The sequence below is a fragment of the Shinella sp. R2-11 genome (assembly GCF_055330205.1).
This window is the reverse complement of sequence record NZ_JBVAPC010000009.1, coordinates 111,301-165,723: the sequence shown is the minus strand read 5'-3', so window position 1 is coordinate 165,723 and position 54,423 is coordinate 111,301. Positions and strand designations below refer to the sequence as shown.

Annotated in this window: 61 protein-coding genes and 1 tRNA gene (2 of these 62 cut by a window edge); 23 read left to right on the top strand and 39 right to left on the bottom strand. The window is 64.9% G+C overall.

Features of this window, described 5'->3' with window-relative positions; translation table 11 throughout:
* Positions 1-210 carry the 5' end (the start) of a hypothetical protein gene (locus ACZ1A1_RS21250; RefSeq protein WP_463621465.1) on the bottom strand. The gene continues 1,611 nt to the left of window position 1, outside the view, so 210 of the gene's 1,821 nt are visible here — the first part of the coding sequence; its start codon is at positions 208-210; its stop codon lies off the left edge, out of view.
* 374 nt (positions 211-584) lie between these two features.
* On the opposite strand from ACZ1A1_RS21250, the gene ACZ1A1_RS21245 reads away from it, so the two are divergent.
* A complete protein-coding gene (locus ACZ1A1_RS21245; RefSeq protein WP_463621464.1) occupies positions 585-2,630 on the top strand; it encodes an O-linked N-acetylglucosamine transferase, SPINDLY family protein in 2,046 nt (681 codons plus the stop codon).
* Entirely contained in the window at positions 2,627-3,784 is a 1,158-nt protein-coding gene (locus tag ACZ1A1_RS21240; protein ID WP_463621463.1) for a UDP-galactopyranose/dTDP-fucopyranose mutase family protein, read from the top strand. The genes ACZ1A1_RS21245 and ACZ1A1_RS21240 overlap by 4 nt, the downstream gene beginning before the upstream one ends.
* 57 nt (positions 3,785-3,841) lie before the next feature.
* On the opposite strand, the gene ACZ1A1_RS21235 is transcribed toward ACZ1A1_RS21240, so the two are convergent.
* The 16 genes from ACZ1A1_RS21235 to ACZ1A1_RS21160 form a co-directional block, all read right to left on the bottom strand.
* On the bottom strand, positions 3,842-4,843 hold the full coding sequence (locus tag ACZ1A1_RS21235) for a flagellin N-terminal helical domain-containing protein (protein WP_313194393.1): 1,002 nt from the start codon (positions 4,841-4,843) through the stop codon (positions 3,842-3,844).
* A gap of 253 nt (positions 4,844-5,096) precedes the next feature.
* A complete protein-coding gene (locus ACZ1A1_RS21230; RefSeq protein ID WP_463621462.1) occupies positions 5,097-5,975 on the bottom strand; it encodes a flagellin N-terminal helical domain-containing protein in 879 nt (292 codons plus the stop codon).
* Between the two features lie 292 nt (positions 5,976-6,267).
* Complete coding sequence (fliP, locus tag ACZ1A1_RS21225) at positions 6,268-7,014, bottom strand: flagellar type III secretion system pore protein FliP (RefSeq protein WP_463621461.1); 747 nt, start codon at positions 7,012-7,014, stop codon at positions 6,268-6,270.
* A complete protein-coding gene (locus tag ACZ1A1_RS21220) occupies positions 7,011-7,523 on the bottom strand; it encodes a flagellar basal body-associated FliL family protein (RefSeq protein ID WP_463621460.1) in 513 nt (170 codons plus the stop codon). Before ACZ1A1_RS21220 ends, fliP begins: the two co-directional genes overlap by 4 nt.
* Positions 7,524-7,558: 35 nt before the next feature.
* Entirely contained in the window at positions 7,559-8,269 is a 711-nt protein-coding gene (flgH, locus tag ACZ1A1_RS21215) for a flagellar basal body L-ring protein FlgH (protein WP_463621459.1), read from the bottom strand.
* A complete protein-coding gene (locus ACZ1A1_RS21210) occupies positions 8,266-8,799 on the bottom strand; it encodes a MotE family protein (protein WP_463621458.1) in 534 nt (177 codons plus the stop codon). Before ACZ1A1_RS21210 ends, flgH begins: the two co-directional genes overlap by 4 nt.
* Positions 8,796-9,908, bottom strand: a complete 1,113-nt coding sequence (locus ACZ1A1_RS21205) for a flagellar basal body P-ring protein FlgI (protein WP_463621516.1) — start codon at positions 9,906-9,908, stop codon at positions 8,796-8,798. Before ACZ1A1_RS21205 ends, ACZ1A1_RS21210 begins: the two co-directional genes overlap by 4 nt.
* Positions 9,908-10,417: a flagellar basal body P-ring formation chaperone FlgA gene (flgA, locus tag ACZ1A1_RS21200; protein ID WP_463621457.1), complete on the bottom strand. Its 510-nt coding sequence runs from the start codon at positions 10,415-10,417 to the stop codon at positions 9,908-9,910. Before flgA ends, ACZ1A1_RS21205 begins: the two co-directional genes overlap by 1 nt.
* 20 nt (positions 10,418-10,437) lie before the next feature.
* Complete coding sequence (gene flgG / locus ACZ1A1_RS21195) at positions 10,438-11,220, bottom strand: flagellar basal-body rod protein FlgG (protein ID WP_313194400.1); 783 nt, start codon at positions 11,218-11,220, stop codon at positions 10,438-10,440.
* A 9-nt stretch (positions 11,221-11,229) separates the two neighbouring features.
* Positions 11,230-11,562 (bottom strand): flagellar hook-basal body complex protein FliE, encoded by a 333-nt coding sequence (locus ACZ1A1_RS21190; protein WP_313194401.1) that lies wholly within the window; start codon positions 11,560-11,562, stop codon positions 11,230-11,232.
* Complete coding sequence (gene flgC, locus ACZ1A1_RS21185; protein ID WP_313194402.1) at positions 11,559-11,978, bottom strand: flagellar basal body rod protein FlgC; 420 nt, start codon at positions 11,976-11,978, stop codon at positions 11,559-11,561. The genes ACZ1A1_RS21190 and flgC overlap by 4 nt, the downstream gene beginning before the upstream one ends.
* A gap of 3 nt (positions 11,979-11,981) precedes the next feature.
* Positions 11,982-12,362, bottom strand: coding sequence for a flagellar basal body rod protein FlgB (gene flgB, locus ACZ1A1_RS21180; protein ID WP_313194403.1), 381 nt, complete (start codon positions 12,360-12,362; stop codon positions 11,982-11,984).
* Positions 12,363-12,624: 262 nt separating this feature from the next.
* A complete protein-coding gene (locus ACZ1A1_RS21175; protein ID WP_313194404.1) occupies positions 12,625-13,191 on the bottom strand; it encodes a flagellar protein in 567 nt (188 codons plus the stop codon).
* Positions 13,188-14,543, bottom strand: a complete 1,356-nt coding sequence (fliI, locus tag ACZ1A1_RS21170) for a flagellar protein export ATPase FliI (protein WP_463621515.1) — start codon at positions 14,541-14,543, stop codon at positions 13,188-13,190. The genes ACZ1A1_RS21175 and fliI overlap by 4 nt, the downstream gene beginning before the upstream one ends.
* A gap of 63 nt (positions 14,544-14,606) precedes the next feature.
* The gene (gene flgF, locus ACZ1A1_RS21165; RefSeq protein ID WP_415212183.1) at positions 14,607-15,332 is read right to left on the bottom strand and encodes a flagellar basal-body rod protein FlgF; all 726 of its coding nucleotides are present in this window, start codon (positions 15,330-15,332) and stop codon (positions 14,607-14,609) included.
* Between the two features lies 1 nt (position 15,333).
* Positions 15,334-16,113: a DUF1217 domain-containing protein gene (locus ACZ1A1_RS21160; protein WP_463621456.1), complete on the bottom strand. Its 780-nt coding sequence runs from the start codon at positions 16,111-16,113 to the stop codon at positions 15,334-15,336.
* A gap of 170 nt (positions 16,114-16,283) precedes the next feature.
* Between ACZ1A1_RS21160 and motA the strand changes: the two genes are divergently transcribed.
* The 6 genes from motA to ACZ1A1_RS21130 all read left to right on the top strand — a co-directional run bounded on the left by motA (position 16,284) and on the right by ACZ1A1_RS21130 (position 21,475).
* Complete coding sequence (motA, locus tag ACZ1A1_RS21155; RefSeq protein WP_313194407.1) at positions 16,284-17,162, top strand: flagellar motor stator protein MotA; 879 nt, start codon at positions 16,284-16,286, stop codon at positions 17,160-17,162.
* 3 nt (positions 17,163-17,165) lie between these two features.
* Positions 17,166-18,110 (top strand): FliM/FliN family flagellar motor switch protein, encoded by a 945-nt coding sequence (locus ACZ1A1_RS21150; RefSeq protein WP_463621455.1) that lies wholly within the window; start codon positions 17,166-17,168, stop codon positions 18,108-18,110.
* 63 nt (positions 18,111-18,173) lie between these two features.
* Entirely contained in the window at positions 18,174-18,755 is a 582-nt protein-coding gene (gene fliN / locus ACZ1A1_RS21145; RefSeq protein WP_463621454.1) for a flagellar motor switch protein FliN, read from the top strand.
* Between the two features lie 30 nt (positions 18,756-18,785).
* Positions 18,786-19,826, top strand: a complete 1,041-nt coding sequence (fliG, locus tag ACZ1A1_RS21140) for a flagellar motor switch protein FliG (RefSeq protein WP_313194410.1) — start codon at positions 18,786-18,788, stop codon at positions 19,824-19,826.
* A gap of 120 nt (positions 19,827-19,946) precedes the next feature.
* Entirely contained in the window at positions 19,947-21,026 is a 1,080-nt protein-coding gene (gene flhB / locus ACZ1A1_RS21135) for a flagellar biosynthesis protein FlhB (RefSeq protein WP_463621453.1), read from the top strand.
* 5 nt (positions 21,027-21,031) lie between these two features.
* Positions 21,032-21,475, top strand: coding sequence for a hypothetical protein (locus ACZ1A1_RS21130; protein ID WP_119257666.1), 444 nt, complete (start codon positions 21,032-21,034; stop codon positions 21,473-21,475).
* Between the two features lie 40 nt (positions 21,476-21,515).
* On the opposite strand, the gene visR is transcribed toward ACZ1A1_RS21130, so the two are convergent.
* The 13 genes from visR to ACZ1A1_RS21065 form a co-directional block, all read right to left on the bottom strand.
* The gene (gene visR, locus ACZ1A1_RS21125; protein WP_313194412.1) at positions 21,516-22,259 is read right to left on the bottom strand and encodes a transcriptional regulator VisR; all 744 of its coding nucleotides are present in this window, start codon (positions 22,257-22,259) and stop codon (positions 21,516-21,518) included.
* A 10-nt stretch (positions 22,260-22,269) separates the two neighbouring features.
* On the bottom strand, positions 22,270-23,013 hold the full coding sequence (gene visN, locus ACZ1A1_RS21120) for a transcriptional regulator VisN (protein WP_463621452.1): 744 nt from the start codon (positions 23,011-23,013) through the stop codon (positions 22,270-22,272).
* Between the two features lie 578 nt (positions 23,014-23,591).
* Positions 23,592-25,286: a flagellar basal-body MS-ring/collar protein FliF gene (gene fliF, locus ACZ1A1_RS21115; RefSeq protein WP_313194414.1), complete on the bottom strand. Its 1,695-nt coding sequence runs from the start codon at positions 25,284-25,286 to the stop codon at positions 23,592-23,594.
* Positions 25,287-25,552: 266 nt separating this feature from the next.
* On the bottom strand, positions 25,553-25,942 hold the full coding sequence (gene cheT / locus ACZ1A1_RS21110) for a chemotaxis protein CheT (protein WP_463621451.1): 390 nt from the start codon (positions 25,940-25,942) through the stop codon (positions 25,553-25,555).
* Between the two features lie 83 nt (positions 25,943-26,025).
* Positions 26,026-26,580: a chemoreceptor glutamine deamidase CheD gene (gene cheD, locus ACZ1A1_RS21105; protein ID WP_313194416.1), complete on the bottom strand. Its 555-nt coding sequence runs from the start codon at positions 26,578-26,580 to the stop codon at positions 26,026-26,028.
* The gene (locus ACZ1A1_RS21100) at positions 26,577-26,966 is read right to left on the bottom strand and encodes a response regulator (protein ID WP_119257659.1); all 390 of its coding nucleotides are present in this window, start codon (positions 26,964-26,966) and stop codon (positions 26,577-26,579) included. Before ACZ1A1_RS21100 ends, cheD begins: the two co-directional genes overlap by 4 nt.
* On the bottom strand, positions 26,966-28,024 hold the full coding sequence (gene cheB / locus ACZ1A1_RS21095; RefSeq protein ID WP_313194417.1) for a protein-glutamate O-methylesterase CheB: 1,059 nt from the start codon (positions 28,022-28,024) through the stop codon (positions 26,966-26,968). The genes ACZ1A1_RS21100 and cheB overlap by 1 nt, the downstream gene beginning before the upstream one ends.
* On the bottom strand, positions 28,021-28,926 hold the full coding sequence (cheR, locus tag ACZ1A1_RS21090; protein ID WP_119257657.1) for a protein-glutamate O-methyltransferase CheR: 906 nt from the start codon (positions 28,924-28,926) through the stop codon (positions 28,021-28,023). The genes cheB and cheR overlap by 4 nt, the downstream gene beginning before the upstream one ends.
* Positions 28,923-29,387 (bottom strand): chemotaxis protein CheW, encoded by a 465-nt coding sequence (locus tag ACZ1A1_RS21085; RefSeq protein ID WP_313194418.1) that lies wholly within the window; start codon positions 29,385-29,387, stop codon positions 28,923-28,925. Before ACZ1A1_RS21085 ends, cheR begins: the two co-directional genes overlap by 4 nt.
* 3 nt (positions 29,388-29,390) lie before the next feature.
* Positions 29,391-31,667 (bottom strand): chemotaxis protein CheA, encoded by a 2,277-nt coding sequence (locus ACZ1A1_RS21080; RefSeq protein WP_463621450.1) that lies wholly within the window; start codon positions 31,665-31,667, stop codon positions 29,391-29,393.
* Between the two features lie 16 nt (positions 31,668-31,683).
* Positions 31,684-32,049 (bottom strand): chemotaxis response regulator CheY1, encoded by a 366-nt coding sequence (cheY1, locus tag ACZ1A1_RS21075; RefSeq protein WP_069059983.1) that lies wholly within the window; start codon positions 32,047-32,049, stop codon positions 31,684-31,686.
* Positions 32,046-32,345, bottom strand: coding sequence for an STAS domain-containing protein (locus tag ACZ1A1_RS21070; protein ID WP_463621449.1), 300 nt, complete (start codon positions 32,343-32,345; stop codon positions 32,046-32,048). Before ACZ1A1_RS21070 ends, cheY1 begins: the two co-directional genes overlap by 4 nt.
* Before the next feature lie 117 nt (positions 32,346-32,462).
* On the bottom strand, positions 32,463-34,049 hold the full coding sequence (locus ACZ1A1_RS21065; protein WP_463621448.1) for a globin-coupled sensor protein: 1,587 nt from the start codon (positions 34,047-34,049) through the stop codon (positions 32,463-32,465).
* A 634-nt stretch (positions 34,050-34,683) separates the two neighbouring features.
* Between ACZ1A1_RS21065 and ACZ1A1_RS21060 the strand changes: the two genes are divergently transcribed.
* Entirely contained in the window at positions 34,684-34,938 is a 255-nt protein-coding gene (locus ACZ1A1_RS21060) for a GlsB/YeaQ/YmgE family stress response membrane protein (protein WP_313194422.1), read from the top strand.
* Between the two features lie 21 nt (positions 34,939-34,959).
* On the opposite strand, the gene ACZ1A1_RS21055 is transcribed toward ACZ1A1_RS21060, so the two are convergent.
* Entirely contained in the window at positions 34,960-35,244 is a 285-nt protein-coding gene (locus ACZ1A1_RS21055) for a hypothetical protein (protein WP_313194423.1), read from the bottom strand.
* Between the two features lie 110 nt (positions 35,245-35,354).
* On the opposite strand from ACZ1A1_RS21055, the gene ACZ1A1_RS21050 reads away from it, so the two are divergent.
* The 3 genes from ACZ1A1_RS21050 to ACZ1A1_RS21040 are packed head-to-tail and all read left to right on the top strand — an operon-like array spanning position 35,355 to position 38,151.
* The gene (locus ACZ1A1_RS21050) at positions 35,355-35,981 is read left to right on the top strand and encodes a ribonuclease D (protein ID WP_119257775.1); all 627 of its coding nucleotides are present in this window, start codon (positions 35,355-35,357) and stop codon (positions 35,979-35,981) included.
* Between the two features lie 7 nt (positions 35,982-35,988).
* Complete coding sequence (locus ACZ1A1_RS21045; protein ID WP_463621447.1) at positions 35,989-36,861, top strand: DUF817 domain-containing protein; 873 nt, start codon at positions 35,989-35,991, stop codon at positions 36,859-36,861.
* A 51-nt stretch (positions 36,862-36,912) separates the two neighbouring features.
* Complete coding sequence (locus ACZ1A1_RS21040) at positions 36,913-38,151, top strand: hypothetical protein (RefSeq protein ID WP_463621446.1); 1,239 nt, start codon at positions 36,913-36,915, stop codon at positions 38,149-38,151.
* 3 nt (positions 38,152-38,154) lie between these two features.
* Here the strand turns inward: ACZ1A1_RS21040 and ACZ1A1_RS21035 are convergent, their stop codons facing one another.
* Entirely contained in the window at positions 38,155-38,490 is a 336-nt protein-coding gene (locus ACZ1A1_RS21035) for a DUF6665 family protein (protein WP_313194427.1), read from the bottom strand.
* A 58-nt stretch (positions 38,491-38,548) separates the two neighbouring features.
* Complete coding sequence (locus ACZ1A1_RS21030; RefSeq protein ID WP_463621445.1) at positions 38,549-39,931, bottom strand: nicotinate phosphoribosyltransferase; 1,383 nt, start codon at positions 39,929-39,931, stop codon at positions 38,549-38,551.
* Positions 39,932-40,325: 394 nt separating this feature from the next.
* Between ACZ1A1_RS21030 and ACZ1A1_RS21025 the strand changes: the two genes are divergently transcribed.
* Complete coding sequence (locus tag ACZ1A1_RS21025) at positions 40,326-41,834, top strand: hypothetical protein (RefSeq protein ID WP_463621444.1); 1,509 nt, start codon at positions 40,326-40,328, stop codon at positions 41,832-41,834.
* A 67-nt stretch (positions 41,835-41,901) separates the two neighbouring features.
* Here ACZ1A1_RS21025 and rpsA read toward each other — a convergent pair whose 3' ends face one another.
* From rpsA to aroA, 3 genes are all read right to left on the bottom strand, one after another.
* Entirely contained in the window at positions 41,902-43,608 is a 1,707-nt protein-coding gene (rpsA, locus tag ACZ1A1_RS21020) for a 30S ribosomal protein S1 (RefSeq protein ID WP_313194430.1), read from the bottom strand.
* A gap of 162 nt (positions 43,609-43,770) precedes the next feature.
* Positions 43,771-44,406, bottom strand: coding sequence for a (d)CMP kinase (gene cmk / locus ACZ1A1_RS21015; protein ID WP_463621443.1), 636 nt, complete (start codon positions 44,404-44,406; stop codon positions 43,771-43,773).
* A complete protein-coding gene (aroA, locus tag ACZ1A1_RS21010) occupies positions 44,406-45,773 on the bottom strand; it encodes a 3-phosphoshikimate 1-carboxyvinyltransferase (protein ID WP_463621442.1) in 1,368 nt (455 codons plus the stop codon). Before aroA ends, cmk begins: the two co-directional genes overlap by 1 nt.
* Positions 45,774-46,025: 252 nt before the next feature.
* On the opposite strand from aroA, the gene ACZ1A1_RS21005 reads away from it, so the two are divergent.
* The 4 genes from ACZ1A1_RS21005 (at position 46,026) to ACZ1A1_RS20990 (ending at position 47,399) form a co-directional block, all read left to right on the top strand.
* Positions 46,026-46,415, top strand: a complete 390-nt coding sequence (locus ACZ1A1_RS21005; RefSeq protein ID WP_184145209.1) for a TIGR02300 family protein — start codon at positions 46,026-46,028, stop codon at positions 46,413-46,415.
* Between the two features lie 146 nt (positions 46,416-46,561).
* A tRNA-Ala gene (locus ACZ1A1_RS21000) sits at positions 46,562-46,637 on the top strand.
* A gap of 163 nt (positions 46,638-46,800) precedes the next feature.
* The gene (locus tag ACZ1A1_RS20995) at positions 46,801-47,124 is read left to right on the top strand and encodes a type II toxin-antitoxin system RelE/ParE family toxin (RefSeq protein WP_463621441.1); all 324 of its coding nucleotides are present in this window, start codon (positions 46,801-46,803) and stop codon (positions 47,122-47,124) included.
* Positions 47,121-47,399, top strand: coding sequence for a helix-turn-helix domain-containing protein (locus ACZ1A1_RS20990; protein WP_313194434.1), 279 nt, complete (start codon positions 47,121-47,123; stop codon positions 47,397-47,399). Before ACZ1A1_RS20995 ends, ACZ1A1_RS20990 begins: the two co-directional genes overlap by 4 nt.
* 24 nt (positions 47,400-47,423) lie before the next feature.
* Here ACZ1A1_RS20990 and ACZ1A1_RS20985 read toward each other — a convergent pair whose 3' ends face one another.
* A complete protein-coding gene (locus ACZ1A1_RS20985) occupies positions 47,424-47,711 on the bottom strand; it encodes a DUF2934 domain-containing protein (RefSeq protein WP_313194435.1) in 288 nt (95 codons plus the stop codon).
* 121 nt (positions 47,712-47,832) lie between these two features.
* Between ACZ1A1_RS20985 and ACZ1A1_RS20980 the strand changes: the two genes are divergently transcribed.
* Both ACZ1A1_RS20980 and ACZ1A1_RS20975 read left to right on the top strand, forming a co-directional pair.
* A complete protein-coding gene (locus tag ACZ1A1_RS20980; RefSeq protein WP_463621440.1) occupies positions 47,833-49,002 on the top strand; it encodes a TMEM43 family protein in 1,170 nt (389 codons plus the stop codon).
* A 24-nt stretch (positions 49,003-49,026) separates the two neighbouring features.
* Complete coding sequence (locus tag ACZ1A1_RS20975; RefSeq protein ID WP_463621439.1) at positions 49,027-49,818, top strand: YdcF family protein; 792 nt, start codon at positions 49,027-49,029, stop codon at positions 49,816-49,818.
* Positions 49,819-49,860: 42 nt separating this feature from the next.
* Here ACZ1A1_RS20975 and ACZ1A1_RS20970 read toward each other — a convergent pair whose 3' ends face one another.
* Positions 49,861-50,334, bottom strand: coding sequence for a hypothetical protein (locus tag ACZ1A1_RS20970; RefSeq protein WP_463621438.1), 474 nt, complete (start codon positions 50,332-50,334; stop codon positions 49,861-49,863).
* A 183-nt stretch (positions 50,335-50,517) separates the two neighbouring features.
* On the opposite strand from ACZ1A1_RS20970, the gene ACZ1A1_RS20965 reads away from it, so the two are divergent.
* Positions 50,518-51,150, top strand: a complete 633-nt coding sequence (locus ACZ1A1_RS20965; RefSeq protein WP_463621437.1) for a trimeric intracellular cation channel family protein — start codon at positions 50,518-50,520, stop codon at positions 51,148-51,150.
* A 6-nt stretch (positions 51,151-51,156) separates the two neighbouring features.
* Here the strand turns inward: ACZ1A1_RS20965 and irrA are convergent, their stop codons facing one another.
* A complete protein-coding gene (gene irrA / locus ACZ1A1_RS20960; RefSeq protein ID WP_119257637.1) occupies positions 51,157-51,576 on the bottom strand; it encodes an iron response transcriptional regulator IrrA in 420 nt (139 codons plus the stop codon).
* A gap of 337 nt (positions 51,577-51,913) precedes the next feature.
* Between irrA and fabA the strand changes: the two genes are divergently transcribed.
* The 3 genes from fabA to fabI all read left to right on the top strand — a co-directional run.
* On the top strand, positions 51,914-52,429 hold the full coding sequence (fabA, locus tag ACZ1A1_RS20955; RefSeq protein ID WP_119257636.1) for a 3-hydroxyacyl-[acyl-carrier-protein] dehydratase FabA: 516 nt from the start codon (positions 51,914-51,916) through the stop codon (positions 52,427-52,429).
* A 64-nt stretch (positions 52,430-52,493) separates the two neighbouring features.
* The gene (gene fabB, locus ACZ1A1_RS20950) at positions 52,494-53,717 is read left to right on the top strand and encodes a beta-ketoacyl-ACP synthase I (protein ID WP_463621435.1); all 1,224 of its coding nucleotides are present in this window, start codon (positions 52,494-52,496) and stop codon (positions 53,715-53,717) included.
* A 5-nt stretch (positions 53,718-53,722) separates the two neighbouring features.
* Positions 53,723-54,423, top strand: partial view of an enoyl-ACP reductase FabI gene (gene fabI, locus ACZ1A1_RS20945; protein WP_463621434.1) — the 5' portion only. 106 nt of this gene lie beyond the right edge of the window; 701 of the gene's 807 nt are visible here — the first part of the coding sequence; its start codon is at positions 53,723-53,725; the stop codon falls past the right edge of the window.

Here is a 54,423-nt window from a genome sequence, read left to right as displayed (position 1 = left end):
ACCGGCGATGGCCGTTGTCGAAATGGCCTTGAACTGGGAAGCCGACAGGCCGGCGACACCGTCCTTGTCCAGAGCGGCGAGCTTCGTTTCGTCCAGCGTCTTGAGCTGCGCCGCTGTCAGCGTGCCCACCTCTTCTTTGGACAGGGTCTTCAGAACATCTGCACCCACGAGCTTGAATTGGTCGGGCCTTAAAGCGGTAATAATCGACATGAGTGTACTACCTCGTACCGCCAGAGGAGCCGATTGCCGCGCGGCTTCACCCGGCCTCGGCCGTGTGCGGTGCCTGCATCGGCCGTGCGGGGAATCCTGCCGGGCGAATAATGTTAGGGAGAACATGGCTCGAACGAGCCTGCGCATCGGAAGGGCATCATGCTGCCGGAGCCCGCCATCGAGGTCCGATCCCTACGCCAAAAGCCACATCTATCGCGGCTGGTTGTGATTTTTAGGCCGCAACCTTTAATTTAGGATTAACAGCCCATGGTCGCCCTCCGGCATGAGAGGTGGCCAGCCCGAGACAAGTCTGCATCCTTAACATCAGGTAAAGCTTGCTCAACGCCGGCCAACGACCTCATCGCAGGATGCCCATGACTGCCAACCTTTCCACCGTCCCGGACCCGAACGCCCCCCTCCTCCAGATTCTATTGCGGGCACGCACGCAGCAGCTTTCGCTGGCGGAACTGTTCCAGACGGCCGAGGTTCTTTCCGCCGCGGGACAGACGGCGGCTGCGATCGAGCTCTACAAGACATGGATCGCCTTCAACGACGCCAACCCGTTGCTGCACCTTGCCTATTTCAACTATGCCGTCTCGCTTTCCAAGGCGGGCGACGTCGCCGCCACGCTCCATGCGCTGCGGGCGGCGATCCGGATCGAGCCGCTTTTCGGGCAGGCGCATATCAACCTGGGCCGGACGCTGGAGGATTGCGGGCTCACCGGCCAGGCCGTGCAGCAGTGGCGTACTTTCGTCGATGCGACGGCGGAGGTGAACCCCGACCGGATCAGCAACCGGCTGCTCAGCCTCCAGCATATCGGCCGCGTCCTGGAAGGCGCCGGCCATCTTGAAGAGGCGGAAGCCGCGCTCTGGCAGGCCATGGAACTGCAGCCGTCCCGCACGGAGGCCGCGCAGCACTGGATCTCCCTGCGGATGCATCAGTGCAAGTGGCCCGTCATCGTGCCGTCGCTGCATGTCACGCCGCGCCATTTCATGGATGCCATGTCCGCCATGTCGATCGCCTGCTATGCGGACGATCCCCTGTTCCAGATGGCCAAGGCCCACCGCTATTGCCGCCAGACCATCGGCCGGCCCGACGATCTCAGCGCCTTCGAGCGCAAGGCGGCGAGGCAAAAGACCGGCACCGGCGAGCGCCTGCGGATCGGCTACGTCTCCTCGGACCTGCGCCAGCATGCCGTGGGCTTTGCGCTCAGCGAGGTCCTCGAGCTGCACGACAAGGCGTCCGTCGAAATCTTCGCCTATTATTGCGGCGACCCCGCGCCGATCGATCCAACGCAGGCGCGCATCAGGCAGGCCGTCGATCACTGGCGCGACATCGCCGCGCTCAGCGACATCGAGGCCGCCCGAAAGATCGCCGCGGACGGGATCGACGTGCTCATCGACGTCAACGGCTATACCAAGCATGCCCGCACGAAAATCTTCGCCTACCGCCCTGCCCCGGTCATCGTGAATTTCTGCGGCTATCCCGGCACGATGGCGAGCCCCTACCATCAGTACATGATCGCCGATGATGTGATCGTGCCGCCGGAAAACGAGCTTTATTATACGGAGAAGGTGCTGCGCATCGCCTGCAACCAGCCGGTGGACCGCAAGCGGGCCGTCAGCGAGCGCCCAACCCGCGCAGAGGCGGGCCTCCCCGACGACGCCTTCGTCTTCGCCAGCTTCAACGGCATGCAGAAGATCACCGCGCCCTGCTTTGCCCGCTGGATGGCCATCCTGACCGCGACGCCCGGCAGCGTGCTCTGGCTGCTTTCCGGTGACGAGAGCGCCAATGAGCGTCTGCGCCGGCTGGCCGAGGAGGCGGGCGTCGCGAAGGAGCGTCTCATCTTCGCGGGCAAGGCACAGAACCCCGATCATCTTGCGCGGATCGGCCTTGCCGATCTTTTCCTCGATACCTTCCCCTACGGCGCCCATTCGACGGCGGCCGACGCCATCACGCAGGGGCTTCCCGTGCTGACGATCGCCGGCAAGAGCTTCGCATCGCGCTTCTGCGCCAGCATCGTGACGGCGGCCGGCATTCCCGAGCTCGTCTGCGGCGAACCGGACGACTATGTGCGCATGGCCATCGCCCTTGCGGAAAGCCCGGATCGCCTTGCCGCCGTGCGCGAATCGCTCGCGCAGCAGCGCGAGACCTGTGCGCTGCGCGACATGCCGGGCCTTGCCCGCCGGCTGGAAGAACTCTTCTGGCAGATGCAGGGCGAGGCGGAGCGCGACGAGACGCCTGTGCCGGATCTTCGCAATCTAGATGTCTATTACGAGATCGGCGCGGCGCTCGCAGCGCGCGGCATCGAATTCGAGGACGACGCGGCCTATCGCGCGCGCTACCGGGAAGAGATCATCGTCCTCGACGACTTCGCGCCGCTTGCCCCGGACGCCCGCCTCTGGCCTGCCGTCCCATGAAGGAAGGGAAGCGCATCCTCGTCGTCGGCGCCGGGCTTTCCGGCGCGGTGATCGGGCGCGCGCTCGCGCAGGAGGGCTGGCGCGTCGAGATCGTCGATTCGCGCGCCCATGTCGCCGGCAACTGCCACACGGAGCGGGATGCGGCGACAGGCGTGATGGTGCATGTCTACGGCCCGCACATCTTCCATACGGACGATGCCGAGGTCTGGGCCTATGTGAACGGCTTTGCGACCTTCCTGCCCTACAAGAACCGCGTGAAGACGACGAGCGGCGGGCAGGTCTATTCGCTTCCCGTCAACCTCCACACCATCAACCAGTTCTTCGGCAAGTGTTTCCGGCCGGACGAAGCCCGCGCCTTCATCGACGCGCTGGCGGACCGCACCATCGCCGATCCGCAGACCTTCGAGGAGCAGGCCCTCCGCTTCGTCGGCCGCGACCTCTACGAGGCCTTCTTCAAGGGCTATACGCAGAAGCAGTGGGGCTGCGCCCCGGCCGAGCTGCCCGCCTCGATCCTGAAGCGCCTGCCGGTTCGCTTCAACTACGAGGACAACTATTTCTTCCACAAATACCAGGGCATGCCGGAGCACGGCTATACCGCGATGGTCGAACGCATCCTCGACCATCCCAACATCATGGTGAGGCTCGAAACGGCGTTCCAACGGAACGCAAGAGAAGGCTTTGCGCACGTCTTTCATTCCGGCCCGCTCGACGGCTATTTCGACAACGAACTCGGGCGGCTCGGCTACCGGACGCTCGATTTCGAGCGGTTCACCCATGAGGGCGACTACCAGGGCTGCGCGGTGATGAACTATGGCGATCTTTCCGTGCCCTATACGCGGATCACCGAGCACAAGCATTTCTCGCCCTGGGAGGAGCATGACGGCTCGGTCTGCTACCGCGAGTTTTCGCGGGCCTGCGAGCCCGGCGACATTCCCTACTATCCGGTTCGCCTAGTGAAGGAGAAGGCGCAGCTTGCCGGCTATGTGCGGCTGGCGGAACGGGAAGAAGGCGTCACCTTCGTCGGGCGGCTCGGCACCTACCGCTATCTCGACATGGACGTGACGATCCGCGAGGCGCTGGACACGGCACAGCTTTTCATGGAGCGGCGGGCAGCGGGGGCGGCGATGCCGGCCTTTCTCAAGTCGCCGCTCTGACATGCGAAAAGGCCCCGGTAAACCGGGGCCTTTCCATATCTGCCTTGCGGCTTGCGATTAACGGAAGAGCGAGAGAATGCCTTCTGCCGAGGAATTGGCGATCGACAGGGACTGGATACCGAGCTGCTGCTGGGTCTGCAGGGCCTTGAGGCGGGTGGACTCTTCGTTCAGGTCGGCGTCGACCAGGCGGCCAATGCCCTTGTCGATGGCATCGGTCAGGCGGTTTGCGAAATCTTCCTGCAGGCCGATGCGCATGGAGATCGAACCAAGCTGCGAAGCAGCCTTGGTCATCATCTGGAAGGCGGCTTCGACAACCGAGAGAGCGTCAGCCATGTCTTCGTCGTTGAAATCGGTGATGTCCATATCGACAACAAACTTACCAGCCATGCCGGAGCCCGTGATCGTGGCGCCCAGGGCATCTGCGTCCGACCCGAGAATGCCGCCAGTGCTCGCCGTAAAGTCAGTGTCGTCGATCGACGAGAAGAGGACGTTCGAAATCTCTGCCGGAGTAGCCGTCGCATCGGGCAGATCCTGGAGCGTATAGGTCGTGGTGTTGACCTTGACTGTACCATCGGCAGACCGGATGAAGCCGGAAACGATCGTCTTGTCAGCAGGTTCGGGAGGCGTGGCGGTCGCGGCGGCAGCACTGTCAAAGACCAGCCAGTTCTGGCCATTGAAGGAGGCGCCAGAAGCAATGGAGGTCAGTTGCTCCTGTAGCTGCTTGATTTCTTCCTGGACCTTGGCCTTGTCGACGCCCTGTTCGGTGGCGGCGGTGACCTTGGCCTTGATTTCCTTGACGACGTCGATGGCTGCGTTCATGCCGGCATAGGCCGTGTCAACCTTCGCGGCACCGAGGCCGAGGGCGTCCTGGACGGCCGAGAGAGCCTTGTTGTCCGAGCGCATGGTGGTGGCGATGGACCAGTAAGCGGCGTTGTCCTTGGCTTCGCCGACGCGCATGCCGGAGGAGACATGAGCTTGCGTGGTTTCCATGTCGTTGCCGATGGTGCGCAGCGTCTGGAGAGCGGACATTGCCGCAACGTTGGTCAGAATGCTCGTCATGTTAAAGGTGCCCCTTGAATGGCTGACTGAGAAAGGGACATTCCGGCTTCACCGGGCAACGGTGGTCAGCATCATGCCTGCCAACCGGTTAAGTTTCTTGGTTAACCCACCGTTTCGATGGCCTAAGAAAACCGCAATAAGGTTAAGGAATTCTTTCCCGCGGAATAAAAACGCAAAAAGGCCGCCCCCGTTGCCGGGAGCGACCTTTTCAAGGCGGCGCGGGTCAGCCTCCGCGCCGTCCTGCATCCGCTGATTAACGGAACAGCGAGAGGATATTCTGCGAGTTGGAATTCGCGATCGACAGCGACTGGATGGCGAGCTGCTGCTGGGTCTGCAGCGCCTTCAGGCGGGTCGATTCCTCGTTCATGTCGGCGTCGACGAGGCGGCCTACGCCCTTGTCGATGGCGTCGGACAGCTTCTGGGCGAAGTCTTCCTGGAGGCTGATGCGCTTGGAGAGCGAGCCGAGGGTCGAACCGACGGTCTGCATGCTCTTGAGTGCGGATTCGACCGTGTCCAGATGAGCGGCCATATCGCCATCGTCTTCGGTGCCGTCCAGCTCAATGGCGAAGACGTTGGCCAGAATGCCGGCGCTGTCATCGACCGAGCCATCCGTCGGGTCGTAGGCGCCGAACAGCGCCTCACCCTCATATTCAGCCGTCGTGACCTTGACGGTGCCGTCGCCACCACGAACGAAGCCCGTGACGACCGTCGAACCGGACGGGTCACCGGCCAGCCAGTTTTCGCCGTTAAACGAAGCGCCGGCGCCGATGCTCTTGAGTTGCTCCTGAAGCTGCTTGATTTCTTCCTGGACCTTGACCTTGTCGACGCCCTGTTCGGTAGCGGTGACGAGCTTGGCCTTGATTTCCTTGACGACGTCGATGGCGGCGTTCACGCCGGCATAGGCCGTGTCGACCTTAGCGGCGCCGAGGCCGAGGGCGTCCTGAACGGCGGAAAGAGCGGCATTGTCCGAACGCATGGTGGTCGCGATGGACCAGTAGGCGGCATTGTCCTTGGCTGCGCCGACGCGCATGCCCGAGGAAATGCGGTCCTGCGTGGTTTCCATGCTGTTGTTGATGGAACGCAGGGTCTGCAGGGCGGACATTGCGGAGGTGTTGGTGAGAATGCTCGACATTCTAGTTGTCCCTTTGAACGAAATACTGATGGGGGACATACCGGACTGGATACTTACCGGTTACGGCGGTTCGGCATCATGCCAACTCGGTTTCTTCAGCGTGTGAAGGGATACCAAACCCGTCGTGTTGAGCCAAAACTCGCAGCCAATCCTTGCCAACTTCTTAAATCGGAAGGTCGCATCCGACGGGTCGGAAAACAGGGTGAACGGGGGGTAAAACGCTATGGTTAAAGAGATATTCAGCGCGCGCCGCTTCGGGAAAAACGCGCACACGCGTCTTCCCTGCCAGCGTTCAGTTGAACGAGCGCACGAGGCTGCCGACGAGGAGGTTCCAGCCGTCGATGAGCACGAAGAACAATATCTTGAAGGGCAGCGAGATCGAGGTCGGCGGCAGCATCATCATGCCCATGGCCATGGTGATGGTGGCGACGATCAGGTCGATGACGAGGAAGGGCAGCACGACGAGGAAGCCGATCTCGAAGCCGCGGCGGATTTCCGAGATCATGAAGGCCGGGATGACGACGCGCAGGTCCGCGACATTGTTCTCGACGACCTTGTGCCCGCGCTCCTCGGCGAGCGAGATGAAGAGCTCGATATCCTTGTCGCGGGTATTGGCGACCATGAACTCACGGAAGGGCTCGGCGATCCGCTTCGTGGCCTCGGTCTCGTCGATCTGGTTGGCCATCAGCGGCTGGACGCCGTTCTGCCAGGCCCGGTCGAAGGTCGGCGCCATGACGTAGAAGGTCATGAAGAGCGCCAGCGACACGAGGATCATGTTCGACGGCGTGGTGGAGAGCCCCATGCCGGAGCGAAGGATGGAGAAGGCGATGACGAAGCGCGGAAAGCTCGTCACCATGATCAGGATGCCGGGCGCGACGGAAAGGACCGTCAGCAGCCCGAAGGTGCGGATGATCCAGCCGGCGACCGAGCCATCGACGGGTGCGTTGAGAAGACCACCCGGCAGCTGCAGCTGCTGCTGGGCGTAGGCCATACCGGTCATCGCCATCATGGCGACGAAGGTCAGAAGGGCTCGAATCATTCGATCACAAAGGTTCGGAACATGACGTTGGTTACGCGCCCTTCCGACCTGAGGTCAACCCGCTCCTCAAGGTCTTCCCTGAGATATTGAAAGCCGCGCGGGCCCTGCACCTGCTGGAGAGAGACCGTGCGCATATAGGCCATGATGTCCTGGTGGATTTCCTCGGCCAGTTTGACGTCCGGCGTGCCCTTGAACATCAGCGCGACCTCGAGGCGAACGCGGTTGTCGGACGGATAGGCAAGGTTGCTGGTGATCGGATCGAGCAGCACGATGCCGTTGGCCTCGGTGGAGATATGGGCAAGCTCCTGCCCCTTCTCGCCCGCGCCGCCATGCTCGCCGCCGGCGGGAGCCGCTTTCGCCTCCTCGGCCGGCTTTTCGGCCGGGGGCGGGGCAAGCATGTTGCCGACGAACCAGCCGCCGCCGGCGGCAAGCAGCGTCAGGACGGCGATGGCCGCGATGGTGATGACGAGCGACGGCTTCTTCTTCCCGCCCTCTTCTTCGTCCGCCATTGTCTTCTTCCCGTGTTGCGAGGATGCCGAGATCGTCAGATCGGCGAGAACAGGTCGATGGCCTGCTGGCCCCATGGCGGCTGCTGCACTTCGGTCAGGCGGCCGCGGCCGCCGTAGGAGATGCGCGCTTCCGCGATGCGCTCGTAGGCGATCATGTTGTTGGCATCGACATCCTGCGGCCGCACGATGCCGGCGACGTTGAGGATGCGCAGCTCATGGTTGACGCGCACTTCCTGAGAGCCGCTGATGAGCAGGTTGCCGTTCTCGATGACGCCGGTGACGACCGCCGCGACGAGCAGGTTCAGCTTCTCCGAACGCTCCGTCGAGCCATCGCCCTTGGTGCTGGTCGAGGACCCGAAGGCCAGGTCGCCCTTGGCATCGACGCTGCTGTCGGCGGTCGAGCCGCTGAGGCCGAAATTGATGCCGCTCTTGTTGGTGCGCGAGCGGTCGGTCTTGTTGTCGAAGCTCGCCTTGTCGTTGACGCGGATATTGACCGTCAGGATGTCGCCGACCTTGAAGGCACGGGAATCCTTGAAGAGCGCCGACTGCTGGTCGCTCCAGATCGAATAGCCGGAAACCGCCGTGCGCGGCTGCTTGGGATAGGCCGCCATCTGCGGCGTCTCGGCATAGTTGAGGCCGCTGCCGATGGGGCTCATCGCCGGGGCCTTGCCGATCTCGTTGATCGCCTGGCTGGAGCAGCCCGACAAGGCGAGCGCCACGGAGAGTGCGAAGGCGGTCTTCTTCATGACGGGTCCTTTGACGTATTCGGGTCGCTTGCCGCGGTGAGGATACGGGTGAGGGCCGCGGCCTTGTCGGCCGGCATTTCCCCGAGGATCGTGCTCGACTGGCGCGGCGCCAGCTTCATGACGATGGCGGAGGCGATTTCCGGATCGAGCTCGGCAAGCTGGGCAGCGGCTGCGTCCGGCTTCATCTTCTTGTAGATCTCGACGAGGCCGCCTTCGGCGGTCTTCAGGAAATCGTTGCGGCGCTTCAGCCAGTCCTCGTATTCGGCGCGGCGGGCTTCGAGCGTCTTGATGCGCTCGTCGACATCCTGCTGCAGGTTTTCCAGTTCCTGCTTCTGGAGGAGATAGCGCTGGTCGCGCGCCGCGTCCGCGATATTGGTGCAGAATTCGCGGATCTCGTCGGCGCTGGCATTGGTCGTGGTGATGACGGGACGGTCCTCGGCGAAGGCGCCGGGAATGGCCATCATGACGAAGCCTGCGGCGGGGAGCGCGAGCCTGCGGGCGATCGTGGAAAGGGTCATGCCTGTTCTCATTGCAGCACCAGTTCCGCCTGGAGGGCACCGGCTGTCTTGATGCTCTGCAGGATGGAGATGATGCCATCCGGCTTCACTCCGATGCTGTTGAGGCCCGAGACCAGCGAACGCAGGCTGGAGCCGTCGAGCATGGCGACGTTGCCGCCCTCCTGCTGGACGAGGATGTCCGTGCTCGGCTGGACCGCCGTCACGCCCTTGGAGAAGGGCTCGGGCTGGACCACCTGCGGCATCTCGTTGACCTGCACGGTCAGCGAACCGTAGCTGACGGCGACCGGCGAGATGCGCACATCCTGGCCGATGACGATCGTGCCCGTGCGCTCGTTGATCACGACGCGCGCCGGCGCATCCGTCTCGATGACGAGGTTCTCGATGTCGGCCATCAGGCGGGCAAGGTCCGCCATCTTCGGCTTGGAGACGTAGACGGACTGGGAATCGCGCGATTCGGCGATCGGCGAGCCGTACTGGGCGGCCGCATAGCGGTTGATCGCGTCCGCCATGCCGACGGCGGTCGAGAAGTCGGGGTTGCGCAGCTGGAGGACGAGGTCGGACGCATCCTTGAAGCGCGAGGGAAGCTCGCGCTCGATGATGGCGCCGTTCGGCACGCGGCCGGCGGTCGTCACGCCCTGCTGCACGCTCGCGGCATCGCCGCTGGCGCTGATGCCGGTGACGACGATCGAGCCCTGCGCGACCGCGTAGATCTGGCCGTCCGCGCCGGAAAGCGAGGTCATGACCAGCGTGCCGCCGCGCAGCGAGGTGGCGTCGCCCAGCGAACCGACGGTGACGTCGATGCGGCTGCCGGGGCTGGCGAAGGGCGGAAGGTTGGCGGTGACGAGCACGGCCGCGATGTTCTTGGCGCGCGTCTGCGTGCCGACCATCGAGATGCCGAGGTTCTGCAGCATGGCGCGGACCGACTGCTCGGTGAAGGGCGAGGAGCGCATGCTGTCGCCCGTGCCCTGGAGGCCGACGACGAGGCCGTAGCCGATGAGCTGGTTCTCGCGGCCGGCCTGCAGCGAGGCGACGTCCTTGATGCGGGCGGCCGGCAGGGCCGGTCCCGTCGCAAGCAGGAAGCAGGCGAGGAAGACGGCCGTGCGGGAAAGGAAAGACTGCATCATTTCGCCACCACATGTACGGTTCCGTCCGCCATGACGGTGCCGGAAACGATGACCCCAGAATCCTTGTTGCGGACCCGGATGAGTTCGCCGACGGCCGCATCCTGCAGCGGCGTGCCGGCAGCGCGCAGCACCATCGAACGGCTTTCGAAGACGAGCTGGACGGTGGTGCCGCGGGAAACCGCGAAGGGCTCGCGCAGCGCCGAGGTGAGGATGACCCGGCCGGGCAGCAGCGTGCGCCTCGTCACCATCCCGTTGACGGCCGCGATGGTTTCCGCAAAGCCGTTGACGATGTTCGGATTGGTGACCTCGACCTCTTCGAGCTGGCCTGCATCCAGCTCCTCGCCGGGGTAGATGATGCGCTTGGGCACGACGGCCGTGCGCGTATCGGCAAGGGCCGCATCGGCGACGAGAAGTCCGAGCAGCACCGCCGGCGCGGCAAGGGCCGCGCGCCGGAGGGCCGGAAGGGTCTTTCCCGTACGAAGAGCTGCTATCAGGCGAAACATCATGTTCCCCGCATGTCCGGTTGCTATCTCAGGTTCTTGCTGACCACCGCCGCCATTTCGTCCGCTGCCTGGATGATCTTGGAGTTCATTTCATAGGCGCGCTGGGCGGAGATCAGGTCGGTGATTTCCTTGACCGGATCGACGTTGGACGCTTCGAGGTAGTTCTGCTGGATATAGGCGAAGCCCGCTTCGTCCGGCGCGCCCACGGTCGCGGCGCCCGATGCGGCGGTCTCGCGGAAGAGGTTCTCGCCGAGCGGCTCGAGGCCCGCTTCGTTGACGAAGTTCGCCAGCGTGATCTGGCCGAGATCCTGCTGCTGGCCGGCGACGGTCGCGAAGACCTGGCCGGACTTGGTGACGTTCACTTCCGTCGCGTCCTGCGGCACCGTGATGCCCGGCACGACCGTATAGCCGTCGAGGGTGACGAGCTGGCCTTCGGCATTGGTGTTGAAGGCACCGGCACGGGTATAGAGCGTGGAGCCGTCCGGCGCCTCGATCTGGAACCAGCCGCGGCCGATCAGCGCGAGGTCGAAGGAGTTGCCGGTGGAGACGAGCCCGCCCTGGAGGTGCAGGTTTCGCACGGCGGCGGTCTTCACGCCGAGGCCGATGATCGCGCCTTCCGGCACGACCGCCTGGTTGGCGCGGTTCGGCACCCCGGCGGCGCGCTCGGTCTGGTAGAGCAGGTCGGAGAACTCGGCGCGGGCGCGCTTGAAGCCGGTCGTGTTGATGTTCGCGATATTGTTCGCGATCACTTCGAGATTGGTCTGCTGCGCGTTCATGCCGGTCGCGGCGATGGCAAGGGCTTTCATGTCCGGTCCTCAGATCTGCATTCTTGCGACTTCGAGATAGGCGGTGACGACCTTGTCGCGGATGGCGATGGCGGTCTGCAGCGTCTGCTCGGCGTTCATGACGGCGTCGACCACTTCGCGGGTCGAGGCCTTGCCCTGGATGGCTTCAAAGGACTTGGTCTCGCCGAGCTTCAGCGTGTTCGTCATCTCGGTGGCCATATCGCCCATCACCTGGGCGAAGGACATCTGGGTGCCCGTTCCCTGCGCGGCCGCGGCGGAAACGTTGCTCGCTCCCCCCATCTCGACGCCGGTCGCGGCGTTGCCCGACAGAAGGGAATTGATGCTCTTTACGCTTTCGATCATTGCGAGGCCCTCAGGAGGTCGATCGTCGCGCTGATCAGGTCGCGCGACTGCTTGATGCTCTGGAGGTTCGCCTCGTACGAGCGGTTGGCTTCACGCATGTCGGCCATCTCGACGATGACGTTGACATTCGGCATCTTGACGTAGCCCTTCTCGTCGGCCGCCGGGTTGCCCGGATCGTATTCGCTGGAGAAGTCGGTCTCGTCGAAGCCGAGACGCGAGACTTCCACGAGCGAGGCGTTGGTCGCGCGGTCGAGCTCGGAAGCGAAGGTCACGGTCTTGCGGCGGAAGGGATCGGCGCCGGGCGTGTCGCCCGTCGAACGGGCGTTGGCCAGGTTCTCCGAAACGATGCGGATACGGGTGGACTGCGCCTCGAGTCCCGAGGCTGCGACTTTCAGGGAAGCGACGAGCGGATCCATTTCTTACCTTTTCACTGTCATCAGCATCATGCGATGAAAGGCCTTGACGAGGCCGGCATTCAAATCGAACTCACGCTTGACCTGGCCCTCTTTCATGAGTTCCTCGGCAAGGCCGACGGTGTTGCCGGACTCCTGCACGCCGATCTCTTCGGTGGGTCTGGTCTCGATGACGCGGCTGGCCATTTCGGTTTCCGTGAAGTGGCCGGGCTGCGTCGCCGCCATGCGGATGCCCGTCGTCTCGAGCACCGACTGGAAGGGAGTCACGTCCTTCGCCTTGAACCCGGGGGTGTTGGCGTTGGCGATATTGCCTGCAACCACACTCTGGCGGACGGCGAGCCATTCGGCCTGTTTCGTTGCCAGTTCAAACAGTTGTATCGGTTGCATGACAAGCTCCATCCTTGTTCGAGGCGAACCTACGGAGCCAATCTTGCGTCAGACTTGCTGTGCGGCGGTTTCCCGCCAACCGCCTGATTTCGTGAAAGAATAAATATCGCGAAGGAGGGAACCCTCCCTCTGCCCGCCGGCATCTCCCACAAGGGGAAGACAGTCGAAGGCTTGCGCACCATTCGAAATCGAATGCAAAATGGTGCAGCACGCCAAGCCCCTCCCCCTTGTGGGGAGGGTTGCGGAAGGGCCTTCCTTCGGCTCAGTTGCGCTTGATGACTTCGCCGTTCGAAGTCACGATGACCCAGGCGCCGTCGCGCTGTTCCAGCGTGGCGAGGCGGCTATTGTCCGGCAGGATCGAGCCGACGCGCACGATATACATGCCGCGGGCATCCTCGATGAGCGCCCGGCCGTTCGCCACATGCATCAGGCGGAAGCCGGAATTGACCGGTAGCGGCTGGTCGAGGCCGGTTTCCACCGGTGCGCCGAGCGTCTTCTCCGCGCCGAGGCTGGAGGTGGTGGCCGTCGCGACCGGGTCGAGGCTTGCGGGCGCCGGGTCCTTGTCGTCATCGATCATGGCGGCGGGGGAAACGCTCACCACCTGCTTGCCCGCCGTTTCCGGCAGGTTGCGCGTCGTACCCTTCCAGAGGGTCGGGACCGAGAACTTTTCCGGGTTGAGAAAGACGTACCAGGGGAAGAAGGCCGCGCCCGCCGCCAGCATCACGCCGGTGCCCATGAGCAGCTTGTCGCCGAAGCTGTAGCCCCGCGCCCGTTCCGGCCGCCGCAGCGGCTGGATGGTTTCGTCCGCGTCGAAATCGGTCACTGTCATCCCCTTCGCATGGCCGGCGCGCCGCCCTGCCCGGCCGCATTCTTCAGCGCGATCGCGAGATCGGCGAAGGCGTCGCCGGCGGGCCTTTCGCCCGGCGTCTGTTTCAGAACCTCGTAGATGATCGGCACCTGCTTGATCGCCATGTCGAGATCGGGATCGCCGCCGGGGCGATAGCCGCCGATGAGGCGGAGGTCCCGCGTTTCCTCGAAACGGTGGATCAGCGCCTTCAGCCGCGAGACCAGCTTCTCCTGATCCGGCGTCCAGGCCTTGCGGGCAAGACGCGAGATGGAGGCGAGCGGGTTGATCGGCGGATAGCGCCCCTCCTCGGCAAGGCTGCGCTCCAGCACGATATGGCCGTCGAGGATGCCGCGCGTCGAGTCGGCGATCGGGTCGTTGTGGTTGTCGCCGTCGACGAGGATCGAGATGATCGCCGTGATCGTGCCGGTGCCTTCCGCGCCGGGGCCGGCGCGCTCCAGAAGACGCGGCAGCTCGGTGAAGACGGAGGCGGGATAGCCGCGCGCGATGGGCGGCTCGCCGGAGGCGGTCGCCACCTCGCGGATCGCATGGGCAAAGCGCGTCACGCTGTCGATGATCAGCAGCACGTTGTCGCCCTGGTCGCGGTAGTGCTCGGCGATGGTGACCGCCGTCAGCGGCGCCATCTTGCGCAGCATCGGGCTCTCGTCGCTGGTCGCGACCACCGCGACGGACTTGGCGAGATTGTCGCCGAGCGTGTCCTCGATGAACTCGCGCACTTCGCGGCCGCGCTCGCCGACCAGCGCGATCACCACCTTGTCGAAAGCGTCGGCCCTTGCCAGCATCGACAGCAGCGTCGACTTGCCCACGCCGGAGCCGGCGAAGATGCCGAGGCGCTGGCCGAGGCAGAGCGGCGCGAAGATGTCGATGGCGCGCACGCCCGTATGGAAGCCCTTCTCGACACGCTTGCGCGTCATCGAGGGCGGCGCGGAATTGGAGATCGAGCGGCGCACGTCGCCCTGCACCAGCGGCCCGAGGCTGTCGATGGGCTCGCCCAGCGCATTGATCGTGCGGCCGCACCAGGAGGCGGTCGGCGCGACGCGGAAGGCGCCCTTGCGGATGACAGTGTCGTGGATGCCGATCGGCTCGCCCGGCTCGATGGGGCAGACGACGACCGTATCCGGCTCGACGCGCACCACCTCGCCGAGATGGACGCCCGTGGCGCTCTTGTGCGCCACGAACTCGCCGAGGCGCACATGGCGCGACAGGCCGCCGACCGTGTAGTTGCCGGCCGCGATGGTCTGCACGTGGCCGCCATGGGCGACCGAGAATTCCGGCGTGGAATAGCGCCGCACGAGCCCCGCCAGCGCATTCATCATGCGCCCGCCCTCGGGCGTGCCTGCCGCTTTTCCGCCCTGTCCTTCCGCCGCGCCCGTCATCGCTTACTTGCTTCCGCCGAGGGTGCGGACCGCTTCGCTCATCGAATCCTCACTGCTGCGCGTCAGCGCGGCGATGTTCTCGAAGGCGCGCGTGACCTGGATGAGCTGCGTCATCTCGGCGATGGCGTTGACGTTCGATTCCTCGACATAGCCCTGCGCCACGCCGGCATCGACGCGGTCGGTCACCGGCTGCGGCGGGATGGTGGTGATGATGCCGCTGTTGCCGGCGCGCACGAAGCCGCCGGAAAGATCGGCCTCGAAGATGCCGAGCGCGGCGACCGGCCGGCCGTTCTGGTTGAGCTGGCCATCGGCGCTGAGCGTGATGGGGCCGGCATTCGCGTCGATCTGGATCGGGCCGCCGCCCGGATCGAGCACCGGATAGCCGTTCAGCGTGACGAGGTCGCCGGCATCCGTCAGCGTGAAGCGGCCGTCACGGGTGAGCGTCGGGCCGGATGGCGTCTCGACCTGGAACCAGGCTTCGCCGCGGATCGCGAAATCGAGCGTGCCGTTGGTCTGCGTCAGGCCGCCGTTGCGGGTCGACAGGAACTCCTCGCCCTGCGAGACGAAGGCGACGTCGGCGTTCTTCTGGTCGCTGACGACCTGGTTGAACTTGACCTCCGTCGCGCGGAAACCGACCGTGGTCGAGTTCGCGACGTTATCGGCAAGGGTGGCCATGCGGCGGTCGAGCGCGATCTGGGACGAAAGCGATACATAGAGCCCGGTCTGCATCTCAGCGACCTCCGAGTTTCAGGTTGTTGATGGAAAGGAGAAGGTCGGTCGAAATGCCGGTGACGCTCGACGACCTGAAGACCGTCAGCGGATCGTAGCTGCCCGAGGGATTTTCCAGCTCCCACATCGAGGTGAAGCGCTCGAGGAACTTGCCGACCTTGGACGGGTCCTTGAAATCGACGAGATCGAGCGCCTTTTCATAGTAGGCCGCCTGCCGGTCGACATCGGTGGCGGCGAATTCGGCGGGTAGCTGCAGGGCGGTGCGCACCACCTGCGCCAGCGCGTCGTCGGCGATGATCGAATAGCCGGAGGTGATGGAGGAGGCCATGCGCTCGAAATAGAGCGCCAGGCGCACGCCCGTATTGTCCTCGCCGGCGCTGACCTCCAGCGTCTCGCGGGCATATTTCTCGGCGACGCCCTTCTGGGCGCGGTCGAAGGTGGTGGCGAGCTCGCCGTGGCGGGCGAAGTTCAGCGATTCCGCCAGCTCCTTGTAGCGGCTGTCGGAGAGCTTGTTGGCGAAGGCGTCCTTGTCGTCGACGCCCTCGGTCAGCACCTTGCGCATGAAGGCCTTGGCATAGGCCATGTCCTCCAGGCCATGCGCCTTCATCACGTAGTTATAGAGCCTGTCGTCGGCGAAGAAGGCGTCGATCGACTTTATGCCACCGATCCTGGAGAGGTAATATTCCGTCTCGCGCTTGACGTCCGGCTGCTCCGAAACGCGCTTCAGCGACGTCGAGAGGTCGGCGGAAATCAGCTTGTAGCTCGTATAGGTGGTGGTCACGATGGGCTGCCGATCAGGTTCGAAAAGACATGGATGTCCGTTTTGAACCGCGATCTTCAAGGCTTTTGCTTGCGCGAACCTGATCCGTTAACCCGCCATAAGGTACAGCTTCACGCAAGGCTGGAACCGTATCCCGGAACGGTCAGAATTGTGTCGGGACACCTGCGCTCATGAACATCATTATCGGTCTCATCGTCACCGTCGGCTGCGTCTTGGGCGGCTTCATGGCCATGGGCGGGCACGTCGACGTGCTGATCCAGCCATTCGAACTCATGATCATCGGCGGCGCCGGCGTCGGCGGCTTCATCGTGGCGAACACGATGAAGGTGATCAAGGAAACCGGCAAGGCGCTGGGCGAGGCCTTCAAGCACAAGGTGCCGAAGGAACGCGACTATCTCGATACGCTCGGCGTGCTCTACAGCCTGATGCGGGACCTGCGCACCAAGTCGCGCAACGAGATCGAAGCCCATATCGACAACCCGGAAGAATCGCCGATCTTCCAGTCCGCGCCGACCGTCCTGAAGAACAAGGAACTCACCGCCTTCATCTGCGACTATGTCCGCCTCATCATCATCGGCAATGCCCGCTCCCACGAGATCGAGGCGCTGATGGACGAGGAGATCCAGACGATCACGCGCGACAAGATGAAGCCCTACCACGCCATGACCACGATGGGCGACGCCTTCCCGGCCATCGGCATCATCGCTGCCGTTCTCGGGGTCATCAAGGCGATGAGCAAGATCAACGAATCGCCGGAAGTCCTCGGCGGCCTCATCGGCTCGGCGCTCGTCGGCACCATGCTCGGCATCTTCCTGTCCTATTCGGTCGTCGCGCCGATCACCGCCAACATCAAGGCCGTGCGCGAGAAGCAGAACCGCCTCTACGTCATCGTCAAGCAGACGCTGCTGGCCTACATGAACGGCTCCGTGCCGCAGGTGGCGCTGGAATACGGCCGCAAGACCATCTCTTCCTACGAGCGCCCGTCGATCGACGCGGTGGAGCAGGAAATGATGAATCCCGGCGGCGGCGGCGATTCGAAGGCGGCCTGAGAAATGAGCGCAGCAACCGTGACATCCCTTCCCACCATGGATCCCGTCGTCCTCGCGCGGCTGACCGGCCGGCTCGGCGACCAGGCCACGATCTCCCGGCTCTGCGCCAGCCTCGGCGAGGTCTTCGCCGAATTCCTGCCCGACATGCTGGAAAGCGAGCTCGGCTTCGAGGTCGCGGTCTCCTATGCCGGCTTCGTCACCGGAAAATATGCCGAGGTCACCCAGGGGCTCGGCGGCGCCATGGCCTTCTGCGATGCGTCGATGCGCGACTGGTGCGACCGCTTCACGCTGATCTGCGACAGCCCGCTGATCATCACGCTCGTCGAGAACATGCTCGGCGCGCTCAGCGATGCCGTCGAGGATCCCGAGCCGCGCCCGCTCTCCAAGATCGAGCTGGACGTCGCGGCCATGATGTTCGACCGGATCTCCGGCGTGCTGAAGACCGCCGTCAACGGCGCGAACGGCTTCGAGCCCTTCCTCGGCCCGGCGCACAATGCGGAGATCCGCAAGTCGGCGGAGGACGGTTCCGACGAAACCTTCGTCGCCATGATCAACATGGCCGTCGGCATCGGCCCGGTCCTCTCGACCTTCCATGTCGTCGTGCCGCAGAGCGTGCTGCTGAAATCGGTGATCACCGCCCCGAAGCCGGCCAACGCGCCCAAAACGCGCGTCGAATGGAGCGAGCAGCTCGGCGAGCAGGTCCGCCGCTCCAAGGTGACGCTGGAGGCGCGCATCCGCCTCGAGGCGCAGACGCTGGACACGATCAGCCGGCTCCAGGCGGGCGACATCATCCCCTTCAACGAGGCGGGCGACGTGCGCGTGGAGGTCAATGCGAACGGCCGCAACCTCTATGTCTGCGAATTCGGCCGCTCGGGCGCCCGCTACACGGTTCGCGTCAAGGATACCTACGGCTCGGAGGAAGAGCTTCTCCAGCACATCATCGGATAGTTTTGCGCATGAAGCCTGCGGGGCGGCACGCCTCAGGCAAGTTTCGAATGGAATAGTGGTCTTATGGCACCGAAGAAAACACCCATCGCTGACGACATCATGTCTTCCATCAACGCGGGCGACCAGGAACTGGAGCAGGCGATCGACGACCTGCGCGGCGTTCTTCAGAAGGATGCCTCGGGCGCTGCCGAAACCGCGGAGGACGATCCGCTGGCCGCATTCGGCGGCGATTTCGGCGGCAGCACGGATTTCAGCGCCGGCACCGATTTCGGCGGCGGCGCGGCCGTGTCGGATTTCGGCACGGATACCGGCTTCGGCGGTTCGGATTTCGGCGGCGGCGCCGATTTCTCCGAGAGCCTCGGCGAGGCGCCGCGCCCGGGCAGCGCGATGGAGTCCAACATGGACCTCATCATGGACATCCCGATCGATCTGCAAATCGTCCTCGGTTCCTCGCAGATGCAGGTCTCCAGCCTGATGAACCTCAGCGAGGGCGCCACCATCGCGCTCGACCGCCGCATCGGCGAGCCGGTCGAGGTCATGGTCAACGGCCGGGTGATCGGCCGCGGCGAGATCACCGTTCTTGAAAACGACGACACCCGCTTCGGGGTCAAGCTCATCGAAGTGAAGAGTACACGCAAGATCTGACGACCGGTTAGGTCTCAGGGAGATGAATCCATGATGGATTTCGAGAATTTCGGGACGTCCACGGCGGTCGGGACACCGCTTTCGCAGGTCGAGAAGGCAGCAGCCGTCCTTCTCGCCATGGGCAAGGGCGTCGCCGGCAAGCTGCTGAAATATTTCACCCAGAGCGAATTGCAGCAGATCATCGCCGCCGCGCAGAACCTGCGCGCCATCCCCCCTCATGAGCTGATCGACCTCGTCAACGAGTTCGAGGACCTGTTCACCGAGGGCGCGGGCCTGATGGACAATGCCAAGATGATGGAAGGCATCCTCGAGGAGGGCCTGACGCCCGACGAGGTGGACGGCCTGCTCGGCCGCCGCGCCGCCTTCCAGGCCTACGAGACGACGATCTGGGACCGCCTGCAGGACGCCGACCCGGTCTTCGTCTCGCAGTTCCTGCTCAACGAGCACCCGCAGACCATCGCCTATATCCTCTCGATGATGCCCTCGTCCTTCGGCGCCAAGGTGCTTCTGGAGATTCCGGAGGCGCACCGCGCCGACATCATCAACCGCACCGTCAACCTGAAGGACGCGAGCCCCAAGGCCACCGCGATCGTCGAGGCGCGCGTCATCGAGATGATCAACGCGCTGGACGCGGAGCGCAATTCGATCGGCACGAACAAGGTCGCCGATCTCATGAACGAGCTGGACAAGTCGCAGGTCGACGAGATGCTCGCCTCGCTCGAAACGGTCTCGACCGAATCGGTCAAGAAGGTGCGCCCGAAGATCTTCCTCTTCGAGGACGTGCTCTTCATGCCGCAGAGAAGCCGGGTGTCGCTGTTCAACGACGTGTCGGGCGACATCATCACGGCGGCGCTGCGCGGCGCCTCGATGGAGCTGCGCGAGGCCGTCCTCTCCTCGATCGGCGCGCGCCAGCGCCGCATGATCGAATCGGACCTCGCCGCCGGCGATCAGGGCGTCAATCCGCGCGAGGTGGCGATCGCCCGCCGCTCGATCACGCAGGAAGCCATCCGTCTTGCCGCCGCAGGACAAATCCAGTTGAAGGAGAAGGAAGAGGCGCAGCAGGCCGCCTGATCCTTCTTGACACGATGGTGCCGCAGGCGGAGCGTATTTCCGGCCCGAATCTCCAGACAGGCGGTTCGGGCCGTTTGCTTTCGGCCGGAGCCTCCTGCCGGAATTGCCCTGGAGCGCGACGTGTCGGACGACGACAAGGACAGTAAAACAGAACTCCCGACAGAGAAGAAGATTCGCGATGCGATGGAAAAGGGCAACACGCCCTTCTCGCGCGAGATCACGATCTTCGCCTCGACGCTGGCGATCTATCTCTTCCTGGTCTTCTTCCTGCCGGGCGGCATCGCGCGGATGAGCGAGACGCTGCGCGACTTCTTCGAGCAGCCGGAGGCCTGGAACCTCAAGACCGGCACCGACGTCATCGCCATCTTCCGCCATCTCGGCTGGGAAGCCGGCGCGCTGCTGATGCCGATCCTCCTGATGATGATGATCTTCGGCATCGCCTCGTCGGTCTTCCAGAACCTGCCGAGCCCGGTCTTGGAGCGCGTGCGCCCGCAGATCAGCCGTCTGAGCCCGATGAAGGGCCTCGGCCGGCTCTTCGGCAAGCAGGGCCTCGTCGAATTCGGCAAGTCGCTGATCAAGATCCTGCTGGTGTCGCTGGTCGTGGCGATCGCCATGCGAAGCAACTATTTCGCCTCGCTCGACACGATGTTCTCCGAGCCGCAGGCGCTGCTCTACATGATGACGACGGACATCAACAAGGTCCTCATCATCATCCTCTTCGCCACCGCCCTCATCGCCGCCATCGACTTCGCCTGGACGCGCCATCACTGGTTCACCGAGCTCATGATGACGAAGCAGGAGGTGAAGGAGGAAATGAAGCAGGCCCAGGGCGACCCGATCGTCAAGGCCCGCATGCGCTCGATCCAGCGCGACCGCATCCGCCGCCGCATGATGACCGCCGTGCCGCGCGCGACGCTCGTCATCGCCAACCCGACCCACTTCGCCGTGGCGCTGCGCTATGTGCGCGAGGAAGGCGATGCCCCGGTGGTCGTCGCCAAGGGCCAGGACCTCATCGCGCTCAAGATTCGCGAGCTCGCGGAGGAGAACGGCATTCCCGTTTTCGAGGATCCGCCGCTCGCACGCTCAATGTTTGCGCAAGTCTCGGTGGATAGTGTCATTCCGCCGGTGTTCTACAAGGCCGTGGCGGAGCTGATTCACCGGGTTTACGCAGCCTCGCCCCAGACCAGACGGGTAAACTAGATCCGATGAGAAAATGCACCTATTCCGCCGAGCGCGAGAAGATTGTCGCAGAAGCAATCTGCCCGGTCGCCACCGAGCTGAGACTGCTCGACGCGGCCGATCTCGTCTCGCTGTTGCGTTTCGAGTGCTACGGTAACCTGGCCGACCTGGTCTCCTCGGCGGCCGAACTCTATTTCCTGCCCGGCACGGTCAATTTCGGCGCCGGCGGCGACTATCGCCTCGACTGGGACACGGAGCCGGAAGTGACGCTGGACATGGAGCTGCGCCCGCAGGGCGTGACGGTCTATGCCAAGCTGATGCTGCAGAAGGACAAGGCGGGCGTCGAGGTCACCCACGTCGCCTTCAACGATCCGGCCGCGGATCCCGACGACAACACGGCCTTCCTGCGCAGGAGCCTTGCCGAGGCGCGCTATGTGACATCCGGCTCGGCGCCGCAGCACGCGCATTGAGCGCCGAAAACGGCCGGTCCGCCGGCCGTCCCCTTTCCCCTCAGATGATATAGCCGAGGCGGATCGCCTTCGCGATCGCCTGGATGCGGTTGACGGCGTCGAGCTTCGTCGTCGCCGTGCCGAGATAGGCGTTCACCGTATGCACGGAGAGGCCCATCTTTTCCGCGATCGCCTCGGAGATGCAGCCGTCGCCGGCCATCTGGAGGCAGGCGATCTCGCGCTCGCTGAGCGAGGCGGAGGGCGCGAGCTTGCGCTCCTCGCCGGCCAGCATGTCGATCAGCACCTGGCAGCTCTTCATGTGCATGTCGATGATGAGATCGGCGGGGGGCGCGATGAAGGTGCCGAGGAAGAGGACATAGCCGTTGCCATGCGCGCCGAGGCGGACCGGGAACGCCATGCCCGACCAGGGCAGGAGACGGGCGGGAAGGCGCGTCACGAAAGGATCGGCCGCCGCCTCGACGAACTGGCTGTCGCCCGCCCCTTCCCAGATCAGCGGCAGCATCGAGGCTTCGAGATGCGCGAGCATCGTCTGACCGTAGGCTTCGAGCAGCAGGCGGGCATTGCCCTCCACGTCGCTCGCCCAGTTGTGCAGCGAGAGCGCCAGCTTGCGGGCGGACGGCAGGCCCTGGCCGCTGAGGCGCAGGACCGCGAACTGCTCGGCGCCGAGGATCGTCTGCATCACCAGGAGGCGCGACACGAAGTCCGCGGCGCTCGCGCTCTTCTGGGGACGCGCGATGCGGATCTCTGGCTCCAGGCTTGCAGGAGCGGAAAACTGACCGGCCATCCGCCCCTCCTCAGACCAGGTTGTTGCGGACGGCCCAGGCGATCGCTTCCGATCGCGTCCGGGTGGCCGTCTTGCGCATCACGCTGGTGATGTAGTTGTTGATCGTGTTGCGGGAGATGCCCAGGATGACGGCGATCTCGTCGCTCGTCTTGCCTTCGGCGATCCAGTAGAGGCATTCGATCTCGCGATCCGTCAGCTCCATCTCGCGGTCGTGCCGGAGGATCGCACCGCGGCAGCAGACGCTGGCGAAATAGCCGGTCATGACGCCGACGTCGCGCAGCTTGCTCTGGGAGAGGATGAAATGCTCCGGGAAGAGGAGCAGAAGCGACATGCGCACCCGCCCGACATGGAAGGCGATGACGCAATATTCCCGGCTGATGCCGGCCGGCACGGCCACGTCGTCGGCAAGGTGGTTGAAGCTCGGTTTCAAGAGCGTCAGGCACTTGTCCAGCTCGCTCATGCGCGACTGGCTGATGACGATGGCGCTCGCGATGTTGCGCACCAGGTCGAACGGCCAGTCGGATGCGACCACGGCCTCGAGCCCCGCTTCGGGCGATACGTCGTGACGGACGAGGAAATAATGGGAGGCGCTCACATAATCGGTCAGCGCCTTCAGGCCGGCGGAAAGGCCGGCGCGGCCCGCGCAGCGCGCGAGATGTTGAACCAGAAGTTCACGCGCACTCTTACGCTCACCTGACTCGGCAGAGAATCCATAGGATTCCCAGGCCGCGACATCCGGCCGGATCGATTCCATGATAGCCCCCTGTTCCAATTCCAAGCGGAGATCCTGCCTCCCTTCCGCCAAAGATCTGGAACCGTCCAAACCCCTCTCCGGTCAGGCCGCATCGGCAAGAATCACCAAGCGAATCAGTGACTAAAGTGTACATCTCCCCTCGCTAAAAACCACGGCATCTTCTCGGGATTTACTTTCGCCGGCTTCTGTGAGTCGGCCCGGTGCAAGTGATTTGCGCTTTGTCGCGCAAATACCGGCCGCGCCGGACAGCTCAGGTTAAATTCTTGTTAACCATACGATATTTGGAGAAGAGCCCGGCAATCGCCCATGCAAGCGGCCGCTCATGCGAGCGAAAACTGCAGGTCGGGCGCAGCGGCGCGGAACCGCAAAGGCCGCGAAATTTTTTTCATGCTTGCGCCACCGTGAACGTCATTTTCTTTCGGCACCGGTCAATTGCAAAAGAATTGCTGCAACCGGATTGAACGAGCGTTGCCGAAAAGCGACAGTCCTGCCGAAAAGTCAGACTTTTCCGGACGCCAGAACGAAAGACGCGGCCGTTTCCGGCCGCGTCCCGAATGTCTTGCTTCGTGGGGGAGCCGTCAGGCGGCTTCCTTTTCCACCGCCCACTTGCGCAGAATCTTGGCGGCGCGCTCCTCGCTGATCTCGACCATGCGGCTGAGGCGGCGTTCCGGGCCTTCCTTGACGCGGCGGTTGAAGGAGCCGTCGCCCTCGTCGCTCGCATTGAGCAGGTCGTCCGTGCTGTCGAAGCCGAAGTCCGCGCCGAAGCCGTCCATGAGCGTCGCCCCGGGGCCGCTGATGCCGCCAGCCGGCGAGAAGTCAGGAAGTTCGAGGCCTGCCGCATCGCTTTCCAGCGCGCCGGCCGCGGCGCCGCCGCCGGTGACGGAGCGAACCGCCGGGCGAAGGCCGAACCAGACGACGAGGACGGCGACGGCGACGAAGGCGAGCGCATTGATGATGCCGCCGATATTGCGCGTCAGCGTCTCCACGAAGCCGGGGCCCGGCACCGCGTCGTTCAGGAGCTGGTGGTCGAGGAATTCCATGGCGGTGATCGTCACGACGTCGCCGCGGTCCGGGTTGAGTCCGGCGGCGGAGGAGACGATCTTCTGCATGTCGGCGATATAGGCGTCGATCTTCGCCTGGTCGGCCGGCTCGCCGACCATGGCGGCGACACGGGCGCGGTTCACCACGACGGCGACGGAGAGCTTCTCGACCGCGAAGCCGTTGCGGACGGTGGCGACCGTCTTGCTGTTGATCTCGTAGTTGGTCTGCTCTTCCTTCTTGTCCGCCTCGTCGCTCGACTGCGGGCCGTTGCCGTCGCCCTTGGGACCGCCCTGCGGAATGTTCTGCTCGACGGTCGCCGCCTTGTTCGAGGCGTGCTGGCTGGACTTCTGGCTCTCCCGGGTCACGCGGACGGAGCGTTCCACGCGCGATTCCGGGTCGTAGACCGTTTCCTGGATCTGCTGCGTATCGGTGTTGAGGGCGGCGGTGACGCTGGCGCGGAAATTGTCCATGCCGAGGAAGGGCGCGAGCGCCTTCTCGATATTGCGCTCGATCTCGCCCTGCACGGTCTGCACCGTGTTCAGCGAGCGGTTGAGCTGGCCGTTTTCCGGATCGTCGCCGGAGGCGAGGAGCTGGCCGGCGGAATCGAGGATCGTCACGCCGTCGACCTCAAGCCCCGGAACGGAGGCGGCGACGAGGTGGCGGATGGCGGCGGCCGATTCACGGCCGGCCTGCGCGCTGGCGCGGATCATGACGGAGGCCGTCGGCACCTGGTCGGCCCTGCGGAAATTGCCGCGCTCCGGCATCACGACATGGACGCGGGCGGCGGCGATACCGTTGATCTGCTGGATGGTGCGGGCGATCTCGCCCTCGAGGGCCCGGATGCGCGTCACCTCCTGCATGAAGGAGGTGAGGCCGAGCGAGCCGACCTTGTCGAAGAGCTCGTAGCCGGCATTGGCGCTGCTCGGCAGGCCGCGCTCGGCGAGATAGAGCCGTGCCTTGCCGGTCTGGCCGACGGGAACGGCGATGCTCGATCCGTCCGTTCCATTGTTGAAGTCGATATTGCCCTCGGCGAGCGCCAGGCCGATCTGGTTCAGGTCGGCCTTTTCCAGCCCGACATAGAGCGTCTCGTAGGCGGGCTTGTTCACGAGGATCCCGGCGGCGAGCACGAGACCGATCGACACGACGGCGGCTCCGGCCAGCATCGCGAGTTTCGCCTGCCCCAGCGATGCCAGGTTCTTGTAGACTTTCGTCAACTGTTCCAACAGATTCATTCTGTTCCCGCACGGACTAGTCGCCTGGACACCGGACTACCATGCCGGCGCGATCAGACGCATTTTCAATCTCGTGAGATAGAGCCGGCACATTTCCGCACGCGCCGACCTGCCCCATGGAATACGCGGACCTGACTGATCCGGGCCGGAAACTAGACCGTGAAACTTGCGCGAGCATTTCGTGCCACGAAGGAAGGGCGGGCGGTCGAACGCAAAACGGCGCCCCGAGGGCGCCGCCGGACGGACCGCGTTCTTTTCGAATTTTCTCAGAAGGCCTCGAAGTCGCCGGCCGCCTTGCCGATCGGCTGGGAATGGCCGTGGCGCATGCCGTTGCTCAGCGCCTTCTGCATGTCGGCAAGCTTCACCAGGTTCAGCGCCGTGGTGACGTCGACGACCCAGCTTTCGGGAATGCTGGCGGTGATCGTGTCGATGAACTCGGCAAGGCCGCGCGTCTTCTGGACGGCAAGGTCGATGCCCTGCATCACCATCATGCGCTCGGTGGCGTGTTCAGCGGTGTCCCCGTGCACGGCCGCAAGCTGCGGCTCGATGCGCTCGATCAGGTAGGCGACGTCGTGCAGTTCGGACACGATTCGCATCAGGACATCCGGAAGGGCTTCCTCCATGGCGGTCGCGGCACTCAGATAGTCGGCTTGCATGGATTACCCTTTTTCCCGTACGGCCGGCGAAGGCCGGCAACGCAATACAGTTCGTACTTTTTTCCTCGCGGCGAAGACGCCGCTCAGAAGAATTCGATCGAGCTCTCGACGGGCTTTGCAGCGCGGACCGGCCGCTGTTCCAGCGCCACCGTCTTCTGCGTCTCGACGCCCGTCAGGGCATATTGCCGGGCCCGGCCGCTCGACGGCCAGTATTCCAGCTTGCGCCCGTGCTCGCCGCCCGTGCTCTCGCCGACGATGCGGATGCCTTCGTCCATCAGGAACTGGCGCGCGAAGAGCGCGTTCTGCTCGCCGACATTGGAAAAGCGCGCGATCGTCCTCGCCCCGCCGAAGATCTTCGCCTCCAGCCGGTCGCGGCGCGCGCCCTTCTTCAGGAGACCGTTGATCAGGAGCTCCATCAGATGAACGCCGTAGCGCGTGGCATCGCCCCCCGAGGCGAGCGCCTCGGCAGAGCCTGGCAGCAGGAAGTGGTTCATGCCACCGACGCCAAGGACCGGGTCGCGCATGCAGGCGGCCACGCACGAGCCGAGAATGGTGGTGAGCACCACATTCGGATCGTTGACGACCTTGTATTCGCCCTGAATGACATGGACGCGGCGCGCCCCGGCGTCTGATATCATTTCAATGCCCCGAACACGGCTTCGATGGCTGCCTTCATCTTCTCGATGGTGAAGGGCTTGGCCAGGACGTTGTTCGCGCCGAGCGCCGCCGCCTTCTGCACCAGCGCGCGGTCGCCCTGCGCCGTCAGGATGATGAAGGCCGCCTTCTTGGTGTTCGGGTTGGACCGGACCGCCTGAAGGAACTCGATGCCATCCATCTTCGGCATGTTGAAGTCGGAGATGACGAGGTGGTGCGGCTGCTGGGTCATGATGGCCATGCCCTGCGCGCCGTCGCCGGCCGCGGTGATCTGCTTGAAGCCGAGCTGCTGCAGGGCATCACCCAGCAGCAGGCGGCTCGTCACCTGGTCGTCAACGATGAGTACTTTGATTTTTTCAGCGATAGACATTATTCGCTCCCTTCTCTACGGGCCGCAGTGATCTTCAAGATTTCCTCCCCTATGGAGGAGAGCGGAAACTGGTGCTCGACGGCGCCCAGCTCGAAAGCCACTCTCGGCATTCCATATACGATGCAGGTTTTTTCGTTCTGGCCGATGGTTCGCGCCCCTGCATGACGCATCTTCAGCAAGCCCGCCGCCCCGTCCCGGCCCATGCCGGTGAGGATGACGCCGACGGCATTGCGCCCGGCAAGTTCGGCAACCGAATCGAACAGCACGTCGACCGAGGGGCGATGGCCGTTGACCGGATCGCGATCCAGCAGCCGGCAGCAGGGCGCATGCGGATTGGCGACCTGGAGATGGCGGTCGCCGCCCGGCGCCAGGTAGATCTTGCCGATCTCCAGCCGCGCACCGTCCGTCGCTTCCTCCACGACCGGCGCGCAGAGGCGGTTCAGCCGCTCGGCGAAGCTTTTCGTGAAGGTCGGCGGCATGTGCTGCGTGATGACCGTCGGCGGGCAGTTGACCGGGAATTTCTGCAAGACCGCGATCAGCGCTTCCACGCCGCCCGTCGAGGCGCCGATGGCGACGATCCGCCGGCCTGGCTTGTAGCTTGCCGCCGCGTTCACATTGGCGACGGTCGGCGCGAGCGGCGGCACGTCGGTGCGGACGGAGCGGCGCTGCGAGCGGGCGGCCGCCTTCACCTTCTCGGCAAGGTCGCCGAAGGGGCGGGCATCGCCCGGCTGCGGCTTGCCGACGCAATCGAAGGCGCCGATCTCCAGCGCCATCAGCGAGGCCTCGGCGCCGCGATGGGTGAGCGTCGAGACCATGATGACCGGCATGGGCCGAAGCCGCATGATCTTGTCGAGGAATTCGAGCCCGTTCATGTTCGGCATCTCGATATCCAGCGTCACGACGTCCGGATTGAGCTGCTTGATCGCGTTGCGGGCTTCCATGGCATCGCCCGCCTGCCCGACGACATTGACGTCCGGGTCGGCATTGAGCACGGCCGTGATCAGGCCGCGCATGGTCGGCGAATCGTCGACGACGAGGACGCGCGCGGGTGCCATCATGCGCCCCTCCTGTGCTTGCCGGTATAGCGGTAGGTGGTGATGCCGATATTGTCGAACTGGTGCTTGGCCTCGCCCGAGACGCGCTCGGAATGACCGATATAGAGGTGGCCATTCTCGCCGAGCATGCCGGCGAAACGCGACCAGATCTTCATCTGCGTCGGTTCGTCGAAATAGATGACGACGTTGCGGCAGAAGATGACGTCGAACGGGCCCTTGAACGGCCATTGCGCCATCAGGTTCAGTTCGTTGAAGGTGATGAGCCGCTTCACCCGGTCGTCGATCTGCCATTTCTGCCGGCCGCCGCTCTCGCTCTCGCGGAAGAACTGCTTGCGCATGGCGGGGCTGACGGTTTCGAGCGCGGTCGCGTCATAGGCGCCGGCGCGGGCGATGGCGAGGATCTTCGGATCGATATCCGTCGCGAGGATGCGGAAATCGTAATCCGCGACGTTCGGCATCAGCGACAGCACGGTGAGCGCGATGGAATAGGGTTCCTGCCCGTCGGAACAGGCCGCCGACCAGATGCGCACGCGCCCGCCGTTGCGGGCGCGGGCCAGAAGCTCCGGCAGGACGTCGGTGCGCATATGGTCGAAATGGTGATTCTCGCGGAAGAAGCGCGTGAAGTTCGTCGTCAGGTGCGACAGCATCTCGCGGCGCGCGGCGGCGCCCGCCGGCGAGGAGACGAGCGCGCAATAGTCCCTGAAACCCTTGAGGCCGAGCTGGCGGATGTGCTTGGACAGGCGCGAATAGACGAGCGAGGCCTTGGTCTCGTTGAGATAGATGCCCGCATCCGCATAGATCATGGCCGCGATCTCGGAGAGATCCCGGCGCGTCAGCGGGTATTCGCCGCTCGCCAGGCACTCGTCCGGAGACTGTCTGACATCGATGGCCGGGGAATAGGTCATGCGGCTTCGCTTTCCGTATGCGGGAACAGGGAGTCCAGCTCGATGAGGCAGATCATGCGGCCCTCGATGGCGAGGATGCCGCGCGCATAGGCCTTCTCGGCCTCGTTCGCGATATCCGGCGTCGGCTGGATATTCTCGTCGGTCACGGTCAGGATGTCGGAGACCGCATCGACCAGCAGGCCCACCACCTTCGGCCCGACCTGGGCGACGATGATGACGTGGCGCACCGTCGGCTCGGCCGGCTTCATGCCGAGGCGAAGCGACATGTCGACGATCGGCAGCACGACGCCGCGCAGGTTGATCACGCCCAGCACGTAGGAGGGCGCATGCGGCATCGGCGTCGCCTGGGTCCATCCGCGGATTTCCCTGACCGACATGATGTTCACGCAGAACTCCTGGTCGCCGATCCGGAAGGCGATCAGTTCGCGTCCATGGGTGAGATTCTTGACCGCATTCGTCATGGCTTAACCGGTGGCAGCAAGCGAGATGTCTTGTTTCAGGGACTGGCCGCGCGAGGCGGCGACGACCGCATCGACGTCCAGGATGAGGGCGACGCGCCCGTCACCGAGGATGGTGGCGGCGGCGATGCCCGGGACGTGGGTGTAGTTCGCCTCCAGGCTCTTGATGACGACCTGGCGCTGGCCCTGGATGGCATCGACCATCAGGGCGCGCTGGCCGCCGCCTTCCGATTCGACGAGGAGCGCGACGCCGTCCATCGGATTGGCCTGCGTGTTGCGGAAGTTGAGGATCCGGCCGACATCCACCAGCGGGCAGAAGGAGTTGCGGATCGAGATGAGCCGCTGCGAGGCGCCGAAGGAGTGGATGGCCGAGGCCTCCGGCTGCAGCGTCTCGACGATGGCCGTCAGCGGCACGACGAGCGTCTGGCCGGCGACCGTGACCACCATGCCGTCGAGGACGGCGAGCGTCAGCGGCAGGCTCATGGTGAAGACGGAGCCCTGCCCCGGCTTGGACGAGATCGAGATGCGCCCGCCCAGCGCCTGGATCGAGCGCTTGACCACGTCCATGCCGACGCCGCGGCCGGAAAGGTCCGACACCTTGTCGGCGGTGGAGAAGCCGGCGTGGAAGATCAGGTTGTCGATCTCCTCGTCCGAGAGGTTCGCATCGGCCGCGATCAGGTCGTTGTCGATGGCCTTCTGGCGCACCTTCTCGCGGTTGATGCCGGCGCCGTCGTCGGCAAGCTCGATGACGATGCGGCCCGAGCGGTGCTTTGCCGTCAGGCGGACGGTGCCTTCCGGGTTCTTGCCGAGGGCTTCGCGCTTCTCCGGCATTTCGAGGCCATGGTCGACCGCGTTGCGGATCATGTGCGTCAGCGGCTCGGCGAGCTTGTCGATGACGGTCTTGTCGACTTCGGTGTTCTCGCCTTCGGTGATGAGGCGGACCGACTTGCCGGTGATGTCGGCGATTTCGCGGACGGTGCGGGCCATACGCTGGAAGACCGGCTTCACCGGCTGCGCGCGGATCGCCATCACCGAATCCTGGATCTCGCGGGTGAGCTGCTGGAGCTCCTCGAGGCCCATGTTGATGGAGGACGTGCCGTTCGTGTCATTCTCGACGACGCTCTGCGAGAGCATCGCCTGGTTGATGACGAGCTCGCCGACGAGGTTGATCAGGCGGTCGACGCGGTCGAGATCGACGCGGATCGTCTGGCCGGCGGCAGCGGCCTGGCTCGCCTGCGCGGCGCTGGCGGCCGAGGCGGCGGCAGCGGCCTTGGCGTTTTCCGCGGCGCGGCTTGCGACCTGCGCGACCTTGGTGGCGGTTTCGGCGGCGGCAACGGCAGCGGCGGCATCGCTTTCGATGACGGCCGGCTCGTCCGCGGCGGCAGCGGCGCCCTCGTCGAGCATCGACAGGTCGAACGGCACGGGCTGCATGGGCAGCTCCTCGTCGCTCGCCGCCTCACCGACGACATCTTCCTCGACGGTCTGGATATCGAGGTCGCAGTCCCATTCGGCGAATTCGAAGACGGAGCGCACGCCGTCCTCGCCCTTGTCGGTCGTCACCGAGATCTTCCAGGAGAAATAGGCTTCCTCCGGGTTCATCTTGTCGAGCGTCGGCAGGGCGTCCATGTCGCAGTAGACGCTCATCTCGCCGAGGCGGGAAACGTCGCGCAGCAGGAGGACGGCTTCGTTGCCCTTGGCGTAGAGGTCTTTCTTCGGCTTGAACGCGACCTGGACGGTCGGCACGTAATGGTCGGCCGGTTCCTCGTCGAAATCGCCGAAGGAGAAGGGGATCGGCTGGAAGCCCTCGTCATTGACCGCCGGTTTTTCCACCACGGGCGCCGGCGCTACGGCCTTGGGGGCCGCGGCGGGCTTCGGCGCGGGCTCGGCGGCGACGGGCGCCTCGCCGTGGGCCAGCGCTTCCAGCTCGCGGATCAGGGTGCGGCTGCGCGATTCGTCGACGCTTCCGCCGTCGCGCGCCGCATTGGTGAGGTCCGCCAGCACGTCGGCGGACTTCAGCATGACCTTCAGGACATCCTGGGTCGGCTCCAGCTTGTTGGATCGAACGCAATCCAGTGTCGTCTCGAACACATGGGCGAAGGAGACGAGATCGTCGAGACCGAATGCACCGGCGCCGCCCTTGATCGAGTGGACGGCACGGAACACGGCATTGACCGTTTCGGGGTCGCGATCACCGTCGTTCAGCTTCAAGAGACCGGATTCCAGTTCCGCGAGCTGCTCCTCGCACTCCTGGAAGAAGATCTCTTTGATTTCGTTCATATCCATCGGGAGAATCCTGGATTTAGGCGGTTACGCGCTCGATTGCGTCGATCAGCTTGGTCGGATCGAAGGGCTTGACGATCCAGCCCGTCGCGCCGGCCTGGCGGGCGCGGTTCTTCTTCTCGGCGTCGCTCTCGGTGGTGAGGACGAGGATCGGGATCGCCCGGTACTTCTCGTTGCGGCGCACGCCCTCGATGAAGCCGAAGCCGTCGAGGCGCGGCATGTTGATGTCGGTGACGATGACATCCGGATTCGCATTTTCCAGGACTTCCAGGCCCTCAATGCCGTCTTCGGCCTGGATGGTCTCGAAGCCCGCATTGTTGAGGGTGACCAGCAGCATGTTCCGGATCGTCCGGGAATCGTCCACGGTCAGGACTTTCTTCTTCATTGCCTAGCCTCCTGTGCCAGCAAGTGATCGATGTTCACGCCGATGAGTTGCAGTGTCTTGATGAAAGGGTCGGACACCTTGTTGAAGGTGAAGGGCTGCCTGTCCTCTTCCCAGCTCCTGGCACCCGCCATCAGGACCTGGGCACAGAGCGCGCCGACCCGCTCGACCGCCGAAGCGTCGATGACGAGCGGATTGCCCTTGAGGCTCATGATCTGCGCATGCAGGGCCGAGGCCTCGTTGAGATCGAGAACGGGGGCAAGGCTTAGACTTTTCTGAGCGGCTTTCTTGCTCGCCATTAGGGTGTTCCTTGTCTGCGTCTGTCCAAAATCGTCTTGGCCGCGGGCGGCTGGCTTCCGTCGGAAAGCCGGCTGCGCGCCGTCGAGAACCAGTGCCGGGGCCGTCTTTTGACCATCTCAGCCTCCAAAGCCGGCGGCGCGCGCCGTCAGGAAATCGAGGGAGGAAGACGGCGTCTCGATCCGCTCGGGCACGGCGCGCGCGGCGGGCCGGGCCGGGCGCGGATCGCGCTGGGCAAGATGGAATTCCCGCACCGTGCGGCCGAGTTCGAGAATGACCGTCTGGAGATCGCCGCCCATCGCGCCGACGCGGCCGGCATCCGTGGCATCGGCCTCCAGCGCGCGGCCGGTCCGGCCGATCTCGGCGGTGACGCCTTCCAGCCCCTCGGCGTCGGCGGCGCTTTCGCGCGCGATGCCGGTGATGGCCTCGTTGATGCCCTCGACCTGGCGAACGATGTTGCCGATCGCATCCTGGGTGCGGTGAACATGCTCGACGCCGGCTTCCACCTGCGCCTTCGTGCCGGTGACGAGCTGCTTGATCTCGCGCGCCGCGTCCGCCGAGCGCTGGGCGAGCGCGCGCACTTCCTGCGCGACGACCGCAAAGCCGCGGCCGCTGTCGCCGGCACGCGCTGCCTCGATGCCGGCATTGAGCGCAAGAAGGTTGGTCTGGAAGGCGATCTCGTCGATGACGCCGATGATCTGGCCGATCTTCTCCGCCGAAGCCTCGATATCCGCCATGGCAGACATGGCTTCGCCGACGATGGAGCCGCTGAGCGCGACCGACTGCTGGGTCGAGGCGGCGGCGCCCTGCGCCTTGCGCGTTTCGCCGAGCGTGTTGCGCACGCGCTCGACGATGGCGCCGAGGGCGTTGGCGGTTTCGATGAGGTTGGCGGACTGCTCGGCGGAGCGGGCCCAGAGTGCGCCCGCGCCCGAGGTGAGCGTCGCGACGAGCCGGTCGCTCTCGTTCGCATTGTCCGCGACGGCGGTGAGGCGCGCCTGGATTTCGGCGAGCGCGTCGTTCAGCGTCCCGGCAAGATCGCGCCAGGCTTCGGGCATCTCGCCGGTGACGCGGGCGGAGAAATCGAGCTGCGAGAGGCTGCGGATGGCGTCGCCGAAGACGCGGTCGAGTTCGGCGCGGTCTTCCTTGCGCTGCTCGCCGAGCGCGCGGTTGTGCGCGTGGCGCATCTGGTTGAAGCGCAGCGAGACGCCGATCTCCGCATCGACCATCGCCGTGCGCAGGAAGGCGGAGACAAGATCGGTCAGTTCCTTGCGGCGGGCCTTGCCGGCGCCGGGCAGGATGGATTTCGGCCAGTATTCCTCGATGAGGCCGGTGATGACCGTCTCGACGACGACCGAATGGCCGGCGATGCGCCAGCGCGGGTCGAGGCCCATCTGGCTTTCGCTGTCGGCAAGGACCTTCACGCGCTCGGCATAGAGCCCATCGAAGCGGGCGTCGGTCAGCACGCTCCAGTGGGAGCTCTGGAGGTCGTGCAGGCGATCGATCTGGCGCTCGCTCTGGAAATGGCGGGCGGCATCGGGAAAGGTCTGGAAGCGCTGGAAGAGATCGCGAAGGGCCGTCTCGACATGCCGTTCGAGTGTCTGGCGGTGGCGGCGGAGCAATTCGCCCTGGTCGGCCTCGACGCCGGCAAAGCGCAAACGGTCGCGCAGGCTGGCTGCCTGTCCCGTTCGTGCCTGTTCTGCCGGCATTTCCTGCACCAATCTGCTCCCAAACCACGATGCCCGGCTGCCTTCCGGCGACCGCTGAACTATCCCATGGAGGAGTGGCTGGCCGAGCCGCGCTCACGGAGCGGCGCCTGCCGGCAAAGCGGCCTGCGGCACCACCCGACGATCCATGATCAAATTCGGTGAAACTCGAATACCGGCTCGGTTCCGGTACGGCGGTTCGGCGTCATGCCTGGGTGAGAAACGGCGAATTTCCCATTCCGACGTGTTCAGCCATGTTTATGGTTAATTCCTTGCCTGAAGGTTAATGGTTCATGGCCTGCTTCCAGCTTCGCTAAAATTAAAGCGGCCCGGCATCGCACAGGGCACGGGGCGCAAGCCACGGGCAAGCTCGCGCGCGTAGGACGGCCATGCACTGACAATGACGTCAGGAGGAACGGGCAATGATTGTTCTGGGACTGGGCGCCACCGCCATCGCTTCGGCAACGCTTGCGGCCATCTGTCTTCTCATCGGGATCGATGCGGGGCGCGCGCCGGTGAGGGCACGGGTTTTCTAGCGCACCGGGCGGCAGGCGCCGTCACGCGCCCCCTTGCTTTCCGCCGCGCGCCTGCCACATTCTGGGAGGCGACGGAATGAGACCGTCAAAGGGAGCACATCATGGGAATTGAAAGCATTCTGGTTTTCCTCATCGTCGGCGCGATCGCGGGCTGGCTTGCCGGCCTTATCGTCTCGGGCTTCGGTTTCGGGCTGGTCGGCAACATCGTCGTCGGCATCGTCGGCGCGTTCATCGCCGGCTACCTCTTCCCCGCGCTGGGCATCAGCCTCGGCAGCGGCATCGTCGCGGCGATCATCCACTCCACGATCGGCGCGGTCATCCTGCTCGTGCTCATCAAGGTCATCAAGCGCGCCTGACAACGCAGCGGGCGCTGCCGCCTACCAGTTGAGGCCCCGCAGGGCGCGTATGCTGGAGGGCGGCAGCCTCGTGCTGCTCGAGGTGATGCCGTTTTCCTCGCAGACATAGACGTTGCGCGGCATCCAGCGGGAGCTGGTGCTGCGCGGCACCTCCACGCCCTGCCGGCAATTCATCGCATTCCTGTTGCTGTATTCCTCGGTGGCGTCGGACGGAACGACGCCGGGAAGGTCCTTGAAGGCCTGGGCCTGCCCTGCGGCAGCGGGCAGCAGGGCCGCGAGGAGGGCAAGGATCGCTGGTGTCTTCATCGTCTTTTCCGGCACCGCGCCGGCCTTCCGCATTTCACAAAGAGGTACCGCAGGCGGGCAACATGCGCTATAGGCCAGCGGATATTCAGATAGCTTAGATGGGGTTTTTCATGGCAAGTGCAATCCGGTATCACGAAGGCGACATCCCCGCCGCCGACGCCGCCCGCTATACCGGCGCCATCGCCATCGACACCGAAACGCTCGGCCTCGTGCCGCGCCGCGACCGGCTCTGCGTCGTGCAGCTCTCGCCGGGCGACGGCACCGCCGACGTCATCCGCATCGCCGCCGGCCAGAAGGAAGCGCCGAACCTCACCGCCATGCTGGAGGATCCGGCACGCCAGAAGATTTTCCACTACGGCCGCTTCGACATCGCCGTGCTGTTCCACACCTTCGGCGTCACCACCACGCCGGTCTTCTGCACCAAGATCGCCTCACGCCTGACGCGGACCTACACCGACCGCCACGGCCTCAAAGACAATCTCAAGGAAATGCTCGAGGTCGACATTTCCAAGCAGCAGCAGTCCTCCGACTGGGCAGCCGAGACGCTCTCGCCCGCGCAGCTCGAATATGCCGCCTCGGACGTGCTGCATCTCCATGCGCTGCGCGACAAGCTCACCGCCCGCCTCTTGCGCGACGGCCGCGCCGAGCATGCGGATGCGTGCTTCGCCTTCCTGCCGACCCGCGCCAAGCTCGACCTGCTCGGCTGGGACGAGACCGACATCTTCGCCCATAGCTGAGCCTTTCGTGGAGAGCGACAGGCCGCACCAGACCGGGCCGACGCTGGAGCCGCTGCGCCGGCTGATCCGCGGCCGGCTCGAAAGGCTTCCCCCCGGGCTTGCCGAATTCATCCTGTTCGGCCTCAAGCAGGCCTGGGCCTGCCTTTTCGCCGGGCTGATGCTCGGCCTCATCATCCTCACCAAGCTGATCTGGCAGCCGGACTGGCCGATCCATCGCTACGACGCGCTGTTCGTGATGGCGCTCGCGATCCAGGTCACCTTCCTGGCGCTGAAGATGGAGACCGTCGAGGAAGCCAAGGTCATCCTGATCTATCACCTCGTCGGCACCGCGATGGAAATCTTCAAGGTCCATATGGGGTCCTGGGCCTATCCGGAGGAGGCAATCATCCGCCTTGGTGGCGTGCCGCTCTTTTCCGGCTTCATGTATGCTTCGGTCGGCAGCTACATGGCGCGCGCCATCCGCATCTTCGACATGCGCTTCACGCGCTATCCGCCGTTCTGGGCGACGGCGCTGCTGGCGGTCGCGATCTATGCCAATTTCTACCTGCACCACTTCCTTGCCGACATCCGCATGACCCTCTTCGTCGCGACGGTGCTGCTCTTCGGGCGCGTGCGCATCTACTACACGGTGGAGGAAAGGCCGCGCTGGATGCCGCTGGTGGTCGCGGCCTTCTTCACCAGCATCTTCCTCTGGATCGCCGAGAACATCGGCACGGCAACGGGCGTCTGGCTCTATCCGGGCCAGCAGACATGGCACATGGTGCCCTTCACCAAGCTCGGCTCTTGGTATCTGCTGCTCTATGTCAGCTTCGTGCTCGTGACGATCGTCTGCCGGCCGGAGCCGCCGGATGCCGCGCCGGCCCGGGCGCTACAGGCTTAACGTCCAGTTAACGGCCTCGACGGTATTCTCCGGGCAAGACCGGAGGTTGCCATGTTGACACCCCTGCAGAGCGCGCAGTCCACCGCCGCCGTCTCGGCCATGCAGTCGATCGTCGAGACGATCGAGGATCGCCGCCGCGAGGAAGCGGAAAAGGCGAGCGGGCAGAAGAAGGACGAGATCCGCGCCCAGGCCGAGCTGCGCTCGGACGATGCCGCACGCCAGGCCAATGCCCGCATCAACGAGCATTTCTTCGGCAGCAATGCCCGCGGCGGCGACACGCTCGCCAAGCTGATCTCCCGTTTCAGCGAGACGCTCGGCGTCAGCCAGCAGGACGGCGAATCCGCTCGCGCCTTCGCCCAGCGCCTCGCCGACAAGCTCACCCTCATCGACAGCGTCGGGCTTCCGGCCAGGGACAGCACGTCCGGCGTCACCGTGCTTTCGCTCGGCACGACCCTTTCCGCCGTAAAGCAGGCGATGAGCGGCGCCTCGGACGACGCAGCCGCCAACCTCGTCGCCCGCCTTGCCCTCGCGACCGGCGTGACGCAGGGCGAAGACGAGGCGGATGCCGATTTCCAGCAGCGCCTTTCCGCGATGCTCACGCGCCAGCGCGGCGAATTGCCGGCGGACGTGGCGACGCTCGAAAAGACCACCGGCCTTTCCGATCTCGGCCTCAGAGCCAGCGACCTCGTCGCGGCGATCCGCGATCCCTATGGGGCCGGCGCCCAGCGCGTGAAGGAAGCGCTGGCCGACAAGGCGGACGCGGAAAAGGCGCTGACGCCCGAAATGCGCAAGGTGCTGGCGCGCCTCGAAGATACGGCCAAGCCGAAATCGCTGGAGGAACTGAAGCTCGACCGGAGCCGGCGCGACCCGACCCGAATCGAGGATGCGCAAACGCGCAAGGAGCGCGAGGAGACGATCGGCAAGCTCGAAGCCGGCGACAGGCTGGAGGATGTCCGGAAGCTCCAGGATGCCGTGGGCCGCGCCCATGAGGAAGCCGCAAGGGGCGAGACGGGCGACAAGAGCTTCGGCGACGTGCTCGACACGATCCAGCTTCTGGCCGCAGGCGCCGAGGCGACGGCGATCGCCGACAGGACGGCGGAGAAACCCCGCGACAATGCGGCGTCCGGCACGGACACGCCGGCCGAGACCAGCGGCGAGGCGGTGCGCAACCTCGATGCGGCCGGCACCCGCGAACAGCAGGAACGGGAAGAGGCGAGGAAAGACATCTTCGTGCTGCGCGTCGACGACAACGGGATCTACGACCTCATCACCCGCCAGCTCGTCGCCTGACGGCTACGGCTTGCGCCGCACGATGCCGAGCCGCGCCATGACCTCGGGCGGAATGCCGTAGCGGCGGATCGCGTCCTTCTGGCTGCGCAGGCCGCACATTTCGCGCTGGATGAAGAAGGCCCAGACCTTGTCGGCCGCGTCGTCGAGGAGGTCTTCGCGCTCCTGCCCGGCGCAGCCGGCGGCCAGCCGCTCGGCAAGGAGAGCCAGCGCCTTCTCCACCTTCAGTCCGTGCCGGCCGAGCGAATCCGCCCGCTCCGACATCAATTCGTATTCGAGGATATTGAGCCCTGTGTCCTTCGTGAAGGAAGGGGCGAGCGCCTGCGGCGGACGAACCGTCATCTCTCGTCTCCAGTCATGGACCTGAAGATGGAGCGGCCGGGGCCGGACCGCAAGGGCCTCAGACAGCGCGGGCGCGCACCTCGTCCAAGGTCCAGTCCACCAGCAGCCTTCCGTCGTGCCAGACGGGCTGCAACAGGTTCTGCCGGCCGGCGAGCTGGTCGACGCGCGCCGCCTCCGGGCCGAGATAGCCTTCGACCACCGCCTGGCGGCCTGCCTTGGAGGCCTTGACGTTCATAGTCGCCGGGCGCTTGTAGACATCGTGCCACGCCCCCCTGGCATCCTGCCGGGCATTGGCCTTCATGGCGAAGGAATAGGTGTCGCGGTTGACGCGCTGGAGAAGCCCCGCGCCCATGCCGAAGGCGATGTTCTCCGCCGAGAAGCCGAAGGCCTCCAACCGGCCGAGGATGAGGCCGATATCGGCGGGCGAGATGCCGTCACCCTGGATGACGCGCACGCTGTTGTCGAGCACCTTGTAGCCCTTGGCGTTGAGATGCGTGCCGAAGGCATAGGCGAGCTGGCGCACGACCTGCACCGGGGTCTCCACCGGATCGCCGCTGTCGGGGCGCACGACGAGCGTGCCGCCGGCCGCCTGCACGCGGTCCTTGAGCTGCTTGCCCCATATCTCCGAAACGGCATTGTTGATGTCGTAGCTGTCCGACACGACGGCATAGAGACCCTTGGCACCAAACCTGTCGATCATGTTGCCATAGGCTTCCGCCTCGCGGTCCTGGCCCCAGGAGGTCATGGTCGAGTGCTCGGAGGCCGGGATCGAGAAACCGGCCATGTCCGCGCCGTAGTAGCGGCGGGCATAGAGCACGCCGGTCACCGTATCCGTGCCCATGAAATTGACGAGGTGGGCGACGCCGCCGATGCCGGCCTGCTCGAAGCTCGTCGTGCCGCGCGCGCCGAAATCGTGCAGGCGGAAGGGCAGCACCGCGGCCGGGTCGTCGCAGGTCTTTTCCAGGATGGGCTGGATGATCTGCTTCACTTTGCGCGAATTGGAAGCGACCGTGCTCGGATACCAGATGGCGCGCAGCAGCGCGGTCTCGATATAGGAGGTCAGCCAGAAGCAGGCCGGGTCGGTGTTGACCACCTGCGCCACCGGCACGCCGCGGCGCACCAGCGTGCCCTCCGGCAGCGCCTCGATGAGGAGCGGCAGGTAGCCGCCGTGCCTGCGCACGATATGCTCCCAGCCCTCGCGGTTGAACGGCAGACCATGGGCGGTGACGATCGCCTCCGCCTCATCGATATCCGAAAGCGTCACGGGCTTCGACAAGTACTCCTTGAGGAACATCTGGAGGCCGAAGAACAGCACCTCGGCATGGTCGGAATGGCCGCGCGCCTCGACATAGGAGGAGATCGCCTGCGTTTCCGGCGGATATTGCAGGTAGTGGCTGAACTTGTAGCTGTCGGTATTGAGGATGAGGTTGGTGAGGTTCATCAGGGGTCTCCGCCGCATCCGCCGCCCGCCTCCGGCCAACAGTGCCGGGAAGATTTACGCGAGCCGAGCATAAGGGGCAAGAGCACTGCGAAAGCAACCTTGCCGTTCTACTGCATCTGCGAAGTATTCATGGTCCGTTAGCATTTCGTTAACCATAAAATGCCAATGGTAGGAACCAAAGCGTTGTTCGGCGTTCCGGGTTTCCCGTCCCGCACAGTCAGCGGTCCAGTGCTCTGCCGGTTCATCCCGCCGCCGCCCCCGCATGAATGCCCGGTTCGCCGGGCCGACAGCTTGTCACTTCGCAGCGTCGCGCATGATGCGCCATCCGACGGACGATGGAACATTGGCAGGCCCTTGCGATGGACGGCATCGGCAGGGCGAACAGGAGGCGGGCATGCTGCCGCATGTGGCACCGACGACCGGCACAGCGCAGTCCACCCCTGCCCTTCAGGCAGGCGGGACGGCCGACGCCGCCGTCAAGCCGCAGCTTTCCGCCGCCGCCCTTGCCAATCTGCGCGCCGAAGTGCTCCTGCGTCTCATCGAGACCATGCTGAAGCACATGCCGCCGGCCGGCGGGACCGATCCCGGCCGCGACCTTCTCGAAACGCTGCTTACCCTCCTGAAGTCCATGCCCGGCGGAGAAGGCGGCCGCAAGCTCGCCGACATCATCACAAGGTTGCCGCCGGAGCTGCGCCCGAGCGTGGAGAAGCTGATCGGCACCGTGCTTTCCGCCATGCCGACGCGCAGCCTCGTCGAGGTCGTGCGCAATCCGAACGGGCCGGAAGCGCAGAAGCTCGCCAATCTCCTGGCAACCAGCCTGCCGGCCGAGACGCTTGCCGGCGGCGCTGCCGAGCGCCAGCAGAAACCGGTCGCGCTCACCGCCCAGCAGCTTGCCGCCGTCGCGCGCCACGACGGCACGCAGCAGGCCGGGCAGACGCCCGGCGATGCCCGCGCGCTCCAGACCGTGCTGAAGCGCATCTTCGATCTCGACGGCAACAGCAGGCCACGCGCCCTGCCCGTCGACACGGCCGAGGCCGACGAGCGGCTGCCCGTCCAGAACCGGGCCGCCGTCGCGACCGGCGGGGCGGCCCGCGCGGAACCACGCCTGCCCGCCGCCAGGACCGCAGGACAGGAACCGCTGGAAGCCGCCGCCGCGACGCTGCGCCATCAGGGCAGCGCGGAGGAACTGGAAGCGCCGGCCCCCATAGCGAAGCGTGCCGAGGCGCCCGCGCGGGCGCAGATCGCCAATGCGGCCGGCCAAGCGCTCGCGCGCGGGGTGTTGCAGGCCGTGACGCGGGACATGCCGCCGGAAATGCTGATGCAGGCCGTCGCGCATCTGATGGAAAACCTCTCGCCGGAAGAGGTGAGCTTCCTGCGCGCGCTGCTCGAACGCCCCTTCGGGCCGGAGGTCGAGCAGGAACTCGCCCAGATGGTCCGCGGCCAGGCGGAGGACGGCGCCCGGACAGGCGGCAAGGCACAACCGGAGACGACGCATTCGGCACAGCCGCGCCCGGCAGTCGAGCCCGACAAGCCGCTGCCCATGCAACAGGCGCGCGAGGCGGCTCCCGCCATGGCGCTCGCCGACGCCACGCCGGAAAGGCTTGTGGCAACGCCGATCCTGCGCGAGGGCGTGCCGCTCGCCTTCGTGCCCTACCTGCCGGCCGAAGAGAATGTCGAATGGCCGGAGCCGCGCGGGGCGGAACAGGACGAGGCCGGCGAGGAAAATCCCGGCGAGGGCGAAGACGGCGGCAGCGAGGCGCAGGCGGAAGCGGAGGGCGACGCCCCGGGCGAAGAGCCCGAAAGCGCAGACATGGCGCGCCGTCGCGAGAAGACGGCGGAGATGGTCGGCGTCATCGAGCCGGGCCTCGTCTTCTACCAGAAGCTCGGCGACTACTGGACCTGACCGATCCCCCAAAGAAAAAGCCGGCAGGGATCGCTCCCTGCGGGCTCTTCATTTCGTAAGCGAAGGCTTACTCGGCGTTGTTGCGGTTCTTCAGAGCCGCGCCGAGGATGTCGCCGAGCGAAGCGCCCGAGTCGGACGAACCGAACTGTGCGACGGCTTCCTTCTCTTCGGCGATTTCCAGCGCCTTGATCGAAAGCTGGATCTTGCGATCCTTCTTCGAGAAGTTCAGGACGCGGGCGTCGACGGTCTGGCCGACCGAGAAACGCTCCGGACGCTGTTCGTCACGGTCACGCGACAGGTCGCCGCGACGGATGAACGCGGTGATGTCCTCGTGGTTGACGAGCTTGACTTCAATGCCGCCATCGTTGACCGCGATGACTTCAGCCGAAACGACGGCGTTCTTGCGCAGGTCGCCGGAAGCGGCAGCTTCACCGACCGCATCGCGGCCGAGCTGCTTGATGCCGAGCGAGATGCGCTCCTTGTCGACGTCCACATCGAGAACGACGGCCTTGACGACATCGCCCTTGTTGAACTCTTCGATGACCTGCTCGCCCGGACGGTTCCAGTCGAGGTCCGACAGGTGCACCATGCCGTCCACGTCGCCGTCGAGGCCGATGAACAGGCCGAATTCGGTCTTGTTCTTGACTTCGCCTTCGACTTCCGTGCCAGCCGGGTGGCTGTGCGCGAAGGCCTGCCACGGGTTCTCGAGGGTCTGCTTGAGACCGAGCGAGATGCGGCGCTTCGTCGGGTCGACTTCGAGAACGACGACGTCGACTTCCTGGCTCGTGGACAGGATCTTGCCGGGGTGTACGTTCTTCTTGGTCCAGGACATTTCGGAGATGTGGATCAGGCCTTCGATGCCCGGTTCCAGCTCGACGAACGCACCGTAGTCGGTGATGTTCGTGACGGTGCCGGAGATCTTCTTGCCGACCGGGTACTTCGTGCCGATGCCATCCCACGGATCCGACTCGAGCTGCTTCATGCCGAGCGAGATGCGGTGGGTTTCCTGGTTGATGCGGATGATCTGAACCTTGACCTGCTGGCCGATGGACAGGATCTCCGACGGATGGTTGACGCGGCGCCAGGCCATGTCGGTGACGTGCAGCAGGCCGTCGATGCCGCCGAGGTCGACGAACGCACCGTAATCGGTGATGTTCTTGACGACGCCGTCGACAACCTGGCCTTCTTCGAGGTTCTGGACGATTTCAGAACGCTGCTCGGCGCGCGACTCTTCGAGAACCGTGCGGCGCGAAACGACGATGTTGCCGCGGCGCTTGTCCATCTTGAGGATTTCGAAGGGCTGCGGGTTGTGCATGAGCGGCGTGACGTCGCGGATCGGACGGATGTCGACCTGCGAACGCGGCAGGAAGGCGACGGCGCCGTCGAGATCGACGGTGAAGCCACCCTTGACCTGATTGAAGATGACGCCTTCGACGCGCTCGCCGGCTTCGAACTTGACTTCGAGCTTGGCCCAGCTCTCTTCGCGGCGAGCCTTTTCGCGCGACAGAACGGCTTCACCAAGCGCGTTTTCGATGCGCTCGACGTAGACTTCGACTTCGTCGCCGACCTTCAGCGTGCCGTCCTTGGACTTGGCGCCGAATTCCTTCAGCGGAACGCGACCTTCAACCTTGAGGCCGACGTCGACGATGGCGACGTCCTTTTCGATCGCGGTAACGATGCCCTTGGCGACATAGCCTTCGGCGAGATCGTTAGCGGCGAAGGATTCCTGCAGAAGGGCTGCGAAATCTTCGCGCGTGGGGTTTGCTTGAGACATTGAAACTCCTGATGTGCCAAAGGCACGGGCGCCGGGGGTTAGCGTTGGTGATGAACGAGGCGCTATCCGCTGCCCTTGGGCAGCAAATCCGGCGCGGGGACAGGCCTTGTTCTTATGTTTCGCAACACCGGACGGAAAACCGCTTGCGCACTTTTCCTGGCGTTACTGGTGCTTAAGCGCAGCGTCGATGAACGACTTTGCAGCGGAAAACGCCGCCTCTATACTCATTTCCGAGGTATCGAGCAAGTGCGCATCGTCAGCTGGCTTCAGCGGACTGTCCGCCCGGCCCATGTCGCGCTCGTCGCGGCGGCGGATATCCTCGAGGATCGTCCCGTAATCGGCCACCCCGCCGCCGGCGACGATCTCGTCATGGCGGCGCTTCGCGCGCACCTCGGCCGAGGCCGTGACATAGAGCTTCACCGGCGCATCCGGGCAGACAACCGTGCCGATATCGCGCCCGTCGAGCACCGTGCCCGGCTCGCGCGCCGCAAAGCCCTGCTGCGCCTCGACCAGCGCCCGGCGCACCAAAGGCATGACCGCGATCTTCGAGGCCGCCTCGCCGATGGCATGGGCCGACAGCACGGAACGATCGAGACCGCCGAGATCGAGGGTCTTCGCGACATCGGCCGCCACCGCCTCGTCATCGAGCGGCAGGCCGCGATCCAGCAATGCCTTCGCCGTTGCCCGGTAGGTCAGCCCCGTATCGAGGTGATGGAAGCCGTATTCCTCCGCGATGCGGCGTGAGAGCGTGCCCTTGCCGGCGGCGGCGGGACCGTCGATGGCGATGGTGAAGGTCATCAGGCGGCCTTCGTATCGTGAAGCTCGATCTTCGCGCCGAGGCCGGTCATCAGGTCCATGAATTCGGGGAAGCTCGTGGCGATCATCGTCGCGTCGTCCACCGTCACCGGGTTCTCCGAGACGAGGCCCATGACGAGGAAGCTCATGGCAATGCGGTGGTCGAGATAGGTCGCAACGGCCGCACCCGACGCATTGCCGAGGCCCTTGCCGTCCGGACGGCCGCGCACGACAAGCGAGGCTTCGCCCTCCTCGCAATCGACGCCGTTCAGCTTGAGGCCATTGGCGACGGCCGAAAGGCGATCGCTTTCCTTGACGCGCAGCTCTTCGAGGCCGCTCATGACGGTCGTGCCCTCGGCGAAGGCGGCCGCAACGGCGAGGACCGGATATTCGTCGATCATCGACGGCGCGCGGTCTTCCGGCACGCTCACGCCCTTCAGCGCGGAGGAGCGGACGCGCAGGTCCGCCATGTCTTCGCCGCCGGCAAGGCGCGCGTTCAGGATCTCGATATCCGCGCCCATTTCCTGCAGCGTCAGGATGAGGCCGGTGCGGGTCGGGTTCATCAGAACGTTGAGGATGGTCACGTCAGAGCCCGGCACGAGCAGCGCGGCGACCAGCGGGAAGGCCGTCGAGGACGGGTCGCCCGGCACGTCGATGACCTGGCCCGTCAGCTTGCCGCGGCCTTCGAGCCGGATGGTGCGCACGCCATCGGCATCCGTGTCCACGGTGAGATTCGCGCCAAAACCCTGCAGCATCTTTTCCGTGTGGTCGCGCGTCATGATCGGCTCGATGACGGTGGTGATGCCGGGCGTGTTGAGGCCGGCCAGCAGCACGGCGGACTTCACCTGGGCCGAGGCCATCGGCACGCGATAGGTGATCGGCGTCGGCGTCTTCGGCCCGCGCAGGGTCACGGGGAGGCGGTCGCCCTCGGCAGAGGTGACCTGCACGCCCATTTCGCGCAGCGGGTTGAGGACGCGGCCCATCGGGCGCTTGGTGAGCGAGGCATCGCCGATGAAGGTGGAATCGAAATCGTAGACGCCGACGAGACCCATCGTCAGGCGGCAGCCGGTGCCGGCATTGCCGAAATCGAGCGGCGCCTCGGGCGCCAGCAGCGCGCCGTTGCCGACGCCGTCGATGATCCAGGTGTCGCCCTCCTTGCGGATCTTCGCGCCCATGGCCTGCATGGCCTTGCCCGTGTTGATGACGTCCTCGCCTTCGAGCAGGCCGGTGATGCGCGTCTGGCCGCTCGCAAGGCCGCCGAACATGAAGGAACGGTGGGAAATCGACTTGTCGCCGGGAATGCGGACGGTTCCGGAAAGGCCGGAGGATTTGCGGGCGGTTGCGGGCCGTGCACTGGCGCCGTGCGACATGGGCGTCTTCCTTATATATCCCGGCTCCCGGCGAGGATCGCCCGGGAGATCGGCGGCTTGCTATCATAAACGATTCAAAGCGTCATCATCCCGGCGAAAAACATTCGCCGGAAAGGGCGGCGCCGGACACCGCCGAAGTTTGGCTTTGACAGGCTTGCCCAAGACGATTAAGGGGACCGGCTAATCAATTTCCCCTTCAACGCGCCGGAACCCCGGCCCGCCGGCAGAAACGGCACCTGAGAGGCTTTGACAGTGGCAAAACCGGAACTCGGAACCAAACGCATCGACCCGGAAACGGGCAAGAAGTTCTACGACCTGAACCGCGATCCGATCGTTTCCCCCTATACGGGCAAGTCCTATCCCCTCTCCTTCTTCGAGGAGACCTCCGCAGCCGCAGTCCTGGAAAAGGATGAGGACGAGGACGTCAACGAAGTCGATACGGAGAACACGGAAGTCGAGCTCGTCTCGCTCGAGGATGCCGACGAGGATGCATCCGGCGGCGACGACCTGCCGGATCTCGGCGACGACGACGTGGAGATCGACGGCGACGACGACGACACGTTCCTGGAACAGGACGAAGACGACGACAATGACGACATGAGCGACCTCATCGGCGTCACCGGCGACGAAGACGAAGCTTAAGACCTTGATAATCCGGCCGGTTTCAAAAAAATCGGCCGGATTTCATTTTTCGGCTTGCCATCTCCGAAGCCCGGAAGTAATAAGCCGCCACACCGAACGGCAACGCCGCTTCGGTTCCCGGAAACCGGCCTTGCCGGACCCATTATGGGGCTATAGCTCAGCTGGGAGAGCGCTTGCATGGCATGCAAGAGGTCAGCGGTTCGATCCCGCTTAGCTCCACCAATTTTCTCCTGACAATACAGTAAGTTACCGGTCAGCGACTTTTGCTGCATTTTGCTTTCGGACTTCGGGGCACCCCCGGGGCACCCCGAGGACGCAAATCAGCGCTCCGCCTCATACCGCCATACCCATTGCATGATTATCGCATATTCGCTATATAGCCTTCATGCGATGGACGGTTGAAACCCTCGAAGTTGTCGATTCAGAAATCGAGGCGCTGCCGCCCAGGCTGCAGGCCCGGCTCATCCGCCTTATGGAAGCGGTCGAGAACGTTGGCCTGGAGCAGTTGCGGGAACCGCACGTCAAGCATCTGGAAGGCAAGCTTTGGGAACTGCGCGCCAAGGCTTCCGAAGGTATCGCACGCGGCATTTACGTGACCGTCACCGGACGGCGCGTGGTCATCCTGCATGTCTTCGTGAAGAAGTCGCAGAAGACCCCGAAAGCCGCCCTTGAGATTGCGAGAGCGCGGATGAAAGAGGTGAAGCCATGACGAAAATTGCAGACCTCAAGAAGAAGCTGATGGACAACCCGGAATTCCGGCAGGAATACGAGAAGGCCGACGCGGAATTCCGGCTTATCGAAACCCTCGTCCATGCCCGGACGAAGGCGAAGCTCTCCCAGGCCGAGCTTGCAAAGCGCATCGGCACGACGCAATCGGCCATCGCCCGGCTGGAAGGCGGCGGCGTTTCCCCGTCCATCTCCACCCTGCGCCGATATGCCGAGGCCACTGGAGCCAGGCTCGAAATCAATTTAATAACGCCTTGATTCCGGCCGCAGGCTGCATAGCGATTACGGCTGTTCGCGCATGCCGGGCGTCGCCTCGCGCTGGTCGGCGTCCTCCAGGTCGGTCTTCACGATGAAGGTGTCGCTGTGCTGGCGGGCGGCTTCGCGGAGCGCTGCGAGGTTCGGTTCGTCGTCGCCTTCGATCTCGCCGTCGCCGTGGTCGATTTCGTGTTCCGCCTGCAGCCAGTGATCGTCCGGCTTGCCTTCGGGCGAGCCTTCCTGCTGCCAGAGTTCGTAGGCGCGTCTGCGGATGCGGTCTTCCCGGTTCTCGGTCATGGATGTGCTCCCTTCCATTTCGCGCCGTATGAACGGATGAGTGGGCCTGAAAGTTCCCGTCTTGCGCAATTCAGGAACTCTGAATAAGCATGGCGTGCCACACGTTTCAGGGGAAAATGCGGGCTTGTCGGGGGACTTCATGAGCTTTACGGAAACGACGACCACTTCCTGGTTTTCCAGGCTGAAGGGGGCGCTGATCAAGATCGTGGTCGGCCTTGTCCTGCTTGTCGCCTGCATCTGGCTTCTCTTCTGGAACGAGGGCCGTTCGGTGAAGACCTACCGGGCCCTCGTCGAGGGCGCCGGACTCGTCGTTTCCCTCGACAATGGCAGCGTCGATCCGGCCAATGACGGCAGGCTCGTGCATATTTCCGGGCCGGTAAAGCCGGTCGGCGTGCCGCAGGACGAGATGCTCGGCATCTCCGCCGAGGGCGCGGCCGGCCTCGAGCGCATCGTCGAGATGTACCAATGGGCCGAGAGCTCGCAGTCCGAAACGCGCAAGCAGCTCGGCGGCAGCGAGGAAACCGTCACCACCTATTCCTACCGCAAGGAATGGAGCCGCGACGAGATCAGCTCCGGCAGCTTCCGCCAGCCGGGCCACGATAATCCGAAGAAGCCGGTCGCGGATGCGCGCTTCTCCGTTCCCTCGGCGACGATCGGCGCCTTCAGCATAGAGGGCCGTGCGGTCGCCCGCCTCGGCGAGGAGCGCATCGTGCCGCTCAGCGCGACCGAGGCGAACCGGCTCGGCGAGGCCGTTTCTATCGGCAAGCCCGTCTCGGTGGTGGCCGGCGCGGCCATCTTCTCCCTCAACCCGCAGGATCCGCAGATCGGCGATATCCGCATCCGCTTCGAGCGGTCGGATATTTCCGAGGCGAGCTTCGTCGGGGCGCAGCGCGGAACAAGCCTCGTTCCCTACAAGACGACGAACGGGCGCGAACTCTTCCTCAGCGAGGCCGGCATTTCCGACGCGGCCGCCATGTTCGACGCGGCGCAGAGCGAAAACACGATCGTCACCTGGGCGGTGCGCATCGGCGGGCTGGTCGGGCTCCTCGTCGGCTTTGCCTTCATCCTCTCCATCCTCGGCGTGATCGCCGACGTCGTGCCCTTCTTCGGCTCCATCGTGCGCTTCGGCACCACGGCGATCGCGCTCATCCTCACCCTGCTCGTCGGCCCAGCGGTCATCGCCGTCGCGTGGATCGCCTATCGCCCGCTCGTCGCCGTTGCGGTTCTTGCCGCCGGCATTGCGCTTGCCGCCGGCATCCTCTATCTGCGGCGCGGCAAGGGGGCGGCCCCGGCGACCGCACCCGCATGACGGAACGAGCAGAATGGGCGTGACGTGACCTTCTACATTTCGAAGATCTTCTGGCTTCTCGCCCAGCCGCTTTCCCTCACCTTCACGCTGCTCGTCATCGGCCTTGTCGCGGGCCGGCTGGGCTGGCGGCGCGCGGGGACGCTTGCGGGGACGATGGCCGCGCTCCTCCTCTTCGTGACGCTCTTCACCTCGACCGGCGCGGTGCTCCTGCAGGTGCTGGAGGACCGCATTCCGCGCGCCGAGCTTGCCAGCGGCGGGCCTTCCTGCATCATCACGCTCGGCGGCGGGTTCGAATCGGAGATCATCGCTGCGCGCGGCGGCTTCGAGATGACGCAGGCCGGCGACCGCTTCGTGGAAACGCTGCGGCTGGCACGGGAGTTTCCCGAAGCGCGCATCCTGATTTCCGGCGGCGACGGATCGTTCAGCGGGGCCTACGAGGGCGACGCCGTGGTCGGCACGCGCTTCTTCGAGGCTTTCGGCGTGCCGGCGACGCGGCTGATCCGCGAGGAAGACTCCCGCGACACGTTCGAGAACGCCGCCAATACCGAGGCTCTGCTTGCCGAAAACAATCTCGGGAACTGCCTGCTGGTGACGTCAGCCTTCCACATGCCGCGCTCTGTCGGCCTCTTTCGCAAGCTCGGCCTTGTGGTGCAGCCCTGGCCGACGGATTACCGCACGACCGGGCGCGCGAGCCTCGGGCTCGACGTCTCCCAGCCTTCGGCCAACAGCCAGCTCATGACGACGGCGCTGCGCGAATGGACGGGGCTGCTCTTCTACTACCTCGCTGGCCGCACGCATACGCTGCTTCCGCAATAGAGCATTTGCGAACGCGAGACCGCTTCGCGCTTTTGCTTGAGGTCACTTCTTCGAGATCGTCTCGAAGCGGGTGTTACGCACGCGAATGGTCATGATGCAATACTCGTCGTCGCTCCGGCCGCAGCTTGCCGCATTGGCCTTGAGCTCCAGCACCATGTTGCCGAAGCGCTTCTTCATCTCGTAGCCGTAGAGATCTGCGGTGGCGGCGAGGAAATAGCCGCCTTCCGCCACGCGGATATAGAATTCGTGCGGGCAGCCGACATTGCCGCACAGGCCGCCCGGCACGCCGTCGCAGTTGACCGCCCCAAGATTGAAGATCGCGTCCGTCTGCCGGTCGTTGTTGAAATCGACGCTGTCGGCGAAATCCTCGCCATAGACGGCCGTCTTGCAACGCCTGGCGACCTCCGCCTGGACGGCGGCCATGGCATCCGGCACGATCTCGGCCGCGCGAACGGGCGTGGCGGCCGCAACGAGCGCGGCGCAGAGGAGCGCGAGGAAACTCATGCGGATGGCCATCTCTCAAACCTTTCCATGGCGGGCGATTCGGTCATTATGCGGCCGGGTGCGGCATGCGGCGTGATTCTGCCGCGTGCACCTTTTGCAGTCGGCGATTCCGGACGCACCTTGCCGGAACAGCTTTAGGCAGCAAAGCTGTCGCGAGGCTTGGCCTGATGGGGCCCGGCGAATAAGGGGGAAGACGTGACGATCCTTGAACTGCTCGATTATACGGGCGTTGCCGTCTTCGCCGCGACGGGCGCGCTTTCGGCCTCGCGCAAGCAGCTCGACATCATCGGCTTCCTGTTCCTCGCCGCCGCGACCGGCATCGGCGGCGGCACGTTCCGCGACGTCATTCTCGGGATACCCGTCTTCTGGGTGGTGAACCCGACCTATCTCATCGTCTGCGTGACGGTGGCGCTGGTCGTCTTCGTGCTCGCGCACCGCATCGAGTCGCGCTACCGGCTGCTGCTCTGGCTCGATGCGATGGGCGTCTCGGCCTATTGCGTGATGGGCGCGGCGAAGGGCTATGCGGCCACCGGCTCGCCGACCGTCGCCATCACCACCGGCGTTCTGACCGCAAGCTTCGGCGGCATCATCCGCGACCTTCTGGCGAACGAGCCCTCGGTGCTGCTGCGGCCGGAAGTCTACATCACGGCAGCGCTGATCGGCGCCGCAGCCTTCACGGGGGCCACCGTCGCGGGGGCGCCGCTATGGGTCGCCTCGGCCGTCGGCATCGGCGCCGCCTTCATCGTGCGCGGCGGGGCGCTACGCTTCGGCTGGCGCTTTCCGGTCTACAAGCCCCGGCCGGGGCGGCATCCGGACGATGTCATGTGAGAAGGATCAGGCCTTGCGCGGACGCAGGCGGATGATCACGTCGACATGCGCGATCTCCATGCCCTCGGGCGGCTCCGGCAGGTTGCCGATCTCGATATTGCTCACCGGGATGTCGAGGACGTGGTTCTCGCCCTCCACGAAGAAATGGTGATGGTCGGAGACATTGGTGTCGAAATAGGTCTTCGCGCTTTCCACCGCCAGGACGCGGATGAGGCCGGCCTCGGTGAACTGGTGCAGCGTGTTGTAGACCGTCGCCAGCGAGACCGGAACGCCGGCCGTGACGGCCTCCTCGTGCAGTTCCTCCACCGTCAGGTGGCGGTCGCCCTTGGCAAACAGGAGATCGGCAAGGGCCACGCGCTGGCGCGTCGGGCGCAGGCCGGAATGGCGCAGGCGCTCTTCGATGGGCAACTCGTGTGCATGCGTCATGGGCGAGCGATCCGCTTGTCTGGCCTTGAACAACAATCTTGAGCTTTCGATATAACTTTAGCGCCGCCGGGATTCAATAGGATTGCAACGCCCAATGGGCCAGGATTGCGGCGCCCGATGGGCGCGCAACATGCGGAAAACCGGGGCCTTGGCCCCGCCCAAGGCAATTTGCGCTGGCTGTCACCGCACGCATCATGTATGCGGACTGCTGAATTAACGTCTCGCCCAAAACGGGTGCGGCGACAAAACGGGAGGGATCGGGCGCTTTAAATTCCGCCTCGCCTCCTCTAAATCTAGCGCTGAACAAGCGTGTACAAGACCGGGGATGAGACATTCGATGACGACCAGGCAATCCAGCTACAACTATGAGGAAATCCTGTCCTGCGGCCGCGGCGAGCTTTTCGGCCCGGGCAACGCGCAGCTTCCTCTGCCGCCGATGCTGATGGTCCACCGCATCACCGACATCTCCGAGACGGGCGGCGCCTTCGACAAGGGCTATATCCGCGCCGAATACGACGTGAAGCCCGACGACTGGTACTTCCCCTGTCATTTCCAGGGCAACCCGATCATGCCCGGCTGCCTCGGCCTCGACGGCATGTGGCAGCTCACCGGCTTCTTCCTCGGCTGGCTCGGCGAGCCCGGCCGCGGCATGGCGCTCTCCACCGGCGAGGTGAAGTTCAAGGGCATGGTTCGGCCGGACACCAAGCTTCTGGAATACGGCATCGACTTCAAGCGCGTCATGCGCGGCCGCCTCGTGCTCGGCACGGCGGACGGCTGGCTGAAGGCCGACGGCGAGACCATCTACCAGGCGACCGACCTGCGCGTCGGCCTGTCGAAGGACAAGGAAGCCTGAGGCGGAAAGCCTCGGGGGCGGCGCGCCGCCCCCGCCACGAGACGTTCAAGAAAAGGTCAGGAATATGAGACGGGTAGTTGTCACGGGTCTGGGGATCGTATCCTCCATCGGGAACAATGCGGACGAAGTGACGGCATCGCTGCGCGACGCGCGCTCCGGCATCAGCTTCAGCCAGGACTTCGCCGACCACGGCTTCAAGTGCCAGGTCTGGGGCTCGCCGAACATCGACACGACCGATCTCGTCGACCGCCGCGCGGCCCGCTTCCTCTCGCAGGGCGGCGCGTGGAACCACGTCGCGATGAAGCAGGCCATCGCCGATTCGGGCCTCGAGGAGGCCGACTATTCGGCCAATCCGCGCGCCGGCATCATCATGGGTTCGGGCGGCCCGTCCACCCGCACGCTGATCGAGGCGGCCGAGATCACCATCAAGAACAACTCGCCCAAGCGCATCGGCCCCTTCGCCGTGCCGAAGGCCATGTCCTCGACGGCCTCGGCGACGCTCGCCACCTGGTTCAAGATCCACGGCGTCAACTATTCCATCTCCTCGGCCTGCTCGACCTCGGCGCACTGCATCGGCAATGCCGCGGAAATGATCCAGTGGGGCAAGCAGGACATCATGTTCGCCGGCGGCCACGAGGACCTCGACTGGACTATGTCGAACCTCTTCGACGCCATGGGCGCCATGTCCTCCAAGTACAACGACACGCCGTCGACCGCCTCGCGCGCATATGACGTCAGCCGCGACGGCTTCGTCATCGCCGGCGGCGCGGGCGTCCTCGTCCTCGAGGAACTGGAGCACGCCAAGGCGCGCGGCGCGAAGATCTATGCCGAGATCGTCGGCTACGGCGCGACCTCGGACGGCTACGACATGGTCGCTCCCTCGGGCGAAGGCGCGGTGCGCTGCATGCGCCAGGCGCTTGCCACGGTGAAGGGCGATGTCGACTACATCAACACGCACGGCACCTCGACACCCGTCGGCGACTCGAAGGAGATCGGCGCGATCCGCGAAGTCTTCGGCGAGAAGATCCCGCATATCCAGTCGACCAAGTCGCTGACCGGCCATTCGCTGGGCGCTGCCGGCGTGCAGGAATCGATCTACGGCCTCCTCATGATGCAGGCCGGCTTCATCGGCGAAAGCGCGCATATCACCGAGCTGGACCCCGAATTCGACGGCGTTCCGATCGTGCGCAAGCGCATCGACAACGCCAAGATCGACACGGTTCTTTCCAATTCCTTCGGCTTCGGCGGCACGAACGCCACGCTGGTCTTCCAGCGTCACAACGGATGACACGCATGACGGGGATCATGAACGGCAAGCGCGGCCTCATCATGGGGGTCGCGAACAACCACTCCATCGCCTGGGGCATCGCCCAGAAGCTGGCCGGCGCCGGCGCCGAGCTCGCCTTCACCTACCAGGGCGAAGCGCTCGGCAAGCGCGTGAAGCCGCTCGCCGCCGAGCTCGGCTCGGACTTCGTCATTCCCTGCGACGTCGAGGACATCGGCTCTGTGGATGCGACGATCGCCGCGATCCGGGAAAAGTGGGGCAAGCTCGACTTCGTCGTGCACGCCATCGGCTTTTCCGACAAGAACGAGTTGAAGGGCCTTTACGCCGACACCTCGCGCGAGAATTTCTCGCGCACTATGGTCATCTCCTGCTTCTCCTTCACGGAGATCGCCAAGCGCGCGGCGGACCTGATGACGGACGGCGGCGCAATGCTGACGCTGACCTATGGCGGCTCGGTGCGCGTCATGCCGAACTACAATGTCATGGGCGTCGCCAAGGCGGCGCTGGAAGCCTCCGTGCGCTACCTTGCCGGCGACTACGGCCCGCAGGGCATCCGCGTCAACGCGATCTCGGCCGGCCCGATCCGCACGCTGGCCGGCGCCGGCATCTCCGATGCCCGTGCCATGCTCTCCTGGCAGCAGAAGAACGCCCCGCTGCGCCGCACCGTCACCATCGAGGACGTCGGCAATTCGGCGCTCTATCTCCTCTC

Coding starts and splice junctions, on each gene's coding strand:
- ACZ1A1_RS21245 (WP_463621464.1), top strand. CDS start 585: ATGACTGCCAACCTTTCCACCGTCCCGGACCCGAACGCCCCCCTCCTC.
- ACZ1A1_RS21240 (WP_463621463.1), top strand. CDS start 2,627: ATGAAGGAAGGGAAGCGCATCCTCGTCGTCGGCGCCGGGCTTTCCGGC.
- ACZ1A1_RS21235 (WP_313194393.1), bottom strand. CDS start 4,843: ATGACGAGCATTCTGACCAACGTTGCGGCAATGTCCGCTCTCCAGACG.
- ACZ1A1_RS21230 (WP_463621462.1), bottom strand. CDS start 5,975: ATGTCGAGCATTCTCACCAACACCTCCGCAATGTCCGCCCTGCAGACC.
- fliP (WP_463621461.1), bottom strand. CDS start 7,014: ATGATTCGAGCCCTTCTGACCTTCGTCGCCATGATGGCGATGACCGGT.
- ACZ1A1_RS21220 (WP_463621460.1), bottom strand. CDS start 7,523: ATGGCGGACGAAGAAGAGGGCGGGAAGAAGAAGCCGTCGCTCGTCATC.
- flgH (WP_463621459.1), bottom strand. CDS start 8,269: ATGAAGAAGACCGCCTTCGCACTCTCCGTGGCGCTCGCCTTGTCGGGC.
- ACZ1A1_RS21210 (WP_463621458.1), bottom strand. CDS start 8,799: ATGAGAACAGGCATGACCCTTTCCACGATCGCCCGCAGGCTCGCGCTC.
- ACZ1A1_RS21205 (WP_463621516.1), bottom strand. CDS start 9,908: ATGCAGTCTTTCCTTTCCCGCACGGCCGTCTTCCTCGCCTGCTTCCTG.
- flgA (WP_463621457.1), bottom strand. CDS start 10,417: ATGATGTTTCGCCTGATAGCAGCTCTTCGTACGGGAAAGACCCTTCCG.
- flgG (WP_313194400.1), bottom strand. CDS start 11,220: ATGAAAGCCCTTGCCATCGCCGCGACCGGCATGAACGCGCAGCAGACC.
- ACZ1A1_RS21190 (WP_313194401.1), bottom strand. CDS start 11,562: ATGATCGAAAGCGTAAAGAGCATCAATTCCCTTCTGTCGGGCAACGCC.
- flgC (WP_313194402.1), bottom strand. CDS start 11,978: ATGGATCCGCTCGTCGCTTCCCTGAAAGTCGCAGCCTCGGGACTCGAG.
- flgB (WP_313194403.1), bottom strand. CDS start 12,362: ATGCAACCGATACAACTGTTTGAACTGGCAACGAAACAGGCCGAATGG.
- ACZ1A1_RS21175 (WP_313194404.1), bottom strand. CDS start 13,191: ATGACAGTGACCGATTTCGACGCGGACGAAACCATCCAGCCGCTGCGG.
- fliI (WP_463621515.1), bottom strand. CDS start 14,543: ATGATGAATGCGCTGGCGGGGCTCGTGCGGCGCTATTCCACGCCGGAA.
- flgF (WP_415212183.1), bottom strand. CDS start 15,332: ATGCAGACCGGGCTCTATGTATCGCTTTCGTCCCAGATCGCGCTCGAC.
- motA (WP_313194407.1), top strand. CDS start 16,284: ATGAACATCATTATCGGTCTCATCGTCACCGTCGGCTGCGTCTTGGGC.
- ACZ1A1_RS21150 (WP_463621455.1), top strand. CDS start 17,166: ATGAGCGCAGCAACCGTGACATCCCTTCCCACCATGGATCCCGTCGTC.
- fliN (WP_463621454.1), top strand. CDS start 18,174: ATGGCACCGAAGAAAACACCCATCGCTGACGACATCATGTCTTCCATC.
- fliG (WP_313194410.1), top strand. CDS start 18,786: ATGATGGATTTCGAGAATTTCGGGACGTCCACGGCGGTCGGGACACCG.
- ACZ1A1_RS21130 (WP_119257666.1), top strand. CDS start 21,032: ATGAGAAAATGCACCTATTCCGCCGAGCGCGAGAAGATTGTCGCAGAA.
- visR (WP_313194412.1), bottom strand. CDS start 22,259: ATGGCCGGTCAGTTTTCCGCTCCTGCAAGCCTGGAGCCAGAGATCCGC.
- visN (WP_463621452.1), bottom strand. CDS start 23,013: ATGGAATCGATCCGGCCGGATGTCGCGGCCTGGGAATCCTATGGATTC.
- fliF (WP_313194414.1), bottom strand. CDS start 25,286: ATGAATCTGTTGGAACAGTTGACGAAAGTCTACAAGAACCTGGCATCG.
- cheT (WP_463621451.1), bottom strand. CDS start 25,942: ATGCAAGCCGACTATCTGAGTGCCGCGACCGCCATGGAGGAAGCCCTT.
- cheD (WP_313194416.1), bottom strand. CDS start 26,580: ATGATATCAGACGCCGGGGCGCGCCGCGTCCATGTCATTCAGGGCGAA.
- ACZ1A1_RS21100 (WP_119257659.1), bottom strand. CDS start 26,966: ATGTCTATCGCTGAAAAAATCAAAGTACTCATCGTTGACGACCAGGTG.
- cheB (WP_313194417.1), bottom strand. CDS start 28,024: ATGATGGCACCCGCGCGCGTCCTCGTCGTCGACGATTCGCCGACCATG.
- cheR (WP_119257657.1), bottom strand. CDS start 28,926: ATGACCTATTCCCCGGCCATCGATGTCAGACAGTCTCCGGACGAGTGC.
- ACZ1A1_RS21085 (WP_313194418.1), bottom strand. CDS start 29,387: ATGACGAATGCGGTCAAGAATCTCACCCATGGACGCGAACTGATCGCC.
- ACZ1A1_RS21080 (WP_463621450.1), bottom strand. CDS start 31,667: ATGGATATGAACGAAATCAAAGAGATCTTCTTCCAGGAGTGCGAGGAG.
- cheY1 (WP_069059983.1), bottom strand. CDS start 32,049: ATGAAGAAGAAAGTCCTGACCGTGGACGATTCCCGGACGATCCGGAAC.
- ACZ1A1_RS21070 (WP_463621449.1), bottom strand. CDS start 32,345: ATGGCGAGCAAGAAAGCCGCTCAGAAAAGTCTAAGCCTTGCCCCCGTT.
- ACZ1A1_RS21065 (WP_463621448.1), bottom strand. CDS start 34,049: ATGCCGGCAGAACAGGCACGAACGGGACAGGCAGCCAGCCTGCGCGAC.
- ACZ1A1_RS21060 (WP_313194422.1), top strand. CDS start 34,684: ATGGGAATTGAAAGCATTCTGGTTTTCCTCATCGTCGGCGCGATCGCG.
- ACZ1A1_RS21055 (WP_313194423.1), bottom strand. CDS start 35,244: ATGAAGACACCAGCGATCCTTGCCCTCCTCGCGGCCCTGCTGCCCGCT.
- ACZ1A1_RS21050 (WP_119257775.1), top strand. CDS start 35,355: ATGGCAAGTGCAATCCGGTATCACGAAGGCGACATCCCCGCCGCCGAC.
- ACZ1A1_RS21040 (WP_463621446.1), top strand. CDS start 36,913: ATGTTGACACCCCTGCAGAGCGCGCAGTCCACCGCCGCCGTCTCGGCC.
- ACZ1A1_RS21035 (WP_313194427.1), bottom strand. CDS start 38,490: ATGACGGTTCGTCCGCCGCAGGCGCTCGCCCCTTCCTTCACGAAGGAC.
- ACZ1A1_RS21030 (WP_463621445.1), bottom strand. CDS start 39,931: ATGAACCTCACCAACCTCATCCTCAATACCGACAGCTACAAGTTCAGC.
- ACZ1A1_RS21025 (WP_463621444.1), top strand. CDS start 40,326: ATGCTGCCGCATGTGGCACCGACGACCGGCACAGCGCAGTCCACCCCT.
- rpsA (WP_313194430.1), bottom strand. CDS start 43,608: ATGTCTCAAGCAAACCCCACGCGCGAAGATTTCGCAGCCCTTCTGCAG.
- cmk (WP_463621443.1), bottom strand. CDS start 44,406: ATGACCTTCACCATCGCCATCGACGGTCCCGCCGCCGCCGGCAAGGGC.
- aroA (WP_463621442.1), bottom strand. CDS start 45,773: ATGTCGCACGGCGCCAGTGCACGGCCCGCAACCGCCCGCAAATCCTCC.
- ACZ1A1_RS20995 (WP_463621441.1), top strand. CDS start 46,801: ATGCGATGGACGGTTGAAACCCTCGAAGTTGTCGATTCAGAAATCGAG.
- ACZ1A1_RS20990 (WP_313194434.1), top strand. CDS start 47,121: ATGACGAAAATTGCAGACCTCAAGAAGAAGCTGATGGACAACCCGGAA.
- ACZ1A1_RS20985 (WP_313194435.1), bottom strand. CDS start 47,711: ATGGAAGGGAGCACATCCATGACCGAGAACCGGGAAGACCGCATCCGC.
- ACZ1A1_RS20980 (WP_463621440.1), top strand. CDS start 47,833: ATGAGCTTTACGGAAACGACGACCACTTCCTGGTTTTCCAGGCTGAAG.
- ACZ1A1_RS20970 (WP_463621438.1), bottom strand. CDS start 50,334: ATGGCCATCCGCATGAGTTTCCTCGCGCTCCTCTGCGCCGCGCTCGTT.
- irrA (WP_119257637.1), bottom strand. CDS start 51,576: ATGACGCATGCACACGAGTTGCCCATCGAAGAGCGCCTGCGCCATTCC.
- fabA (WP_119257636.1), top strand. CDS start 51,914: ATGACGACCAGGCAATCCAGCTACAACTATGAGGAAATCCTGTCCTGC.
- fabB (WP_463621435.1), top strand. CDS start 52,494: ATGAGACGGGTAGTTGTCACGGGTCTGGGGATCGTATCCTCCATCGGG.